The organism is Streptomyces sp. NPDC037242, from assembly GCF_055604165.1.
In genome coordinates this window covers 33,771-91,441 of sequence record NZ_JBVJUY010000033.1, presented here as the reverse complement: position 1 = coordinate 91,441, position 57,671 = coordinate 33,771, and the positions used below count along the sequence as shown (strand labels likewise).

Sequence of the window (57,671 nt, the reverse complement as noted above, 5' to 3'; positions counted from 1 at the left end):
GCTGCTCAGCGCCATCGCCTGGCTCGTCGTACGCCAGATCGTCACCCCGGTGCGGATGGCCGCCGGGATCGCCGAGAGGCTCTCGGCCGGCCGGCTCCAGGAGCGGATGAAGGTCACCGGCGAGGACGACATCGCCCGTCTGGGCGAGGCCTTCAACAAGATGGCCCAAAACCTCCAGACGAAGATCCAGCAGCTGGAGGACCTGTCGCGGATGCAGCGCAGGTTCGTCTCGGACGTCTCCCACGAGCTGCGCACCCCGCTCACGACGGTACGCATGGCCGCCGACGTCATCCACGACGCCCGGGTCGACTTCGACCCGATCACCGCGCGCTCGGCCGAGCTCCTCGCCGGGCAGCTCGACCGCTTCGAGTCGCTGCTCGCCGACCTGCTGGAGATCAGCCGGTTCGACGCGGGTGCCGCCGCGCTGGAGGCGGAGCCGATCGACCTGCGGGACGTCGTACGCCGCGTCATCGACGGGGCCGAACCGCTCGCCGAGCACAAGGGCACCCGGATCCGGATCCTCGGCGACTCCCAGCCGGTGATAGCGGAGGCCGACGCGCGGCGCGTGGAGCGGGTGCTGCGCAACCTCGTCGTCAACGCCGTCGAGCACGGCGAGGGCCGTGACGTGGTGGTGCGGCTCGCGTCCGCGGGCGGGGCCGTCGCCGTGGCCGTACGGGACTACGGGGTCGGGCTCAAGCCGGGCGAGGCCACCCGGGTCTTCAACCGCTTCTGGCGGGCCGACCCGGCCCGGGCGCGCACGACGGGCGGTACGGGCCTGGGCCTGTCCATCGCCGTCGAGGACGCCCGGCTGCACGGCGGCTGGCTGCAGGCGTGGGGCGAGCCCGGGGGCGGTTCGCAGTTCCGGCTGACGCTGCCGCGCACCGCGGACGAGCCGCTGCGGGGGTCGCCGATCCCGCTGGAGCCCGAGGACTCGCGGGCCAACCGGGCCAGGGCCGCCGCGGACGCCGCCGGGAGCGGGGCGCCCGCCAAGGCGGCGGAGCCGCCCGTGGACCGCTCGCCGATACCGCCGCGGTCGCCCGTGGCGGGGGCGGTGCCGGTGCCCGCGGACCCGACGGCGTTGCCGGGCAGCGGGGCCAGGGTCGTGACGCGGCCGGCCGAGCAGGCGGGCCAGGCCGACCAGGCGGGCCAGGCCGAGCAGGCCGGAGCGGCCGCGCAGGAGGACGGAGCAGGTGGAGCGGGTGGAGCGGGTGGAACCGGTGGAGCGGATGGACGCTGAGACCGGGGCCGCGCGCGGTCGCGGCGTACGGAGCCTGCGGACCTCGCGGACCTCAGGGGCTTCGCGGGCCCGGGCCTCGCGGGCCCTGCGCGCGTACGCCCTCGGCGCGGCCGGGCTGCTGCTGGCCGGCTGCGCCTCCATGCCCGACCACGGCGAGATCCGGCCGGTGCAGGCCTCGCAGGGCGTCGACTCGCAGGTCCGCGTCTTCGGTGTGCCGCCGGCCGACAAGGCCAGCCCGCAGGAGATCGTCGACGGCTTCCTGGAGGCCATGACCAGCGACGACCCGCAGCAGCGGACGGCCCGCAAGTACCTCACCGAGGAGGCCGCGAAGGAGTGGAAGCCGGGTGCGGCCGTCACCGTGCTCTCGGCCGGCCTCGACCGGTTCTCCGTACAGGGCGAGAAGGACCCCTCGCGGCCGCGCTTCAAGGTGGCCGGCAAGCGCCTCGCCACGGTGGACGAGCGCAGTGCGTACCAGCCGGAGACCGGCGGGCGGCGCTACGAGGAGTTCCTCCAGCTCACGGAGGAGAACAAGCAGTGGCGGATCTCGACCCCGCCCAGCAGCCTGGTGCTGAGCCAGTCCGACTTCGAGCGCATGTACATGCCGGTCAACAAGTACTACTTCGCGGGCAACACGCTGGTCGCCGATCCCGTGTACGTGCGCCAGCGCAGTGACCCCGACTCGCGGATGGACCCGACCACGCAGACGGTGCAGTCGCTGCTGGCCGGCCCGTCCAAGTGGCTGGGGCCGGTGGCCTCTTCCGCCTTCCCCACCGGGACGGAACTGCGCGAGGGCACCAAGTCCCTCTCGTACGACGGGCAGAACACGCTGCGCGTGCCGCTCAACGACAAGGCCGACAACGTCGCGCAGCCGCAGTGCCAGAAGATGGCGACCCAACTCCTCTACACGGTCAAGGACCTGACGGGAGGCCAGCGGGTCGACCGGGTCGAGCTGATGCGCTCGGACAAGTCCTCGCTGTGCTGGGTGACCGAGGCGGGCGCGGCCGTGAACGCCAACCGGCCCCTGCCCCCCGAGCACCAGTACTACGTGGACGGCGAGAACCACCTCCAGCGGCTGAACCTGGACCCCAACAAGGAGGACCAGCAGGACCGGCCCGAGCCGGCCCCCGGGCCGCTGGCGGCCAACCCGTCCTTCAAGGTGGGCACGGCCGCGGTCGCGTACGGCGAGAAGCGCGCGGCGGTGGTGTCGGAGGACGGGCACGGCCTGTACGTCGTGAACCTGACGACCACGGGGGCGATGCCGCAGCCGCTGCTGAGCAGCAAGGGCGCCAAGCCGAACGGGCTGACCGCGCCCACCTGGGACGCGTCCGGTGACCTGTGGGTCGCCGACCAGGACCCGCAGAACCTGGCGCTGTGGCGGGTTCCGGGCGGCACCGGGACCCCCGAGAAGGTCGAGGTCGCCGGGCTCGACGGCGGGCGGATCACCGCGCTGAAGGCCTCGCCCGACGGGGTGCGCCTCGCGATGCTGGTGCAGCGCGCGGGCGGCAAGAACCTGTTCATCGGGCGGGTGGAGCGGCCCGAGGGCAAGGCGGACGCGCCGGGGGTGTCGGTGCGCGAGCTGCGCCCGGCGGCCCCCCAGATGGCGGACGTGGACGCGATGAGCTGGGCGCCGCGGGGCCGGCTGCTGGTGGTGGGCCGGGAGAGCGGCGGGCTGGTGCAGGCCCGGTACATGCTGGCGGACGGTTCGATGGTCGCGGCGGGGCTGCCCGGGGCGACCGGTTTGAAGGCGATCGCGGCGACCGAGGACGAGAAGAAGCCGGTCGTCGGGTCCTCGGACGACGACGGGATCGTGTGGCTGCCGCCGGGTGCCCAGTGGCGCACGGTCGCGGCGGGCGGCAGGGCGCCGGTCTACCCGGGCTGACCTGCGACTTTGGCGGGCCGCCGGGCTGCTCGCGGCGGTTGTCCACAGGGGTGGCGGAGGCCTGCCCGCGCCCGGCACAGTGGTGGGCGTGCTGGGGTGGTGGCAGGAGCTCGCCGGGCTGGTGCTGCCGGTCGACTGCGCGGGCTGCGGCGCCGCCCGCGTGCTGCTGTGCGGCGGGTGCCGGTCGGCGCTGAGCGGGGCCGGGGCGCGGTGTGTACGGCCGTCTCCGCGCCCGGCGGGGCTCCCGGTGGTACATGCCTGCGCCGCGTACGAAGGGGCCGTACGGGAGGTCCTGCTGGCCCACAAGGAGCGCGGGGAGCTGGCGCTGGCCGGCGTACTCGGCGAAGCCCTGGCGGCGGCGGTCCGGGCGGGTGGCGGCGGGGCGGGGGACCCGGGGGAGACGGCCCTGGTCCCGGTGCCCTCCGCGCGGCGGCAGGTACGGGCGCGCGGGCACGACCCGGCGCGGCGGATCGCGCTGGCGGCTTCGGCGCGGCTGCGCCGGGCGGGGGTCGCGGCGCGCGTGGCGCCCGTACTGCGGCTGCGGCGGGCGGTCGCCGACCAGGCGGGCCTGGGGGCGCGGCAGCGCCGGGAGAACCTCGCGGGGGCCCTGGAGGCCTGCCGGGACGCGGCGGCGCTGACGGCCGGGGCGGGTCGGATCGTGCTCGTGGACGACCTCATGACGACCGGAGCCACGCTGGTGGAGGCGGCGCGGGCGCTGCGCGCGGCGGGGATCGGGCCGGTGGCGGGCGCCGCGGTGGTCGCGGTGTCCGCGGACTCGTTCCATCGGATCCGGTCCGCAACTCGTACAGAGCAAAAAAGTTGTGAATAGATTTGGAACTGGTGGGGAAGGCGCATCGTTGCAGGTAGTAAGAGGGAAGTGCCACCTGAACGGAGGTACGTTCCGGTAGCGGGTGCCGACAACCGGCTTAGAGGGATATGTTCGGTTGTGAGGAACTGGCGAGCCTCGGGCCCCACGCATCGGATCGCACGTTTCGAACTTTTTGGAACCTTCGTGTCAGAGGCTGTCTCTCGACTCCGAAGTCGGTGGGGTGTAGATCTTGCCGATGGGGGAGGAGGAGGTGAAAGTCGCCAAGTCCGAGGCTCCGGTGTTCACCGGAGTCTGGTGCGAAAGGGAGACGCTTCGCCCCTGAGGCGGAGCTATCCGGGAACGGAGTTCTGCGTGGACATCGTCGTCAAGGGCCGCAAGACCGAGGTGCCCGACCGGTTCCGCAAGCACGTGGCCGAGAAGCTGAATCCGGAGCGGATCCAGAAGCTCGACGCCAAGGTGATCAGCTTGGACGTCGAGGTGTCCAAGGAGCACAACCCGCGCCAGGCCGACCGTTCCGACCGCGTTGAGATCACCCTGCGTTCGCGGGGCCCGGTCATCCGTGCCGAAGCCGCCGCAGCCGACCCGTACGCGGCGCTCGACCTCGCTCAGGACAAGCTGGAGGCCCGGCTGCGCAAGCAGCACGACAAGCGCCACACCCGTCGCGGCACCGGCCGGCTCTCCGCGGCGGAGGTCGCCGATGTGGTGCCGGACGCCGCGACCCTGAACGGGAACGGCCAGCCGGTCACCGAGGAGAAGGCGGGCGCGATCCCGACCACCCGGATCGGGTCGCTGGAAGTGCAGGGCGAAGGCCCCCTCATCGTCCGCGAGAAGACCCACTCGGCCGCACCCATGTCGCTCGACCAGGCTCTTTATGAAATGGAACTGGTCGGCCACGACTTCTACCTGTTCGTCGACTCCGACACCAAGATGCCCAGCGTCGTCTACCGGCGCCACGGCTACGACTACGGCGTGATCCACCTCAACGCCGACACGGCGTCCAGCTCGGGTGAGCTCGACGGCGCGGGCGCGGGCGGTGCGCTCGGCGGCTGACGCCGGGCACGGTTTTCGCGTGGTGCCCCCGTCGGACGCTCCGGCGTCCGCGGGGGCACCCGTATGACTTGTAACAGTCGGCCGGTATTCGTCGGCTCCCCCTGCGGTCGTGCGGGCATGGAATCATGGCGGGCAGTCAACCGGCGGCCACCCCCGTCGGATTGGCCCAGAGCTCAGCACATGCGGTGCAGGGGGAGGAATGATGGCGGACAGCTTCGGGCCGGTGCGTGGTGACGACGGTGCGGGCTGCCGTGGGGGGGAGCCGGCGCAAGAGCGGGCCGGGGAACCCGCCGGGGAGCCGATCCGGGTGCTCGTGGTCGACGACCACGCGCTGTTCCGGCGCGGGCTGGAGATCGTCCTCGCGCAGGAGGAGGACATCCAGGTCGTCGGCGAGGCCGGGGACGGCGCGGAGGCGGTGGACAAGGCGGCCGACCTGCTGCCGGACATCGTGCTGATGGACGTACGGATGCCCAGGCGCGGCGGGATCGAGGCGTGCACGTCCATCAAGGAGGTGGCGCCCTCCGCGAAGATCATCATGCTGACGATCAGCGACGAGGAGGCCGACCTCTACGACGCGATCAAGGCGGGCGCGACCGGGTACCTGCTCAAGGAGATCTCGACGGACGAGGTCGCGACGGCGATCCGTGCGGTGGCGGACGGGCAGTCGCAGATCAGCCCGTCCATGGCGTCGAAGCTGCTCACCGAGTTCAAGTCGATGATCCAGCGCACCGACGAGCGGCGGCTGGTGCCGGCGCCGCGGCTGACGGACCGGGAGCTGGAGGTCCTGAAGCTGGTGGCCACCGGGATGAACAACCGGGACATCGCAAAGGAGTTGTTCATCTCCGAGAACACCGTGAAGAACCACGTGCGCAACATCCTGGAGAAGCTCCAGCTGCACTCCAGGATGGAGGCCGTGGTCTACGCGATGCGGGAGAAGATCCTGGAGATCCGCTAGCGCGGGCGCAGGCGGCGGCGCCGCGGGTCTGTTGACCCGTCCGGGGCGACTTCGTGATCCGTACGGGCTGTCCGGGCGCCCGTACGGATCCGCCGGGCAGCCGGCCGCCCTGGTGCGTGGTCGGCTGGCCTCGGCCGGCCGCGGTCCCTGATGACCGGCCGTACGTCGCAGAAGGAGGAATCTCCGATGTTCCGTCGGCATGTCCCGGCCGTTCTCGGCCTCGTCGCGGGCGCCCTGGTGGCCGTCCCGTCCCCGGCCGCGCACGCCGCCACCGTGCAAGTGGGCTGCTCGGTCCCGGATCTCGTCGAGGCGGTCAACACCGCGAACAGCACGCCGGGACCGGACACGCTCCGGCTCGCGCGCAAGTGCACGTACGAGCTGACGGCACCGGACCCCGTGAACCCCGGCAACGGGCTGCCGGTGATCACCAGCGAGATCACCATCGACGGGCGCGGGGCCACGATCGAGCGGGAGGACCGCGGGCACAAGGTGCCGAAGTTCCGGATCATCTTCGTCGGTCCTGCGGGCAACCTGACGCTGACCCACACGACCATCAGCGGCGGCTACGCCACGGACTGCCCCGCCTTCCCCGACCCCCCGGGCCTCGCCTGCGGTGGCGGGATCTCCAACGCCGGAACGATGAAGGTGACCCACAGCAAGTTCACCCGCAACACCGCCGCTTCGGACGTCTTCGCCCAGGGCGGCGGCATCGACAGCCCCGGCACCGCGAGCATCAGCGACACCGAGGTGACCGGGAACCACGTCGTCTACAGCGGGAGCGCAATCGGCGGGGCCGCCGCGGGCGGCGCCGTCTCGAACGACGGTCCGCTGACCGTCACCGACTCCAAGCTCACCGGGAACACCGCGACGGTCACCAAGGACACCCAGAGCACCGCCTTCGCCGCCGGCATCATCAGCTTCGCCGAGACGACCATCGAGAACACGGTCATCAGCAAGAACCGGGCCTTCGCCCCGGGGGGCATCGCGCGCGCCGCGGTCTCCAACGGCATTCCGGAGCCCGGCAGGCTGACGGTGACCGGCGGCTCCATCCTCGGCAACGTCTCGGACGCCCCGCACGGTGTGGCGCAGGGCGGCGGCATCGCGAACAACGCTCTGATGACCGTGAGCGGTGTGAAGATCAGCGGCAACCGGGCGGTCGCCGAGGACGGCACCGCGCGCGGGGGCGGCGTACGCATCGGTCCCTTCGGCACGCTCGACCTGACCGACAGCCAGATCACCCGCAACACCGCCGAGGCCCCGAACGGCACCGCGCAGGGCGGCGGGATCGACAACCCCGACGGCGGCACCCTGAGGGCGAGCCGCAACGAGATCCTCCACAACGCGGCCACCGCCAAGGGCGGCACGGCGCAGGGCGGCGGCCTCTACCACGCGGGTGGGACCACGGGGCTGGGCACGAGCACCCTGGAGCAGAACACCATCACCCACAACCGGGCGGGTGACGGCGGCGGCATCTTCAAGGCGTCCGGCGTGCTCACCCTGAGCGGGGACACGGTCCGCGACAATCAGCCGAACAACTGCAGCCCGTCCGGTGCGGTCGCGGGCTGCACCGGCTGACGGCGCAAAAAAGAGGCGGGATGGGGCCGGCCGGATTCGAACCGGCGTCTTCCCACATGCGGTGAAGGCGCGACGACCACTGCGCTACGAGCCCCATCCCGTGATGATCATACGAGCGGCCGGGCGCGCCGCAAGTCCCGGCGCAGCCCCGGGGCTGCCCCCGGGGACGCGCCCGGAACCGGTCAGAGCGCGGCGAGTTCGGCGGTGACCGCCGCCGCCTCGGCCGGGGTGGCCGCGCGCTCGACGCGTACGGAGTCGCAGCCCACCCACTGCGCGGCCTCGCGCAGGGCGGCGGCCATCGGGGCCGCGGCCGCGGGGGTGGTCAGCGAGAGCTGGCGGGCCACCAGGGTCGTGCCCTCGCGGGCCGGGTCGGCGCGGCCCTGGAGCCGGCCGCCGGTCAGCAGCGGCATCGCGAAGTAGCCGTGTATCCGCTTGGGCTTGGGAACGTACGCCTCCAGCCTGTGCGTGAAGCCGAAGATCCGCTCCGTCCGCGGCCGGTCCCAGACCAGGGAGTCGAACGGGGACAGGAGCGTGGTGCGGTGGCGGCCGCGCGGCGGGGCCGCCAGGGCCGCGGGGTCGGCCCAGGCGGGCTTGGTCCAGCCCTCGACCTCGACCGGGACCAGCCCGGAGTCCTCGACCACCGCGTCGAACTGCTCGCCCTTGAGGCGGTGGTAGTCCGCGATGTCGGCGCGGGTGCCGACGCCCAGGGACTGTCCGGCCAGCGCGACCAGGCGGCGCAGGCACTCGCGGTCGTCCAGGTCGTCATGGAGCAGCGCGTCGGGCACCACCCGTTCGGGGAGGTCGTACACCCGCTTCCAGCCGCGGCGTTCGGTGACGACCACGTCACCGGCATCCAGCAGCCACTCCACCGCGATCTTGGTCTCGGACCAGTCCCACCAGGGGCCGCCGTTCTTCGCGCCGCCCAGCTCGGTCGAGGTCAGCGGGCCCTCGGCGCGCAGCCGGTCCAGGACGAGCCGGCAGGAGGCCTCCTTGTCCTTCATCCTGTGCCAGCGGTAGCCGTCGGCCCGCTTGATCCGGCGGCGGAAGGCGAAGTGCGGCCATTCCTCGATGGGCAGGATGCAGGCCGCATGCGACCAGTACTCGAAGGCGTGCCGGTCCGACCAGTACGCCGCCTCGACGGCCGGCCGGCCGACGGCGCCCAGGCGGGCGTACGGGATGAGCTCGTGCGAGCGGGCCAGGACGGAGATCGTGTCCAGCTGGACGGCGCCCAGGTGCCGCAGCACGCCCCGCACGCCGCCCTTGCGGTCGGGCGCTCCGAGGAAGCCCTGCGCGCGCAGGGCGATCCGGCGGGCTTCGTCGGCTGACAGCGAGATCGAGGTCATGCCGGCAGCCTAGGCGGCGCCACTGACAGCGGGCTCGTACGTGAGCCTGGAGGGCAGGCCGAGGTCGGAGGGGAGCAGTGCACCGACCCAGGAGTCCCGCACGGTGTCGCCACGGTGCAGGGAGGCCCGCAGGAGCCCTTCGATGCGGAAGCCGACCTTCTCGGCGACGGCCTGCGAGCCCGTGTTGCCGGCCTCGGCGCGCCATTCGACGCGTACGGCCCCCAGCTCGGTGAAGGCCCAGCGGACGACGGCGGCCACGGCCTCGGCCATGAAGCCCTGCCCGCGGTGCTCCTTGACGGCCCAGTAGCCGATCTCGTACCCCTTCGTCCCGAATGTCTCGTGCACGTGGAGGCCGACGGCCGCGACGAGCGGGCCGCCGGCGCCGTGGCGGACGGCGAAGGAGTAGGCGGTGTCGTCGCGCCAGCCGCCGGGGACCAGCTCGCCCACGAAGCCGGCGGCGTGTTCGCGCAGGTAGGGGGAGGGGACCATGGTCCAGCGCTGGATGTCGGGGTCCTGGCAGGCGGCGAAGACCTCGTCCTCGTCGGCCGGGGCGAAGGGGCGCAGGTCCAGGCGGGCTGTCTTCAGGGTGGTGGGCTCCATGGAGGGATTCTCGTCCGGCGCTGCGCCGGGGGCGAACACTTTTCCCTCACCCCGGCACCTTCGGTGGCCCCCGTACGTTCTCAATCCGGGCGCCCACGCCCTCAGGGCTACGGCGGACCTCCCGACGCGACCACGTCCTCGCTTACGATGGCCGTTGCGGTGGGGCCCACCTGCCGTGCCCGTGTACGAACAGTGCCCAGGCCCGACCGGCAAGGAGACAAACCTCGGTGTCCGTCTTCAACAAGCTCATGCGTGCAGGCGAAGGCAAGATCCTGCGCAAACTGCACCGCATCGCGGACCAGGTCAACTCCATCGAAGAGGACTTCATCAACCTCTCCGACGCCGAGTTGCGTGCCCTCACGGAGGAGTACAAGCAGCGCTACCAGGACGGCGAGAGCCTGGACGACCTGCTGCCCGAGGCCTTCGCGACCGTTCGCGAGGCCGCCAAGCGCGTCCTGGGCCAGCGGCACTACGACGTCCAGATCATGGGCGGCGCCGCGCTGCACCTCGGCTACGTGGCCGAGATGAAGACCGGTGAGGGCAAGACCCTCGTCGGCACGCTCCCCGCGTACCTGAACGCGCTGTCCGGCAAGGGCGTCCACCTGATCACGGTGAACGACTACCTGGCCGAGCGCGACTCCGAGCTGATGGGCCGGGTGCACAAGTTCCTCGGCCTGGAGGTCGGCTGCATCCTGGCGAACATGTCGCCCGCGCAGCGCCGCGAGCAGTACGGCGCGGACATCACGTACGGCACGAACAACGAGTTCGGCTTCGACTACCTGCGCGACAACATGGCGTGGTCGCAGGACGAGCTGGTCCAGCGCGGCCACAACTTCGCCGTGGTCGACGAGGTCGACTCGATCCTCGTCGACGAGGCCCGCACCCCGCTGATCATCTCCGGCCCCGCCGACCAGGCCACGAAGTGGTACGGCGACTTCGCGAAGCTGGTCACCCGCCTGAAGAAGGGCGAGCCCGGCCAGCCGCTGAAGGGCATCGAGGAGACCGGCGACTACGAGGTCGACGAGAAGAAGCGCACGGTCGCCATCCACGAGGCCGGTGTCGCCAAGGTCGAGGACTGGCTCGGCATCGAGAACCTCTACGAGTCGGTGAACACCCCGCTCGTCGGTTACCTGAACAACGCCATCAAGGCGAAGGAACTGTTCAAGAACGACAAGGACTACGTCGTCATCGACGGCGAAGTCATGATCGTCGACGAGCACACCGGCCGTATCCTCGCCGGCCGCCGCTACAACGAGGGCATGCACCAGGCGATCGAGGCGAAGGAAGGGGTGGACATCAAGGACGAGAACCAGACCCTCGCCACGATCACCCTGCAGAACTTCTTCCGCCTCTACTCGAAGCTGTCGGGCATGACCGGTACGGCCATGACCGAGGCCGCCGAGTTCCACCAGATCTACAAGCTCGGTGTCGTCCCGATCCCGACCAACCGCGACATGGTCCGCAAGGACCAGGCGGACCTGATCTACCGCACCGAGGTCGCGAAGTTCGCCGCCGTCGTCGACGACATCGCGGAGAAGCACGAGAAGGGCCAGCCGATCCTCGTCGGCACGACCTCGGTCGAGAAGTCCGAGTACCTCTCGCAGCAGCTCTCCAAGCGCGGCATCCCGCACGAGGTGCTGAACGCGAAGCAGCACGAGCGCGAGGCCTCGATCGTCGCCCAGGCCGGCCGCCGCGGCGCCGTCACCGTCGCCACGAACATGGCCGGCCGCGGTACCGACATCAAGCTCGGCGGCAACCCGGACGACCTGGCCGAGGCCGAGCTGCGCCAGCGCGGCCTGGACCCGGAGGAGCACATCGAGGAGTGGGCGCACGCCCTGCCCGAGGCGCTCATCAGGGCCGAGGCGGCCGTCAAGGCCGAGTTCGAAGAGGTCAAGGACCTCGGCGGCCTGTACGTGCTGGGCACCGAGCGGCACGAGTCGCGCCGTATCGACAACCAGCTGCGCGGCCGCTCCGGCCGTCAGGGCGACCCGGGCGAGTCCCGCTTCTACCTGTCGCTCGGTGACGACCTGATGCGCCTGTTCAAGGCGCAGATGGTCGAGCGCGTCATGTCGATGGCGAACGTGCCGGACGACGTGCCGATCGAGAACAAGATGGTGACGCGCGCCATCGCGTCGGCCCAGTCGCAGGTCGAGACCCAGAACTTCGAGACGCGCAAGAACGTCCTGAAGTACGACGAGGTCCTCAACAACCAGCGCACGGTCATCTACAAGGAGCGCCGCCGCGTCCTGGAGGGCGAGGACCTCCAGGAGCAGATCCGGCACATGATGGACGACACGATCGACGCCTACATCACGGCGGAGACGGTCGAGGGCTTCGCCGAGGAGTGGGACCTGGAGCGCCTGTGGGGCGCCTTCCGCCAGCTCTACCCGGTGAAGGTCACCATCGAGGAGCTGGAGGAGGCCGCGGGCGACCGCGCGGGCATCACCGCCGAGTTCATCGCGGAGTCCGTCAAGGACGACATCCACGAGCAGTACGAGGCGCGCGAGAAGACGCTCGGCTCCGACATCATGCGCGAGCTGGAGCGGCGCGTGGTCCTGTCGGTCCTGGACCGCAAGTGGCGCGAGCACCTGTACGAGATGGACTACCTGCAGGAGGGCATCGGCCTGCGGGCGATGGCCCAGAAGGACCCGCTGGTCGAGTACCAGCGCGAGGGCTTCGACATGTTCAACGCCATGCAGGAGGGCATCAAGGAGGAGTCGGTCGGCTACCTGTTCAACCTGGAGGTCCAGGTCGAGCAGCAGGTCGAGGAGCTCCCGGTGCAGGACGCGGCTCCGTCGATGACGAAGGAGCCGGCGGGCGGGGTCCGTCCGGAGATCCGGGCGAAGGGCCTGGACGCCCCGCAGCGCCCGGACCGGCTGCACTTCTCCGCCCCGACGGTCGACGGCGAGGGCGGCGTGGTCGAGGGCGACTTCGACGCGGACGACGCGGGCGAGGGCGACGGCATGACGCGGGCGGAGCGCCGCAAGGCGCAGAAGGCCTCCGGCGGGCGTCGCCGCAAGAAGTAGCCCCACTGGGGCAGACCGTCGGCCGGGGCCGGACACCTCTTGAGGTGTCCGGCCCCGGCCGCGTCGTGTGCGCGGCGCGCTGCGGGGTTGCACCGTCATGGCCGGGGGCTCTGGATCTCCACGGCCGCGCAGCGCCAGCGCAGGTCGGGGCCCTGTTCGAGGCGGAAGGCCATGGCCGAGACCCGGTCGCCCGTCGTGATGCGGGCGAAGGCCTCGATGACCCCCGGGCCCGGGGTGAAGCGGCCGCACTGGCGCACGACCGGGCGCAGCCGGTCCCGGAAGGGGTCCGCGGGGGCCAGGGTGACCAGCTGCTCGTACGCCGGGCCGACGGTGTGGCCCAGCAGCGAGTGGACCGGCCGGCGGCCGCTGAGCACCGCGAGCAGCCGCTCGGCGAACCAGTGGTGCGGGCCGCTGCGCGGGGCGCGCGGCGCGGCCGCGGGGCGGCGGGAGTCGCGCCGCCCGGTGGGGCGGGTCGGGGCCGGGCCGCCGGGCCGGCGGCGGCTCCCGTCGCCGCGGACCGTGCTGCTCAGGGTGGTGTCCATCGCGATCTGCCCCCGTACAGGTCGGACCCGGCAGTGGTACCGGGCGGTAACTTGATGGGGATCTTCTACGGTCGCCGAACACGCTCCGCAACCGGCGCCGGGCGCGGCCCGGCCGGGGGCCCGGTTCACCTATCCGAGTGCGCCCCGGGCGCCCGGCCGCCTTCCGGCGGCGCGCGGAGGGGACCCGGGTGGACGGGCGCGGAGCCGGCGCCCGCACCCCGAAGGGGTACTGCGGCCGTCACCCGGCCGGCGGCGGCGCCCCGGACGGGGGCGAGCGCACGAACGGGGGCGCGGTCCGCCGGGGAGGAGAGCCGCAGCCGTATCCTGGGGGCGTTTCCGACTACCGAAAGCAGCCGGCCATGCGTGTGTACGTCCCCCTGACCCTCCCCGGGCTCGCCGAGGTGCACAAGGCGGGTGAGCTGGGTCCCGCCCCGCTGCGGGCGTACGCCGTCACCCCGGGGCTGCGCGAGTGGTACGTGTCGGACGACATCGAGGAGCTGGAGTACGCCGCCCTGGGCCGCGCCGCGGCCGCCTCGCTGCGCCTCCTGGCGGCCGACGCCGCCGCCCCGCGCAAGCGGGTCGTCGTCGCGCTCGACGTGGACGACAAGGCCGCCACCGCGACCCCCGGGGCCGACGAAGCCGGCCTCGGCCAGGTGTCCGTAGCCGGGGTCCTGCGGCTCACCGTGGCCGCCGCCGTGCACGTGGACGCCGATGACGCGGAGGGCGACGTCAGCGCCGCCGCAGCGGCCGTGGCGGCCGCCGACGCCGGGGACGGCGACGCGCAGTCCACCGTCGACGGCGCCGAGGACCACGAGCTGCTGTGGTTCGGCGTCCAGGAGATCCCGGGGCTGCTGAAGTGACCGCAACGCCGACCGCAGCGCCCGTCCCCGCCCACCACATCGTGTGGGACTGGAACGGGACCCTGCTGCACGACATCGACGCCGTCATAACCGCGACGAACGCCTCCTTCGCCGAGTTCGGGTTCGAGCCGATCACGCTGGAGCGCTACCGCGAGCTGTACGTCGTACCGGTGCCGAAGTTCTACGAGCGGCTGATGGGCCGGCTGCCCACCGAGGCCGAGTGGGCCGTCATGGACGACACCTTCCACCGGCACTACTGGGCCGCCGCCGACGCGGCCGGGCTCACCGAAGGGGCCCGGGAGCTGCTCCGGGACTGGCAGGCCGACGGCCTGACCCAGTCGCTGCTGTCCCTGGCGCCCCATGAGAAGCTCGTACCGCTCGTCCGGGCGCACGGCATCGACCGGCACTTCCTGCGCGTGGACGGCCGTACGGGCCCCTCGCACACCACCAAGGCGGGACACCTCGTACGGCACCTGGCGGCCCTGGAGGGGACGGGGGTGACGGCCGACCGTACGGTCCTCATCGGGGACGCCGTGGACGACGCGCTCGCCGCGGCCCACGTGGGCGCCCGGGCCGTGCTCTACACGGGCGGTTCGCACAGCCGCAGCAGTCTGGAATCAGCCGGTGTGCCCGTCGTGGACACCCTGGCCGAGGCCGTACGCGCTGCTCGCGAACTGGCCGAATAGCTACTGGCACGTGCGGCGGCCCGCGTCGCTGTCCAGAGTGTCAAAGTTCCACCCCCGGTTTTGTACACATACAGCTCATGACGAGTCGGGGGTGGGTGGAGATAGCCTGGTACCCGTGATCAGCGCGATAGTCCTCGGAGGCACTGAAGCCTCCGGCAAGCGCCCGGCGCACCACCGTGCCCGGGCCATCGCTGATCCCCGCTGCCGGGACCTCTCGCCGATCATGGCTGATTCCCTCCCGGTCGGCTCTCTCGACGGCATAGCGTCGACCCCGAACGGAATCCCCGCCTCGCGGTGCTATGCCATTCCTTTTTTCACCTACGTCACGCAATGGCGCGCGACAGGAGCCAGAGGACATGCAGACCAAGCTGGACGAAGCAAAGGCCGAGCTGCTCGCGCGGGCGGCACGGGTAGCTGAGAACAGCCCGGCCGGGGGGCTACTTCCGACTGGGTCCGAGCAAGGGGAGCGTCCGGACCAGGACACGATGCTCGCCTACCTCCAGCGCTACTACCTGCACACCGCCCCCGAAGACCTCATGGACCGGGACCCGGTCGACGTGTTCGGGGCGGCGCTCTCGCACTACCGGCTCGCGGAGAACCGGCCGCAGGGCACCGCGAACGTGCGGGTGCACACCCCCACGGTCGAGGAGAACGGCTGGACCTCCAGCCACTCCGTCGTCGAGGTGGTCACCGACGACATGCCCTTCCTCGTCGACAGCGTCACCAACGAGCTGTCCCGCCAGAGCCGCGGCATCCACGTGGTGATCCACCCGCAGGTCGTCGTCCGCCGCGACGTCACCGGCAAGCTGATCGAGATCCTCGGCCCCGACTGCGACGCGCACGGCCCCAAGACCGCGCGCCCCCACGACTCCCTCGTCGAGTCCTGGATCCACGTCGAGATCGACCGCGAGACCGACCGCGCCGACCTCAAGCAGATCACCGCCGATCTGCTCCGCGTCCTGTCCGACGTACGGGAATCCGTCGAGGACTGGGAGAAGATGCGCGACGCCGCGCTGCGCATCGCCGACGAGCTGCCGAACGAGCCGACCGCCCCGGACCTGCGCGAGTACGAGCTCGAAGAGGCCCGTGAGCTGCTGCGCTGGCTCGCCGACGACCACTTCACCTTCCTCGGCTACCGCGAGTACAACCTCGTCGACGGCGACGCCCTCGCCGCCGTGCCCGGCACCGGCCTCGGCATCCTGCGCTCCGACCCGCACCACAGCGGACAGGAGGACGCGCACCCCGTCTCGCCGTCCTTCAACCGGCTGCCGGCCGACGCCCGCGCCAAGGCCCGCGAGCACCGCCTGCTGGTGCTGACCAAGGCCAACAGCCGCGCCACCGTGCACCGCCCCTCGTACCTCGACTACGTCGGCGTGAAGAAGTTCGACGCCGAGGGCAACGTCGTCGGCGAGCGCCGCTTCCTCGGCCTGTTCTCCTCCGCCGCGTACACCGAGTCCGTGCGCCGCGTCCCCGTCATCCGCCGCAAGGTCGCCGAGGTCCTCGAAGGCGCCGGCTTCGCGCCGTCCAGCCACGACGGCCGCGACCTGCTGCAGATCCTGGAGACGTACCCGCGCGACGAGCTGTTCCAGACCCCGGTCGACAAGCTCCGCGAGATCGTCACCTCCGTCCTGTACCTCCAGGAGCGCCGCCGGCTGCGGCTGTACCTGCGCCAGGACGAGTACGGCCGCTACTACTCGGCGCTCGTCTACCTGCCGCGCGACCGCTACACCACCGGCGTGCGGCTGCGCCTGATCGGGATCCTGCAGGAGGAGCTCGACGGCATCAGCGTCGACTTCACCGCCTGGAACACCGAGTCGATCCTCTCCCGCATCCACTTCGTCGTCCGCGTCCCGCAGGGCACCGAGCTGCCCGTCCTGACCGACGCCGACGTCGAGCGCATCGAGGGCCGCCTGGTCGAGGCCGCCCGCTCCTGGGCCGACGGCTTCGGCGAGGCCCTGGTGGCCGAGCTGGGCGAGGAGCGCGCCGCCGAGCTGCTGCGCCGCTACGGCACCTCCTTCCCCGAGGGCTACAAGGCCGACCACTCGCCGCGCGCGGCCGTGGCCGACCTGTGCCACCTGGAGCGGCTGTCCGCGAGCGACCGGGAGTTCGCGCTCTCGCTGTACGAACCGGTCGGCGCCGGCCCCGGCGAGCGCCGGTTCAAGATCTACCGCACCGGTGAGCAGGTTTCGCTCTCCGCGGTCCTGCCCGTGCTCCAGCGCCTGGGCGTCGAGGTCACCGACGAGCGCCCGTACGAGCTGCGCCGCTCCGACCGGGTCAGCGCGTGGATCTACGACTTCGGCCTGCGGATGCCCGCCGCGAACGCGAACGGCGAGAACACCTCGGCCAACTACCTCGGCGACGACGCCCGCGAGCGCTTCCAGGAGGCCTTCGCCGCGGTCTGGCAGGGCGACGCCGAGAACGACAACTTCAACACCCTGGTCCTGAGCGCCGGGCTCACCTGGCGCCAGGCCGTCGTCCTGCGCGCGTACGCCAAGTACCTGCGCCAGGCCGGTGCCACCTTCAGCCAGGACTACATGGAGGACACCCTCCGCAACAACGTCCACACCACCCGGCTGCTGGTCTCGCTGTTCGAGGCCCGGATGTCGCCCGACCGCCAGTCCGCCGGCACCGAGCTCATCGACGCCATGCTGGAGGAGCTGGACGGAGCCCTGGACCAGGTCGCTTCGCTCGACGAGGACCGGATCCTGCGGTCCTTCCTCACCCTCATCAAGGCGACGCTGCGGACGAACTTCTTCCAGCTCGACCCCGCGGGCGAGCAGCACTCGTACGTGTCGATGAAGTTCGACCCGCAGGCGATCCCGGAGCTCCCCGCGCCGCGCCCGGCCTTCGAGATCTGGGTGTACTCCCCGCGCGTCGAGGGCGTCCACCTGCGCTTCGGCAAGGTCGCCCGAGGCGGTCTGCGCTGGTCCGACCGGCGTGAGGACTTCCGTACGGAGATCCTCGGCCTGGTCAAGGCGCAGATGGTCAAGAACACCGTCATCGTGCCGGTCGGCGCCAAGGGCGGCTTCGTCGCCAAGAACCTGCCCGACCCGTCGGTGGACCGCGACGCCTGGCTCGCCGAGGGCATCGCCTCGTACAAGATCTTCATCTCGGCGCTGCTCGACATCACCGACAACATGGTCGCCGGCGAGGTCGTGCCGCCCAAGGGCGTGGTCCGCCACGACGAGGACGACACCTACCTCGTCGTCGCCGCCGACAAGGGCACCGCGACGTTCTCCGACATCGCCAACGGCGTGGCGGAGTCCTACGGCTTCTGGCTGGGCGACGCCTTCGCGTCGGGCGGCTCGGCCGGCTACGACCACAAGGGCATGGGCATCACGGCCCGCGGCGCCTGGGAGTCCGTCAAGCGGCACTTCCGCGAGCTCGGCCACGACACCCAGACCGAGGACTTCACCGTCGTCGGCGTCGGCGACATGTCCGGCGACGTCTTCGGCAACGGCATGCTGCTCTCCGAGCACATCCGCCTGGTCGCGGCCTTCGACCACCGGCACATCTTCATCGACCCGAACCCGGACGCGGCCACCTCCTACGCCGAGCGCCGGCGCCTGTTCGACCTGCCGCGCTCCTCGTGGGCCGACTACGACACCGCGCTGCTCTCCGCGGGCGGCGGCATCCACCCGCGTTCGGCCAAGGCCATCCCGATCAACGCGCAGGTCCGTGCGGCCCTCGGCATCGAGGCCGGCGTCACCAAGATGACCCCGGCCGACCTGATGAAGGCGATCCTCCAGTCCCCGGTGGACCTGCTGTGGAACGGCGGCATCGGCACGTACGTCAAGGCGACCGCCGAGACGCACGCGGACGTCGGCGACAAGGCCAACGACGCCATCCGCGTCAACGGCTCCGACGTACGGGCCAAGGTCATCGGCGAGGGCGGCAACCTGGGTCTGACCCAGCTGGGCCGCATCGAGTTCGCCCGCAGCGGCGCCGGCGGCGAGGGCGGCAAGGTCAACACCGACGCCATCGACAACAGCGCGGGCGTGGACACCTCCGACCACGAGGTGAACATCAAGATCCTGCTGAACTCGGTCGTCGCCGACGGCGACCTGACCGTCAAGCAGCGCAACAAGTTCCTCGCCGAGATGACCGACGAGGTCGGCCGCCTCGTGCTGCGCAACAACTACGCGCAGAACGTGGCGCTCGCCAACGGCGCGGCCCAGGCCCCGAGCCTGCTCCACGCCCAGCAGCGCTTCATGCGCCACCTGGGCCGGGACGGCCTGCTGGACCGCGCGCTGGAGTTCCTGCCCAACGACCGGCAGATCCGTGAGCTCCTGAACAACGGCAAGGGCCTGACCCAGCCGGAGCTGGCCGTCCTGTTCGCCTACACCAAGATCACGGTGGCGGACGAGCTCATCCACACCGAGCTGCCGGACGACCCGTACCTGGCCCGCCTGCTGCACGCCTACTTCCCGGGCGCGCTGCTCGCGAAGTTCCCGGAGCAGGTCGACGGGCACGCGCTGCGCCGCGAGATCATCACCACCGTGCTGGTCAACGACACCGTCAACAGCGGTGGCTCGACCTTCCTGCACCGGCTGCGCGAGGAGACCGGGGCCTCCCTGGAGGAGATCGTCCGGGCGCAGCTCTCGGCCCGCGAGATCTTCGGCCTGGCCGAGGTGTGGGACGCGGTCGAGGCGCTCGACAACAAGGTCGCGGCCGACGCCCAGACCCGGATCCGGCTGCACTCGCGGCGCCTGGTCGAGCGCGGCACCCGCTGGCTGCTGAACAACCGGCCGCAGCCGCTCCAGATCACCGAGACCATCGAGTTCTTCGCGGCCCGGGTCACCGAGGTCTGGTCGGAGCTGCCCAAGCTGGTGCGCGGCGCGGACCTGGAGTGGTACGAGTCGATCATGGCCGAGCTGATCGGCGAGGGCGTGCCGGAGGAGCTGGCGGCCAAGGTGGCCGGCTTCTCGTCCGCCTTCCCGACGCTCGACATCGTGGCCATCGCGGACCGCACCGGGGTGGCCCCCCTGGACGTCGCCGAGGTGTACTACGACCTCGCCGACCGCCTGGAGATCACCCAGCTGATGGACCGGATCATCGATCTGCCGCGGTCGGACCGCTGGCAGTCGATGGCCCGCGCCTCCATCCGCGAGGACCTGTTCGCGGCGCACGCGGCCCTGACGGCCGACGTACTGGCGGTCGGCAACGGCACGTCGACCCCCGAGGACCGGTTCAAGGCCTGGGAGGAGCGCAACGCGGCGATCATCGGCCGGGCCCGGACCACGCTGGACGAGATCCAGGGGTCGGACGACTTCGACCTGGCGAACCTGTCGGTGGCCATGCGGACGATGCGTTCGCTGCTGCGCGCGCACAGCTGAGCGGCTGAGCAACTGAGCCGCGCGCCTCGCGTACGGCAACGGGCGGCCCCCGGGACCTCGATGGTCCCGGGGGCCGCCCGCTTTTCCGTATCGGGCCCCTCTAGCGCCCGGAGGTGAAGGCCTCGTACGCGTCGCAGACCTCGCCGGCGGGGCCGTCCATGCGCAGGACGCCCGATTCCAGCCAGATCGCCCGGTCGCAGGTCTCGCGGACGGTGCCGATGCCGTGGCTGACGAGGAAGACGGTGCCGGCGCGCTCGCGGAGCTCCTCGATACGGGCCTGGCTGCGGCGCTGGAAGGCCCGGTCGCCGGTGGCCAGGGCCTCGTCGATCATCAGGACGTCGTGGTCCTTGGCGGCGGCGATGGAGAAGCGCAGCCGGGCCCCCATGCCGGAGGAGTAGGTCCGCATCGGCAGCGAGATGAAATCACCCTTCTCGTTGATCCCGGAGAAGTCGACGATGTCCTGGTAGCGCTCGCGGATCTGCTGCTTGGACATGCCCATCGCGAGGCCGCCGAGCACCACGTTGCGCTCGCCGGTCAGATCGTTCATCAGGGCCGCGTTCACGCCGAGCAGGGACGGCTGCCCGTGCGAGTAGATCCGGCCGCGGGCCACCGGCTGGAGACCGGCGATGGCGGCCAGCAGGGTGGACTTGCCCGAGCCGTTGGTGCCGATGAGGCCGATGGCCTCGCCCTTGTACGCGGTGAAGCTGACGCCCTTGACGGCGTGCACCTCGCGGATGCCGGGGGCCGGCTTGCGGGAGAAGATCCGGCTGAGGGCGGCGGTGGCGCCGCCCTTGCGGCTGCCGGCGCCGTGCACCTTGTAGACGACGTGGACCTCGTCGGCGATGACGGTCGGTACGCGGGTGTCGGCGGCCGGGGCCGGGGCCGCGGTCCGGGGCGCCGGAGCCGGCGGGATCGGCGGGGTCGCTCGTTGCATGAGGTCAGCCACGGCCGTACTCCTCCTCAGCCTTCCAGAAGTAGATGAAGCCGCCGACGCCGGCGAGCAGGGCCCAGCCGATCGCGACGGGCCACACGTGGTGGGGGAGCGCGTGCGCGGGGAAGGTGTCGATCAGCGCGAAGCGCATCAGGTCGATGTAGACGGCGGCCGGGTTGGTCTTGAGCGCGAGCGTGACCCAGTGCGGCAGGTGGTCCGTCCTGAGCATGGTGTCGATGGACCACATCACGCCCGAGGAGTACATCCAGGTCCGCAGGACGAACGGCATCAGCTGGCTGACGTCGGGGCTCTTGGAGCCGATCCGGGCCATGACCATGGCGCAGCCCGCGCAGAAGACCGCCATCAGGACGAGGGTGGGGACGGCCAGCAGCCAGGACGGGCTCGGGGTCTGGCCGAAGGCGAGGAGCAGGATGACCAGCGCGCCCATGGTCACGAGCAGTTGCTGGAAGAGCTGTACGACGGTGGAGATGGGCAGGCTCGCCCGCGGGAAGTGCAGGGCGCGGACCAGGCCGAGGTTGCTGTGGACGGAGCGGGTGGCGGCGTTGATGGAGCTGCCGATGAAGTCCCAGACGAAGACGCCGGTGATCAGGAACGGCACGTAGTTCGGTACGCCGTGGCTGGCGTGCATGACGATGCCGAAGATGAAGTAGTAGACGGCCGCGTTGAGCAGCGGGGTCACCAGGTGCCAGACCTGGCCGAGCTTGGCCGTGCTGTAGGTGGCGTGCATGCGGGCGGTGGCGTACGCCGTCACGAAGTGGCGGCGGCCCCAGAGCTGCGCGACGTAGCGGGGCAGCGAGGGGCGGGCGCCGCTGACGGTCAGCCCGTGGGCGGCGGCGAGCTCCGCGGCGGAGGTGCCCGCCGGGTTGCCCGCGCGGGTGCCCGCGGGGGTCACCGGTGCGGTGGTCACGGTCACGGGGTTCGCTTTCGACGGGGGACGGGGTGGGTCGGGTCGTCGCTGGCGATGGAACGGGTCCGTATCGTCGCTACGCCGAGATTAGGGCGGGAAGCGTTGGAACGCAACCGTATCGTCGTGACGGGTGGGTGACGGCCTGCGCGGTTATGCTCTGTGCATGACCACGGAACCTGCCTCCGCCCCCGCCCGTCGTGCCCCGGCCGGGGCCGCCGTCCTCCGCGAGGACGTGACCGAGGCGATCCGCGCGGCGGTCGTGGCCGAGCTGGCCGCGGTCGGCTTCTCCCGGATGTCGATCGAGGGCGTCGCGCGCCGGGCGGGCGTCGGCAAGACGGCCGTCTACCGGCGGTGGAAGTCCAAGCTCCACCTGGTGCTCGACCTCGTGGGGGCCTTCGCGGCGGACGGCCTGCCGGTACCCGCGACCGGCTCGCTGTACGGGGACGTACGGGCGCTGCTGGAGGTCATGTCACACGTGCTGCGCCACCCGGTGGCCTCGGCGGTCATCCCCGACCTCCTGGTCGAGGCCGCCCGCAACCCGGAGATCGCCGAGGCGGTGCGCGGGGCCCTGCTCGACGGCCAGCGCCGCATGGCGGAGGGCATCGTCGCCGACGCCGTCTCCCGCGGCGAACTCCCGGACGGCATCAACGCGGACCACGCCCTGGACCTCGCGATCGGCCCGCTCTACTGGCGCCAGGTCATCGTCCGCGACGCGGTGACGGCCCCGCACCTGGACACTCTGGCCCACCAGGTGGTCGCGGGCCTGAAGGCGGCCCCGGGCGACCGCTGACCGTACGCCCCGGGCCCGCCTTCGGGCCCGCCCGCCCGCTACGGCCAGAGGCCGACCGTGAGGTGGGCCAGCGTCGGCTCCGCTGCCGGGGCGGGTGCCGCCGGAGTGGGGCGGCGGTCCTCCAGCGGGAGCACCGCCGGGACCGGGGCCGACTGGCCCAGGAAGACGCGCCGCACCACGCGCTCCGCCGCGTGGCCGTCGTCGTACGAGCAGAACCGCGCGCGGAACGCCGAGCGCAGCTGGGCCGAGCGCGAGCCCTGCCAGTGCCCCGTGGCGAAGATGTCCACCAGCTCGTCCTCGGTGCGGGCGATCGCGCCCGGCGGGCACGAGCGCAGGTCGAAGTACGTGCCGCGGGCCGCCTCGTACGCCTCCCAGTCGTCCGCGTGGATCACGATCGGCCGGTCCAGCGCCGCGTAGTCGAACATCAGGGACGAGTAGTCCGTCACCAACGCGTCGGAGGCCAGGCACAGTTCCTCCACCGAGGGGTGGCGGGAGACGTCCAGCAGCCGCGGGTGCGGCTCCCAGGAGCGCTCGGCGTCCGCGTACGTCAGGTGCGTGCGCGTCAGGATCGTGAAGCGCGGGCCCAGGTCGCGCAGGACCCGCTCGAAGTCCAGGTGGTCCGGCCGGCTGCGCCGGTAGTCGCGGTGCGTGGGGGCGTACAGGATCGCGATGGAACCCGCCGGGACACCCAGGCGTTCGCGCAGTTCGAGCACGTCGGACTGGGTGGCCCGGTGGAAGACGTCGTTGCGCGGGTAGCCGTACTCCAGGGTCGTGTAGGAGGAGGGGACCGCCTTCTCCCACACCAGCGTCGAGTGCCGGTTCGCGGAGAGCAGGTAGTCCCACTGGTCGGCGCTGCGCAGCAGGCCCGCGAAGTCCGTCGTCGGGGTGGCCGCCGGACGGTCCTGGAGGTCCAGGCCGACCCGCTTGAGCGGGGTGCCGTGCTGGGTCTGCACCAGGATCTGCCCCGGCCGCTTGACCAGCGTGCGGTCGAAGTTGACGTTCGTGACCAGGTACGTGGCCCGGGCGAGGGCGGTCCAGTACGCCGCCGAGCCGGGCCGCAGCGCCGCCGTCTCCCGGGGCAGGGTCGTGGCGTGCGCCGGGTCGCAGATCCACGCCGTCCGCATCCGCGGGGCCAGCTCCCGCAGCTTGGCCTCGATGGCCGCCGGGTTGCAGGCGTAGCCGCCGTGCCAGTACGCGGAGAAGACCGCCAGCTCGGGCCGCAGCGGAAGCAGCCGCTGGATCCGGTAGTGCAGGCGCAGCGCGGCCTCGCGCAGGCCCTGCCAGCCGGCGGCGCCGGTCCGCCCCGCCGCCAGCGCCGCGGTGCGCAGCGTGGACAGCAGCCGGTACGTGCGCCGGGTGCCCAGCCGCATCAGCAGGTGGCGGACCCGGTCGGTGCGGGAGAGCGACAGCGGCTGCGAGCCGGGGGCGCGGTAGCGGCGCAGCAGGGCCGAGGCCCGGCCGAAGAACTCCGCCCGGCTCGCGCGCGGCAGGCGGCGCGGGTCGGCGTACAGGGCGCAGAAGTGCTCGGCCATCCGCCGGTGCACGGCGGGGCGCCAGCGCTCCAGCTCGGGGCGGGTGGCGAGATAGCCGAAGACGCGGTCGTACTGGTCGAAGATGTCGAGGTGGCGGCGGGTGGACGTGGTCAGGATGGAGCCGGTCCTGCGCTGGCGGTAGTGCACGCAGACCCGGTCGAGTACGGCGACGGACTCCGCAGCCAGCAGCGCCGGGTAGGTCCAGGGGGTGTCCTCGTAGAACCCGGGCGGGAATTCGAGGCCCTCGCGCTCCACGTAGTCACGGCGGTACGCCTTGTTCCAGACCACCATCAGCATGCCGAGCAGCGCCGGGCGGTCGGCGAGCCGGAAGCTGGCCGGTCCCTCCTCGGAGAGCCGGTGGGAGAGCCGGTTGCGCACCAGCTCCCCGGTCCAGAAGGTGCGCGCGTAGTCGTAGACGAGGACGTCCGGGGAGCCGGTGGCCTTCAGCCGGTCGGTGATGGCCTGGAGGGCGCCGGGGGCCAGGGTGTCGTCGCCGTCGAGGAAGACGAGGTAGTCGCCGGTGGCCCGGGCCAGGCCCGCGTTGCGGGCCGGGCCCAGCCCGAGGTTGTGCGCCAGGTGCACGGCGGTCACCCGGGGGTCCCGGGAGGCGTACTCGTCGATGATCGAACCGCAGGCGTCCGGGGAGGCGTCGTCCACCGCGATCAGTTCGAGATCCGGGTACGACTGCGTCAGGACCGAGTCCAGACTCTCCTGGAGGTACGCCTGGACCTTGTACGCGGGCACGATGACGCTGAACCGGGGCACGGCACATCCAGGGGTCGGCGCGGGCATATTGCCCAGCAACCGCGCGCGCGGCGATCGGGTTACGCAGAGTGCGGCATTCGGGTTACGCAGCGTCAACAGCCCATGTCAACACCGTGATCACGACGCCAGATCGGAGCCCGGGAGGCGGGCTACTTGATCGCTCCGGCCATCACCCCCGACACGAACTGCCGCTGGAACGCGAAGAAGACGGCCAGCGGCACCACCATCGACAGGAACGCGCCGGGCGCGAGCACGTCGATGTTGTTGCCGAACTGCCGTACCTGCTGCTGGAGGGCCACGGTGATCGGCGGGTTCGCGGAGTCGGCGAAGACGAGCGCGACGAGCATGTCGTTCCACACCCACAGGAACTGGAAGATGCCGAGCGAGGCGATGGCGGGCCCGCCCAGCGGCAGCACCACCCGGGCGAACAGCCGCAGTTCGCCCGCGCCGTCGAGCCGGGCGGCCTCCAGCAGCTCGCGCGGGATCTCGGCGAAGAAGTTGCGCAGCAGGAACACCGCGAACGGCAGCCCGAAGGCGGTGTGGAAGAGCACCACGCCCGCCGTGGTCTCGAACAGGCCCACCGAGCCGAAGAGTTCGGACACCGGGATCAGGGCCACCTGTACGGGGACCACGAGCAGCCCGACCACGATCAGGAACAGCCAGTCCCGGCCCGGGAACTCCAGCCAGGCGAAGGCGTATCCGGCGAACGCGCCGAGGGTGAGCACGAGCAGGGTCGCCGGTACGGCGATGGCCACCGTGTTCAGGAGCGAGCCGGTGATGGTGTCGTTCTCCAGCAGCCGCTCGTAGTTGCCGGCCGTCAGCCGGGAGGGGGCGGTCAGCGCCTTCCACCAGCCGCCCCCGTTCAGCTCGGTGGGGGAGAGGAAGGAGGAGATCAGCAGGCCGAGCGTGGGCAGCAGCCAGAACAGCCCCGCCAGCACCAGGAAGACCCGCAGGGCACCGCCCGCCACCCGCGCCGTCAGCCGTCCGGTCGTCCCGCGGACCGTGCTCATCGGCGGGCCTCCTTCCGCATCCGGTGGATGTTGTAGAGCATCACGGGGACCACCAGCACCAGCAGCAGCACCGCGATGGCGCTGCCCAGCCCCGGATCGGCGTCCGTGCCGAAGGAGGTCCGGTAGAGCTGGAGGGCGAGGACGTTGGCATCGTCCTGCACCGCGCCCGGGGCGATCACGAAGACCAGGTCGAAGATCTTCATGACGTTGATGACGAGGGTGACGAGGACGACGGCCAGCACCGGCGCCAGCAGCGGCACCGTGATCCGACGGAACACCTGCCATTCGCCCGCCCCGTCCACGCGGGCCGCCTCCAGCAGCTCCCGGGGTACGGCGGCCAGCCCGGCCCCGATCAGCACCATCGCGAAACCGGCCCACATCCAGACGTACGCCCCGATGACCGCCGGGGTGACCAGAGTCGGGCCGAGCCACTCCACCCCCGCGTACGCCTCCCGGAAGTTCGAGGCGGGCAGCCGCAGCCGCGCCCCGTCGGCCTTAGCGGACAGGGTGAAGGTGCCGTCGGCGCGGGCCCTGGTGGAGTCGACGACGCTGCCGTCCTTGACCGCCTCGATCCGGATCCCGGCGAGCGCGGACTCGGTGGGGTCGACCGCGTTCGTACGGCCGCCCCCGCCCCGGGTGAAGTCCTGCCAGGCGGTGCCGGTGACCCGGCCCGGCTCGGAGGCGGCGGCCGCGGCCGTACGGGTCCCCTCGGGCAGGGCTTCCGGGGCGATGCCGACCAGCGGGAGCAGGGCCGGCGCGCCCGCCCGTACGGGATCACGCGTCATGTACGAGCCCCCGGCGGCCGGCTCCAGCGGGGAATCGCGGCCCGGGCGGGCCTTCGGGAAGGCCGAGGACTCCGCGAAGGTGTCGTGGACCCCGACCCAGACCGCGTTCGCGACCCCCCGGTCGGGGTCGTGGTCGTAGACGAGCCGGAAGATGATGCCCGCCGCCAGCATCGAGATGGCCATCGGCATGAACACGAGGAGTTTGAACGCCGTTCCCCAGCGCACCCGTTCGGTGAGGACCGCGAAGATCAGGCCGAGGGCGGTGGCCGTGGTCGGCGCCAGCACCACCCACACCGCCGTGTTCCGCAGGGCGGTGCGGATCGTGTCGTCGTGCATGATCTCGCGGTAGTTCCCGGCGCCGACGAAGGCGTCGCCGGAGCGGTCGAAGAGGCTGCGGTAGAGGGAGTAGCCGATGGGGTGCACGACGAGCGCGCCGAGCAGTACGAGGGAGGGCAGGAGGAAGGCCGCGGCGATCAGCCGGCGGCGCCGCGCCCCGGCCGCCCGGGCGGCCGCCCCGGCTTCGGCCGCTGCTGCTGCGGCCGTTTCGGCTGCCGAAGCGGCCGAGGCTGTCGTGTCTGTCGTGGCGGCAGGCCCGCGCGGGGCTTCGGCCGTCACGGCTCAGTTCCCGTAGGCCTTGGCCGCGTCCGCCTCCAGTTTCGCCTGGGCCCCCGCCACGTCCGACGGGTTCGCCAGGAAGTCCTGGAGGTCCTTCCACATGCCCGTGCCCGGGGTCCCGCCGAAGGCCGCCGGGGCCTGGTCGGACAGGTCGAAGCGGAACTCGTCGCCCGACGCGATCAGCGCCTTCGCGATGTCGCGCTGGATGTCGTTCGGGTAGGCACCGAAGTCGACGGCCTTGTTCGGGGAGACGAAGCCGCCCTCCCGGGCCTGGATCTCCGCCGCGTCCGCCGAGGCGAGGAAGGTCAGCAGGGCCTGCGCGCCCTTCGACGGCTTCAGCGCGACCGCCACGTCACCGCCCGAGACGACGGGGGCCTTGGCGCCGACCGCCGGGAAGGGGAAGACCAGCGCGTCCGTGCCCACCTTCGCCTCCGTCTGCCCGATGTTCACCGCCACGAAGTCGCCCTCGAAGACCATCGCGGCCGCCGGGCGGTCGCCGCCGGTGAAGGTCTGCGTCACCGACTTGGGGAACTCGGTCGCCAGCGCCCCGCTCTGGCCGCCGGCCAGGAAGTCCTTGCGGCCGAACAGCTCGCCGAGGCTGGTCAGCGCCTGCTTGACGCTGTCGTCCGTCCACTTGATCTCGTGCTTGGCCAACTGGTCGTACTTCTCGGGGCCCGCCTGGGAGAGGTAGACGTTCTCGAACCAGTCGGTCAGCGTCCAGCCGTCCGCGCCGGCCACCGAGACCGCCGGGGTCCCGGACGCCGAGAGCGTGTCGGCCGCGCTCAGCAGGTCCTTCCAGGTCTTCGGGGGCTGCACGCCCGCCGCCTCGAAGGCCTTCGCGTTGTACCAGATCAGCGACTTGTTGGCCGCCTTGTAGTACACGCCGTACTGGGTGCCACCGACCGCGCCGAGCGCCTTCCAGCCGTTCGAGTAGTTCTGGTCGAGCTGGGCCCGGGCCTCCGCACCGACCGGCTGCGCCCACTTGTTCTCCACCGCCGAGACCAGCGCGCCGACCTGCGGCAGGAGCGCCACGTCCGGCGGCTGGCCGCCCGCGATCTTCGTACCGAGGAAGGTGACGATCGGGTCCTGGGCCGGGACGAAGGTGACGGTGGCGCCGGTCCGCTTCTCGAACTCCCGCAGCACCTTGGCGAAGTTCGCCTGTTCGGGTCCCGTCCAGACCGCCGCGACCTCCAGCTTCTCGCCGGCGAGCTTGGGTAACTGGACCCGTACGGCGGTGGAGGGCTGGCCGCCGCCCGGCGGGTCCTGCTTGCCGTCGTCCCCGTCACCGCACGCGGTCAGCACGAGCGCGGTGGCGGCGGCGAGCGCCGTCCAGGTGAGTTTCGTACGGGCGGGTGTCGTGCGGGTGGGTGTCGTGCGGCTCGTTCCGTGCCTGCGCATGGCTCTGCCCCCGATGCCTGTGGTGTGTCCCGTCCCACAGGTCTACGCCGACCCGCGCACCCCCGCAATAGCGCGTGGCGGGGGCGCGCCCCGGCTTCAGGGGGCGGGCGGGAACAGCACCGGTATCGCCGAGACGAGGTGGGAGGCGCGGTCCAGGGCGCTGGCCAGGAGGGCGAGGTCGGTGGGCCCGTTGCCCAGCTCGCGCACCGGACGGCGGGCCGGCGGGTCACCCATCCGCTCCCACTCGACCGGCACCACCGTCGGCCGCAGCGTCGCCGTCCGGGGGATCCGGCCGGTCACCCGTCCGGCCTGGAACGGCAGGGCCCGGCCGTCGGCGTACCGCAGCAGCCCGCGGCCGGGGCCCGGCTGGTCGGGCGCGTCGAGCTCGACGCGCAGGGTGGCCAGCCGCGCCAGCTCGGTGTCGGCGGTGCGGTCCGGGCGGGCGCTGGTGGCCACCAGGTGCACGCCGAGCCGGGCCCCCTCACGGGCCACCGCCTCCAGTACGCGCACCACCGACCCGGCGGCGGGACGGCCCGTACTGCCGAGCCCGGGCGCGACCAGCGCGTCGAAGTCGTCGACGAGCACGACGAGGCGGGGCAGCGGGCTGGGACCCGCGGCCGCTTCGGTGCGGGTGACGGAGGCGCGCAGCCGCAGCGTGCCCGTGCGCTGGGGGTCGAGGTCGCCGTGCAGCTCGCCGGGGCTGGGCTGGCGGGGCGAGACCATCCGCTCGGACACTTCCCGGCGGGCATGCCATTCGGTGAAGGGCGCCCCCTCCAGCAGCTCGGCCCGCCGCTTGAGCTCGGCGCCCAGCGCCTGGGCGAACTCGCGCATGCGCAGCGGATCGGAGGCGACCAGATGGGCCGAGACGTGCGGGAGTTCAGTACAGGGCAGCAGCCCGTCCCCGCGCTCGCCGCCGGCCCCGTCGAGCAGGACCAGGCCGAGCCGGTCGGGGCGGGACGCGGCGGCCAGGGACCCGGCGACGGAACGCAGCAGCTCGGTGCGGCCGCTGCCGGCGGGTCCCTCGATGAGCAGGTGCGGGCCGTCCGCGACGAGTTCGGCTCCGGCCGGACCGCGCCGGCCGGTGCCGAGCACGACCTCGACCAGGCCGCCGACGCCCTGCCCCTGGTCGGTGGCGGCGGCCCAACGGGCCATCAGCGAGGCCGGAGTGGCCCGGGCGAGGCCCAACTCGTCGAGCAGCCGCGAGGTCTGCGGGAGGGCGGCCGTGGCGGGCCGGTAGGCCTCGGCGCTCGGGGAGTCGGCCCGCAGCGGGGCCAGGGCGCGGGCGAACCGCTCGGCCCAGGCCAGGGACACCGCGTCGGCGGTGGCCGTCGCGCCGGGCGGCACCGGCCTCCCGCCGCGCACCGCGAAGGTCCGTACGGCGGTGGCCACGTCCCCGCTGAGCAGGGCGACCGCGCCGCAGTCCCGGAAGGCCGGGGTGCCCGCGCACGCGGCCTCGTACGTCTCGGTGACCGGGGACGCGGGGGTGGCGGCCGGCGTCTCGGCGAGTACGAGCAGGTGGATCCCGGCGGCCGGACCGTGCGAGGCGAGCCGGCCGGTGATGTCGCGCAGCGGTCCGGCGCCGGGGTCCCCGTCGAGGACGAGGAGGGTGTGGGGGCCCTGGTAGGCGTACGAGGCCTCCTGGACGCTGCGGGCGTCGGCGGCGGCCCAGTTGGTGCCGAGCGGGCTGTCGTCGAGGCGCCGGGTCAGCTCGCCGGTACGGGCCGCGGCCTGGTCGCGGTCGTACGCGAGCAGCAGCCGGCAGTCCTGCCCGTGCGCGGGCCGTACGTGCGGCAGCCAGCCGAGCCAGCCCCAGTCCCCCCGCCGCTCGGCCAGGCCGCGGGCCCGGTCGGTGGCGACGAGCACGATCTCCAGTTGCTGCCCGGGCGCGTGCAGGGCGGCGAGCTGGGCGACGACGGAGCGGGCCACCCCGGTCAGCCGCGCCCGGGGACCGGCGATCCCGAGGGCGCCGGCCTCGCGCAGCGCCACCCGGCTCCCGGCCCCGAGGCCGACGTCGAGGGCCCCGGGCTCGCGGGACCACAGCCGCCGGGTCGGCCCGAGGGCGGCCAGCAGCAGCGCGGCCGGGTCGTCGGGGTCGGGCCGTACGGAGACGGCCGCCTCGGCCGCGACCCGCTCGGCGGGGGCCTCCTCGCCGCGCACCCACTTCCGAGCCCAGGCGCCGAGGCCCTTGCGGCGCCCGGGCGCTCCCGCGTCGGGGTCGGGGGCGGCGACGGGGAGGGGGGCGGGGGCGCTGCCCGGCGCGGGAGCGGGAGCGCGGTACGGGCCGCCGTCGTGCCCGTCGGCCCCGTCGGCCGCGCCGCCGGGGGAGGCCGGGTCCTCCCGCCGGGAGTCGCGCGCCGCGGGCTGCGGGGCGACGGACAGGTGGCCCTCCAGGTCCGGGGTGACCGGCAGTCGCGCCGCATCGCCGGCGGTCCCGCCGGTCCTGCCGGCTCCGCCGGCCAGCCGCAGGGTGGATTCGCCGACCCGCAGCAGTGCCCCCGGCGCCAGCGGCACCGGGTCCGCGCCCACCGGCACGCCGTCGAGCGTCGTGCCGTTCGTCGAGTCCAGGTCCGCCACCGACACCCGGCCGTCCGGCAGCACCGTCACCGCGCAGTGCAGCCGCGACACGTCCGGGTCGTCCAGCGGGACGTCCGCGTCGGCCGAGCGGCCGACCCGGATCGCTCCCGGGTGCAGCAGGTGGACCCCGCCCGCGTCCGGGCCGGCCACCACGTGCAGCTGCGGGCCGTCGGGGCCGTCCTCGTCCGGCAGGACGTCCGGGACCGGCGCGTACAGCGCCAGCACCGCCCCGTCCACCAGCGGGGGCTCGCCCAGGACCCGCCGCTGCGGGTCGAGCCGCTCCGCGCCGGCGTACAGGATGACCGTGCCCCCGGTGTCGGGTCCACCGACGGTCGCCGCGAGCCCGGAGGCCACCGCGGCGAGCGCGGTGCCGGCGGGCGCGGTGACGAGTACGTCACAACTCGCGGGCGCGGTCGAGCTCTGGTGGCCGCTGCGCGACCCAAGGACGGTCAGCCGGATCTGCATCGCCGTCAGCGGTCCCTTCTGCGCGGTGCGCGGTGTGTGCGCCCGGCAGGGAAATCACGGGACATGCCTGCCCGTTCGCCCCCCACCCGGCACGGACGCGTCGTCCGGTCAGGTCTGCGGAAGGCGGGGCTCCCGTCCCGGCCGTTCCGTACGGGTGCATCCTCGCACCTGTTACGGACAACACGCCCGGCACCCGCCGACAATTGATCTTGATCGGTCGCGGGCCGGTATCAGCACCGTTCACATACGGACAGCAAGGCGAGGAAAATCGCCCCTGGCATACACCGCAAACTTCACTCTTAGTACATATGTACGGCAACCAACCTCCGACGCCCAGCGTCTTCCACGGGGACACCCCCTAGAGTGGGCCGGAAAAACCATCGACCGGAACGATGCCCGGATCGATGACGAGAACGACAGCAGGGGAGCGCGAGACGTGCGGCCAGTCGGCAGCAAGTACCTGCTCGAGGAGCCGCTCGGACGCGGCGCCACGGGCACTGTCTGGCGTGCCAGCCAGAGGGAGATGGCCGGCTCCGAGGCCGCCGTCGCAGGGCACCCCGGCGAGACCGTGGCCATCAAGGTCCTCAAGGAGGAGCTGGCCCAGGACGCGGACATCGTCATGCGCTTCCTGCGCGAGCGCTCCGTCCTGCTGCGCCTGACCCACCCCAACATCGTGCGCACCCGCGACCTCGTGGTCGAGGGCGACCTGCTCGCCCTCGTCATGGACCTGATCGACGGCCCGGACCTGCACAAATACCTCCGCGAGAACGGACCCTTCTCGCCGGTCGCCGCGAGCCTGCTGACCGCCCAGATCGCGGACGCGCTCGCCGCCAGCCACGCCGACGGCGTGGTCCACCGCGACCTGAAGCCCGCCAACGTCCTGCTCGACGAGCGCGACGGCCAGATGAAGCCGATGCTCACCGACTTCGGCATCGCCCGCCTCGCCGACTCCCCGGGCCTGACGCGCACCCACGAGTTCGTCGGCACCCCCGCCTACGTGGCCCCCGAGTCCGCCGAGGGCCGCCCGCAGACCTCCGCCGTCGACATCTACGGCGCCGGCATCCTGCTCTACGAGCTCCTCACCGGCCGGCCGCCCTTCGCCGGCGGCACCGCGCTGGAGGTGCTCCACCGCCACCTCAGCGAGGAGCCGCAGCGCCCCGCGACCCTGCCCGAGCCGCTGTGGACGGTCATCGAGCGCTGCCTGCGCAAGGAGCCGACCGAGCGCCCCAGCGCCGAGAGCCTGGCCCGCGGCCTGCGCGTGGTCGCCGCCGGCATCGGCGTGCACTCCTCGCCGCAGCAGGTGGAGGCCGCGCTCGGGGTCGGCGCGCTCCTGGCCCCCGACCCCTCGCCCGCGCCGGTCCCCGAGACCCCGGGCGCCGCGGACGCCACGCAGGTGCTGTCCGGGCAGGGCGGCTCGCCGATGGGCGGCTACGACCCCAACGGCATGACCAGCGTGCTGCCGCCGGTCGGTGCCGCGGACGCCACCTCCGTACTTCCGAACACCGCGGCCCCCGGGGCCGACCCGACCTCGGTCATGCCGCCCGTACAGCGGCCGGACCAGCCGCACCCGTGGCAGTCGCAGATGCAGGCGGCCCGCGACCGCAACGAGCAGACGCAGATCCAGTACCTCGACCCGAGCGAGGACCCGCTGCGCCGCCGGCCGCAGCGGCAGGCGCCGCCGCCCCCGCAGCAGCAGCCGTACCGCCAGGGCCCGCCGCCGCAGCAGTACCAGCAGCCGCAGCGGCCCCAGTACCAGCAGCCTCCGCAGCAGCAGTACGCGCCTCCGCCGCCGCAGCACTACCAGCCGCAGCAGCACCAGCCCCAGCAGTACCAGCAGCCGCAGCAGCCCCAGTACCGGCAGCCGCAGCACCAGCCGCAGCCGCACCAGCCGCAGCACCAGCCCCCGCAGGGCCCGCCTCCGCAGCAGCCCGCCTCCCGGGAGCCGCGCGAGCCGCGCCGCCGCAGCGCCAACCCGGTGCACATCCCGGGCCTCGGCTGTCTCAAGGGCTGCCTGGTGCTGATCCTGGTGTTCTTCGTCGCGGGCTGGCTGATCTGGGAGCTGACCCCGCTCCAGGCGTGGGTCGGCACCGGGCGGGGCTGGTTCGACCAGGTGTGGACCTGGGGCACCGGCGCCGTCGACTGGATCACCACGATCGGCGAGGCGACCGGCAGCGGCAACGGCAACCAGTGATCGGGGCCCCGTAGCGCCGACTTCGTGGATTTGTCGACTTCTGGGACGTGTTTTCGCCCGCAGAAGTGAAGGTCGCCGCGAATCGGGGCCCCTACTGGCGTCCAACCCCCACCCGGCCGCGTAGCTTTGGTGCGTACGCCAGCCGCTGAGGGAGCAGTCGTGGCACGGAAGATCGGCAGCCGGTACACCGCGCACCAGATCCTTGGGCGCGGCAGCGCGGGCACGGTGTGGCTGGGCGAGGGGCCTGACGGGCCCGTCGCCGTCAAACTGCTGCGCGAGGACCTCGCGTCCGACCAGGAGCTGGTCGGACGGTTCGTCCAGGAGCGCAGCGCGCTGCTGGGCCTGGACCACCCGCACGTCGTCTCCGTCCGCGACCTCGTCGTCGACGGCAACGACCTCGCCCTCGTCATGGACCTCGTCCGGGGCACTGACCTGCGTACGCGCCTCGACCGCGAGCGGCGCCTGGCCCCCGAGGCGGCCGTGGCGATCGTCGCCGACGTCGCCGACGCGCTGGCCGCGGCGCACGCGGCGGGGGTCGTGCACCGGGACGTCAAGCCCGAGAACGTCCTGCTGGACATGCAGGGCCCGCTCGGCCCGGGCGGCGCGCACCCCGCGCTGCTGACCGACTTCGGCGTGGCCAAGCTGATCGACTCGCCCCGGCGGACCTCCGCCGGGCGGGCCTCGGCCCCGACGACCCGCATCATCGGCACGCCGGACTATCTGGCGCCCGAGATCGTGGAGGGGCTGCCCCCGCGGGCGGCCGTGGACATATACGCCCTCGCCACCGTCCTGTACGAGCTGCTGGCGGGCTTCACGCCGTTCGGCGGCGGGCATCCCGGCGCGGTGCTGCGGCGGCACGTGACCGAGACGGTCGTCCCGCTGCCGGGCATCCCCGACGAGCTGTGGCAGCTGATGGTCCAGTGCCTGGCCAAGGCCCCCGCGTCCCGGCTGCGGGCCTCGGAGTTGTCCGTACGCCTCAGGGAACTGCTGCCGCTGCTGGCCGGGATGCCGCCGCTGGACGTGGATGAGCCGGACGACGCCGAGCTCTCGGAGCTGTCGGGGCTGCCCGAGCCCGAGGGCGCGGCGGCGGACCCGGTCCGGCGGCGCGGGGTGGTCCCCCTGGTGCCGGGGTCCGCCACGGACTCGAACCGCGACACCCACACCTCGATGCGGGTACCGGGGCCGGACGAGCTGGCGGGGGGCGCGCTGGGCACGGCGCGGGTCCCGCGGCCCGCCGGCGGCCACCGGCCGGGCGCGGCCCGGCACCGTGCGGAGGCCGCGCGCAAGCGGCGGCTCGCCCTGACCGCCGGGGCGGTGGCACTGGTGGCCGTACTCGGCGTCGGCGGCTGGCTGGCCGTCTCGGGCGACGACGCGCCGCCCCAGGACAACAAGCGTTCGGGCCCGCGCACGCCGTAGGTGGGGCGGGGTGGGGAGCGGTGCCGCACAGCGGCCGTCCCCCGCCCACCCCGCACGGCGTGCTACGCGCCGATGAGCTCCGGGTGCCAGCGCCGCGCGACGGCGGGGTGGGCCCGTACCCAGCCCTTCAGCTCGTTGCGGCCGTACTCCGCGTGCAGCGGGTTCGACGCGTCGTGCGCGATGCCCGGCGCCGAGCTCAGGTACTCGCCGGGGACCGTGTCCACCACCGCGTCGAGCCGCGGGTTGTAGAAGAACGGCACCGAGAACCGCTCCACGCCGCCCTGCGGGCTCACCACCCGGTGGTCGGTGGCGGTCAGGTAGCCCTCCGTCGCGATCTCCAGCAGCTCGCCCAGGTTGACCACGAAGGCCCCCGGCATCGGCGGGACGTCGACGAATCCTCCGTCCCGCACCACCTGGAGCCCGCCCACCGAGTCCTGGAGCAGCAGCGTCAGGAAGCCGTAGTCCTTGTGCGCGCCGACCCCCTGGTCCGCGCCCGAGGGGGCCGATCCCGGGTAGCGGATCAGCTTCGTGTGCAGGTGCGGCCGGTCCGCGAAGGCCGCGTCGAAGAAGTCCGCAGGGGCGCCGATGGAGGTGAGGAGCTCCCGCAGGAGCCGGTGGGCCACGGAGGCCAGGCGGGACTGCCACTCCAGGACCGCCGTCCGCAGCTCCGGCAGCGCCGCCGGCCACTGGTTCGGCCCCTCCAGCCACAGGTACGCGGGGTCGCCCGGCCCCAGCTGCGGCGCCGGCCGCTCGGCGCCGACGTCCAGCTGGTCGCGCCAGTCGGAGGCGCCGCCGGTCAGCTCGTGCCCGATGCGGGTGTAGCCGCGGAAGTGCGGGGAGTTGAGATTGCTCACGGCCAGCCGGTCGGCCTCCGGGAGCGCGAAGAAAGCCCTGGTCAGCTCCAGGATGCGGGCGGTCTCGGCGGCGGTCACACCGTGCCCGGTCAGATGCAGGAAGCCGCTGTCGCGGGCGGCCGCGTGCAGTGCCTTGAGGAAATCGGCCCGCTGGGCCGGGTCGTCCGCCTGGGAGAGGTCCAGGACGGGGAGGGAGTGCGCGGACGGCATGACGTCTCCGTTTCGGATGTCACGGGGTCCTGTCCCCAGAGGTGGCGGGGTCGCGGAGGGGAGGGCCGCCGACAGGGATGGCGCCGGGGCCGCGTAGCCGCGTACAGGACCAAGTCGGATCGGGGTGGATCAGGCTTGGGGAAGGTCCGGCGGCAGACAGCTCGTCGTCGTGACACGCATGTGGTCCACATGGCGGCGCTTGACGAGGAGAACAGTCATACGGTGAGCGTACGCCCGTACGAGGCTCCATCAGTACGGGTGATCCGGCCTGCCCGGAGATCGACGTCCGGGGACCGGCTACGCTGGACCCGTGGCAGTCGTCGATGTTTCCGAAGAGCTGAAGTCCCTCTCCTCGACCATGGGGTCGATCGAGGCCGTCCTGGACCTCGACAAGCTGAGGGCAGAAATCGCCGTGCTCGAGGAGCAGGCCGCCGCGCCGTCCCTGTGGGACGACCCGGAGGCCGCCCAGAAGATCACGAGCAAGCTTTCGCACCTCCAGGCCGAGGTCCGCAAGACCGAGACCCTGCGCGGCCGCATCGACGACCTCGGGGTGCTCTTCGAGCTCGCCCAGGAGATGGACGACGCGGACACCCTGGCCGAGGCGGAGACCGAGCTCGTCTCCGTCCGCAAGGCGCTGGACGAGATGGAGGTCCGCACCCTGCTCTCCGGCGAGTACGCCGAGCGCGAGGCGCTGGTCAACATCCGCGCCGAGGCCGGCGGCGTGGACGCCTCCGACTTCGCCGAGCGCCTCCAGCGCATGTACCTGCGCTGGGCCGAGCGCCACGGCTACCCCACCGAGATCTACGAGACCTCGTACGCGGAAGAGGCCGGCATCAAGTCGACCACCTTCGTCGTCAAGGCCCCGTACGCCTACGGCACCCTCTCCGTCGAGCAGGGCACCCACCGCCTTGTCCGAATCTCGCCCTTCGACAACCAGGGCCGCCGCCAGACCTCCTTCGCGGGCGTCGAGGTGCTGCCGGTCGTCGAGACCAGCGACCACGTCGAGATCGACGAGGCCGAGCTGCGCGTGGACGTCTACCGTGCGTCCGGCCCCGGCGGCCAGGGCGTCAACACGACCGACTCGGCGGTGCGCATCACGCACCTGCCGACCGGCATCGTGGTCTCCTGCCAGAACGAGCGCTCGCAGATCCAGAACAAGGCCAGCGCGATGAACGTCCTCCAGGCCAAGCTGCTGGAGCGGCGCCGCCAGGAGGAGAAGGACAAGATGGACGCCCTCAAGGACGGCGGAAGCTCCTGGGGCAACCAGATGCGGTCCTACGTCCTGCACCCGTACCAGATGGTCAAGGACCTCCGGACGGAGTTCGAGGTCGGCAACCCGCAGGCGGTGCTCGACGGCGAGATCGACGGCTTCCTGGAGGCCGGCATCCGCTGGCGCAAGCAGCAGGAGCAGACCGCGTAGGCGCCTACGCCCCGCGGACAGCAGAGGGCCCGGACACCACGCAAAGTGTCCGGGCCTTTCGTGTCTGATCGGTACGTGGCGGAGAAGGGAACTACGCCGTCTGCTGTGCCACCAGTGCCAGTGCGGCCACCAGGACCACCAGAAGCGCGATGAGCGCCACGGGGTTCAGGCCGGAGAAGGGGCCCTCCTGCTGGAGGCGCTCCCGGTTCGCCCGGCACACAGGGCAGCGGCCCTGGCTGACGGGTGCGGCGCAGTTCGCGCACACGAGCCGGTCATATGTCATGCGCTCCTCCTCTCGTCCCCTAGGTGTCCCTCTGTGAGAGACAACGGCGCGGGGAACGTGTCCGTTCCCCCTACCACTGTGCCAGCTTCGCCGACATTCGGCGCGGCCCGTCCGGGCAATCGCGGTCGAGGGCCCCTCGCAGCCGGGGATATATCGGACAACTCCGGACGCCGGGTCCACACCTCGCGCCCGTTCGCGTATGGTCACGCACACCTACTCCCGGCGACCGTGGTGCACCCGTGATCCGATTCGACAACGTCTCCAAGTCCTACCCGAAGCAGAACCGCCCCGCACTCAGAGATGTCTCCCTGGACATCGCGAAGGGCGAGTTCGTCTTCCTGGTCGGCTCCTCCGGCTCCGGCAAGTCCACCTTCATGCGGCTCATCCTGCGCGAGGAGCGGGCGAGCCACGGCCAGGTGCACGTCCTGGGCAAGGACCTCGCCAGACTCTCCAACTGGAAGGTTCCGCACATGCGGCGCCAGCTGGGGACCGTGTTCCAGGACTTCCGACTCCTGCCCAACAAGTCGGTGGCCGACAACGTGGCCTTCGCCCAGGAGGTCATCGGCAGGCCGCGCGGCGAGATCCGCAAGGCCGTCCCGCAGGTCCTCGAACTGGTCGGCCTCGGCGGCAAGGAGGACCGGATGCCCGGCGAGCTCTCCGGTGGTGAGCAGCAGCGCGTGGCCATCGCCCGCGCCTTCGTCAACCGTCCGGCCCTGCTGATCGCGGACGAGCCCACCGGCAACCTCGACCCGCAGACCTCCGTCGGGATCATGAAGCTGCTGGACCGGATCAACCGGACCGGCACCACCGTGATCATGGCGACCCACGACCAGCAGATCGTCGACCAGATGCGCAAGCGCGTCATCGAACTCGAACAGGGCCGACTCGTGCGCGACCAGTCGCGCGGCGTCTACGGCTACCAGCACTGAAAGGTCCCTGAGACGCAATGCGCGCCCAGTTCGTCATGTCGGAGATCGGCGTCGGTCTCCGTCGCAATCTCACCATGACCTTCGCGGTCATCATCTCCGTGGCCCTTTCGCTGGCCCTGTTCGGCGGCTCCCTGCTCATGCGTGACCAGGTCAGCAATATGAAGGGCTACTGGTACGACAAGGTCAACGTCTCGATCTACCTCTGCAACAAGAACGACTCCGAGGCCACCAACGGGGCGTCCTGCTCCAAGGGCGCGGTGACACCGGAGCAGAAGCAGGCCCTGGAGACCGAGCTCAAGGGCATGGACCTCGTCGAGACCGTCACGTACGAGTCCTCCGACGAGGCCTTCAAGCACTACAAGGAGCAGTTCGGCCACACCGCCCTGGCCGCCTCCATCACCCCGGACCAGATGCCCGAGTCCTTCCGGGTCAAGCTCAAGCAGCCGGAGAAGTACAAGGTCATCACGACCTCCTTCTCGGGCCGTGACGGCGTCCAGTCGGTCGAGGACCAGCGCACCGTGCTGGACAACCTCTTCAGGCTCCTGGGATACCTCAACTGGGCCGCCCTCGGCATCATGCTGATCATGCTCGTGGTGGCGCTGCTGCTGATCGTCAACACGGTGCGCGTCTCCGCCTTCAGCCGGCGGCGCGAGACCGGGATCATGCGGCTGGTGGGTGCCTCCAGCTTCTACATCCAGGTGCCGTTCATCATGGAGGCGGCCTTCGCCGGCCTCATCGGCGCGGTCTTCGCCTGCGGCATGCTGGGCGCCGGCCAGTACTTCGTCATCGACCACGGCGCCGCGCTGCGCACGAAGATGGAGCTGATCAACTTCATCGGCTGGGACTCCGTCCTGACGAAGCTGCCGCTGGTGCTCGTCATCGGCGTGCTGATGCCCTCCCTGGCCGCCTTCATCGCGTTGCGCAAGTACCTGAAGGTGTGACAAGCGCCCCGCGGGCGGTACGGTCAACCACCCGTACCGCCGCGGGGCTTGTCCTAGACTCGGCGCCATGCCGGGACTGTCCGCCTTCTGTCTCCGGCCCCGCGACCTGCGTCGCGGGGCCGTTTTGACGTTGGTCTTCCTCGTGGCCGTCGGCACTGCCGCGAGCGTCGGGTGCTGGGACTTCGACACCCCCTCGGACCCGTCGGACGCGGGAGCCGTACTGGTCGCCCGCAGCGTGGACGGCCCGGCGCAGGACCCCGCGGCCGGACCCGCGCCCAGGGAGGCGGGCACCGCCGACCGGGAGGCCGTCGCCCGCGCCGCGGCGGATGCGGTCGCCGCCGGGAAGTCCGGCAAGAGCGCCGCCCAGGAGGTGGTCAGCCGCAGCGGGGACCGCTGGGGCACCGTCTACGACCAGGGCGAGTACGAGGCCTTCAGTGCGGACCTCGACGGCCGCTGGACCGGCGTCGGGCTCTGGGCCCAGCGCCGCCAGGGCGGCAGCATCGAGATCGACCGGGTACAGCCCGGCGGCCCCGCCGCCCGGGCCGGCCTGCGCGCCGGGGACCGGCTGCTGAGCATCGACGGGCAGGGCGTGACCGGGCTGCGCGTCCCCGAGGTGGTGGCCCTGCTGCGCGGCGCCGCCGGAACCCCCGTGGTGCTGAGCCTGACCCGCGACGGCGCCGACCTCACCCGCACCGTGCGGCGCGAGGAACTGCGCGCCGAGCCGGTGACCGTACGGGAACTCCCGGGCGGGATCACCGTCATCAAGGTCGCCTCCTTCACCCGCGGCTCCGGCGAACGGGTCCGCGACGCCGTCCGCGCGGCCCCGGCCGGCTCCGGCGTCATGCTCGACCTGCGCGGCAACACCGGCGGGCTGGTCACCGAGGCGGTGACGGCCGCCGCCGCGTTCCTCGACGGCGGGCTCGTGGCCACGTACGACGTACGGGGTGACCAGCACGCCCTGTACGCCCCGCCGGGCGGCGACACGGCCCGGCCGCTGGTGGCCCTTGTGGACGGCGGCACGATGAGCGCGGCCGAACTCGTGACGGGCGCCCTCCAGGACCGCGGCCGCGCCGTGACGGTCGGCACCCGGACCTTCGGCAAGGGCTCGGTGCAGATGCCGACGCAGCTCCCGGACGGCTCGGTGGCCGAGCTGACGGTCGGCACGTACCGCACTCCGGCGGGCCGGAGCCTCGACGGCAGCGGCATCACACCGGACCTGGCGGCGACCGACGGGGCCGAGGAGCGGGCCCGCGCGGTATTGGGTGGCCTCGGGGTGGGTCCGTAGTGCGAAAATGACCGCACTATGGCTAAGGAAAAAGGGCGCAAGCTGATCGCCCAGAACAAGAAGGCGCGGCACGACTACACGATCCTCGACACCTACGAGTGCGGTCTCGTGCTCACGGGCACCGAGGTCAAGTCCATGCGCCAGGGCAGGGCCTCGCTGGTGGACGGCTTCGTGTCGGTCGAGGGCCGCGAGGCCTGGCTGTACAACGTGCACGTGCCGGAGTACAGCCAGGGCACCTGGACCAACCACAGCGCCCGGCGCAAGCGCAAGCTCCTCATGCACCGGGAGGAGATCGACAAGCTGGAGCGCAAGTCGGAGGAGTCGGGTCACACGATCGTGCCCCTGTCCCTCTACTTCAAGGACGGCCGCGCGAAGGTCGAGATCGCGCTGGCGAAGGGCAAGAAGGAGTACGACAAGCGGCAGACGCTCCGGGAGAAGCAGGACACCCGCGAGACGAACCGTGCGATCTCGGCGATCCGCCGCAAGCAGCGGGGCACGGTTTAAACTCCTGGCACGCGGTGGTCCACTTCGCGTACCATGGCGTCAGCACCCCCCGCTTGCGGGTGGGCGCAGCTTGAGCAGTATCCAACTGAATAGCGTGCCAACATGGGGATGATCGGTTTCGACAGCGGATGTCGATGCAGGGGAAGCGAGCCGAGGAAGCGGCAATGATCTCGTAAACCATATGTCGCAAACAATAATCGCCAACTCCAAGAGCGATAACTCCCGCTTCACCCTCGCTGCCTAATAACAGTGAGCTGAAGCCTCTGTGAGGAGCGTCAGCCCGGAAGTGGTCCCGGTCCGGATCCTGGCGTCAATTAGGGATCTAAACCTCTAGCCCCGGTCACGGGGGTTTGAGGGAAATCAAACAGTGACTGAGCCCGTCGGAGACTTGTCCGTGTGATCTCCGGGGCTGAGAAAAGCGCAGCGGAATGCGCTCGGAGAAGCCCTGCTTCTGCACCGTTGGACGCGGGTTCGATTCCCGCCATCTCCACCACCCCATGTGGGCAAAGGCCCCGCGGCCTCTCGGCTGCGGGGCCTTTGTCATGCCGGATCAGTAGTGGTAGCGGGCCTTGAGGATCTTGACTTCCTTCTCGTCCGCCCGGTAGACGAGGCGGTGTTCGTCATCGATCCGGCGGGACCAGTAACCCGACAGTTCGCCCTTCAGGGGCTCGGGCTTGCCGATGCCGCCGAACGGGTCGCGTTGGATCTCGCCGATCAGGCGGGTGATCCTGCGGGCCATCTTCCGGTCCGAGGAAAGCCAGAAGAGGAAGTCCTCCCAGCCGTCGGGGTCGAAGTGGACGCTCCTCACTCCTCGCCCCCGGCCAGGTCCCTCAGCTCGTCCATGGTCTTGGTGATGGCGGGTGTGCTCTCGCGGTCCCGGGCCACCGCTGCCATCAGTCGCTGGGCGTTGGCGGGTGAGCGGAGCAGGTAGACGGTCTCCTGCCAGGAGTCGTAGTCATCGGCGGACATGAGGACGGCGTCGCCGTTCTTGGAGGTGATGCGCACCGGGGCGTGGTCGGTGTTGACGCGTTCGATCAGGGGGAACAGGGTTGCCCTGGCTTCGCTTGCGCTGATGGACACGGTGCCCACTCCTCTCGGACTTGTACCAATTTATGGTACAGGATAGGTACCGAAAACTGGTACGAGCGCAAAGGCCCCGCGGCCTCTCGGCTGCGGGGCCTTCGTCATGCGTGGGTGGGGGTCAGCAGAACGGGACCTTGTTGAGGTTCTGGGCGTAGCGGGCGGCGATCCAGCCGCGGCCGTCCGCCAGCTTGTACCAGAGCGAATTGCCGTCGATGTTCTGGCCGTTGGTCTTGCACTGGAGGGTGACCACCGTGCCGGTCAGGGCCTTGCCCGTCTTCGCGTACTGCGTGCCGGGGCCGGAGCGGATGCCGAGGCCCTTGCCGGGGGTGACGATGCGGGCCTTCGGGGACTCGTGGCCGCCGTGGTGGCCGTCGCACTTCTTGCAGTGGCCGCCGGGCTTGCCGGTGTCGCCCTTCGGTCCCCGGGGTCCCTGCGGGCCCCGGGGGCCGGCGGGGCCGGTGTCGCCCTTGGGTCCCTTCCTGCCCTTGTCGCCCTTCGGGCCCTGGTCGCCCTTGTGCCCCTTGGGGCCTTGGTCGCCCTGGTGTCCCTTGGGGCCCTGGGGTCCGCGGGGGCCCTGCGGGCCGGAGGGGCCGGCCGGGCCTCGGGCGCCCGTGGTTCCGGTCGTTCCCTTCTCGCCCCGCTCGCCCTTCTCGCCGCGGTCGCCCTTGTCGCCCTTCTCGCCGCCCGACGGGCCCGTTTCGCCCTTCGGGCCGGTTTCGCCCCGGTCTCCCTTGTCTCCCTTCGGGCCGGGCGCGCCCTGGTTGCCCTGTTCACCGCGCTCGCCCTGTTCGCCGCGGTCTCCCTGTTCGCCCTTCTCGCCGCGGTCGCCCTTGTCGCCCTTGGGGCCCGGGCGGCCGGGCTTGCCGTGGTGGCCGGGCTTTCCGTCGTGGCCCGGGCGGCCGTCGTCGCCCTTGGGACCCGTCACCGGGGTGGCGACCCCGAACAGCGCGGTCGCGTCCGTGCCGGTCTCCCACTCGCCCCCGTCCAGGGTGGTGCCCTCCGGGGCGTCCGCGTCCACCCGCAGCGCCACCCCCAGCCGCGTCCGCGTGTTCGCGGGGAAGGTGAAGCCGGCACGGGTCGCGGCGTTGCAGGTCAGCAGGCGGGCGTCGGACGACCGCTCGCACGCGACGGAGGCGCGCTTGCCGTCCCAGTAGAAGCGGGTCTCCGGGAAGGTCGTCCGCTCCGGCGCGGTGATCCGGAACGTGCGGCTGATCGCCGGATCCGCCCCGTTGACGGCCGCGATGACGATGCGGCCCGTCCTGCCCGGAGCGATCGAGGGGAGGTACGGCTGGGTGAACCGGATGTTCGACGAGTCGGCCAGGGCCGGCACGGCCGGCACGAGGCAGCTTGCGGTGACGGCCGCGACGATCAGGGCCGCGGGCACGGGGCGGGAAGCAGACAAGGGGTGTTCCTCCGCAAGGGGAAGGGCGTTGGGAAGACACCCCCAGTTATTGCGGATCTTGGGCGGCGCCGGCGAGTACCACGCGGGAACGGTCACCCGGCCGCCGGATGAACCGCCCCGCGACGACGGCCGACAGGGCGGCCGCCACGGGCAGCAGGTAGGCCGTCGCCGGGCCGAAGCGGTCCACCGCCGCGCCCGCGGTGGCGGAACCGGCCGCGATGCCCGCGAAGATGGCCGTGACGGCCAGCGTCATGCCCTCGTTCAGACGGCCCTCGGGCGTACGGGCGTGGACCAGGGACATCGCCGTCACCATCGTCGGAGCCGTGGCCATGCCCGCGAGGAGCAGGGCCGGGGCCAGCAGTACGACGGAGCCGGTGGCCGCGGCGGCCGCGGGCAGGGCCATCGCGGCGGCCAGGACGGCCAGGCAGGTCCCCAGGCCCCGCGGGCGCAGGGTGCCGTAGAGCAGGCCGGCCGCGCAGGAGCCCGCCGCCTGGAAGGCCAGGATCAGGCCCGTGCCGGCGCCCATCGCGTGCGCGTCGAGGTAGGCGATCGAGGAGACCTCCATCGAGCCGAACACCAGGCCCAGGGCCAGGAAGAGGAACAGCAGCGGGCCCAGCGCGCCGAGCGGCGAGCCGCGCCGGGGCGCCGCCGTCACCGGGGGCTCGGTGGCGCGCCGGGAGGTGAAGACCAGCATGCCGGTGAGGAGCAGGGCCGCCCCGGTGAGGGTGCCCGCCTCCGGGAAGACGGCCGAGCAGAGGAACGCGGCCAGGACCGGGCCGAACATGAAGCAGAACTCGTCGGCGGCCTGCTCGAAGGACATCGCCGTGTGGTGCTCGGCCGGCGAGCCGCGCAGCAGGTGCGTCCAGCGGGCCCGGGACATGCCGCCGATGTTCGGGGTGGTGGCCGTGGCGGCGTACGCGGCGAAGAGGGTCCACGCGGGGGCTTCGAGGCGGATGCAGGCGACCAGGGCGAGGGAGCCGAGGACCGCGATCAGCGTGGCCGGTACGGCGATCCGGGCCTGGCCGTAGCGGTCGATCAGCCGGGCCGTCCAGGGCCCGACCAGTGCGGTGGCGCCGAGGCCGGTGGCCGTGACCGCGCCGGCGAGGGCGTACGAGCCGCGCTGACCGGCGATCATCATCACCGCGCTGATCCCGAACATGCCCGTCGGGAGCCGCGCGATCAGGTTCCCGGCGGTGAAGGCCCGGGTGCCGGGGAGGGTGAACAGCCGCCCGTACGGGCCCCGGGCGCGGGGCGCGGCAGCGGCGGGCGCGGCCGCCGGCGGGGTGGCGAGGACGAGGGTGGTGCCGGTCACGGTCATCAGCGGGGTGGTGGGCATGGATCAAGCCTCCGGCCCGGGGCCGGTCCCGGTCCAACACCTGTTCAGGGCCGATTCACCGCCGTCTGTTGTTAGTCTCCGGGAGTGACAGCCCGTGATGTGGAACCCCGCCTGCTGCGCGGATTCGTGGCCGTGGCCGAGGAGTTGCACTTCACCCGCGCCGCCGCCCGCCTGTACGTCGCCCAGCAGGCCCTGAGCCGGGACGTGCGCCGCCTCGAACAGGTCCTGGGCACGGGGCTGTTCGTACGCACCACCCGCGCCGTCGAGCTCACCCCGGACGGCGAGCGGCTGCTGCCCCTGGCCCGCAACGTGCTGCGCGCCCACGAGGAGCTCGCCGGTGCCTTCGCCGGGCCGCGCCCGCTGCTCGTCGATCACAACACCGACGGCCCCGGCACCGCGCGCAACGTCCTCCTGCGGGCCCGGGAGCTCGCGCCGGACTGCGAGCTGATGGCCCGCTTCGAGAGCGGGCTGACCTACGCCGCCGCCGAGGTCGCGGCGGGGCGGCTCGACGTCTCCTTCGGGTACGCCGCCGGCCTGCCCCCGGCGCTGCGGGCCGGGCTCGCGCAGATGCCCGTACGGTACGAGCCGCTCGCGGTACTGCTGCCCGCCGGGCACGCGCTGGCCGGGCGGGCCGGCGTACCGCTGGAGCTGGACGCGCTGGCCGGGGAGAGCGTGTACACCGGGGCGGGCAACGCGCGGACCCTGGAGTGGACCGGTCTGGCGGGGGAGCTGTTCGCCGGGCGCGGGATCGAGCAGGCGGCGCCCGCCCCGGTGGCGGTGGGCAAGGACGAGTTCCGCCGGGTGATGGCCAAGACCGGCAACCCGGTGCTCGTGACGGTGGACTTCGCCGACATGCCCGGGTGCGTGAAACGGCCGCTCGTCGACCCGGTGCCGCTGTCGCCGCTCGCGATGGTGTGGCGCAAGGGCTTCGGCCATCCCGGGCTGGACGCCCTGCGCGCGGCCGCCGCCGAGCTCGCCGCCGCGCGGGGCTGGCTGGACGTGCCCCCCGGGAGCTGGCTGCCCGCCGCGCTCACAGCTGGCACCGACGGAGGGTGAGTGCAAGGTTTCCCGGCGGTCATCCGGCGGGGACCGGGGCCGAAACGAGCCCTTCCTACGGTCGTCACCACGGACGCGACGGCAGCTGTGGAGGCGTGTGATGACCTGGATCGAACACTGGGATCCGGAGGACGAAACCTTCTGGAAGACCTCGGGCGAGAAGATCGCCCGGCGCAACCTGCTGTACTCCGTGCTCTCCGAGCACATCGGCTTCTCGATCTGGTCCCTGTGGTCGGTGATGGTCCTCTTCATGGGGCCGCAGTACGGGATCGACCCGGCCGGGAAGTTCTTCCTCATCGCCACCGCCACCTGCGTCGGCGCCCTCGTACGGGTGCCGTACACCTTCGCCGTCGCCCGCTTCGGCGGCCGGAACTGGACGGTGGTCAGCGCCCTGCTGCTGCTCCTGCCGACGCTGGCCGCGCTGGTGGTCATGGAGCCGGGGACCTCCTACGGCACGTTCCTGGCCGTCGCCGCGCTGACGGGGGTGGGCGGCGGCAACTTCGCCTCCTCGATGACGAACATCAACGCCTTCTTCCCGCTCCGCAAGAAGGGCTGGGCGCTCGGACTCAATGCGGGCGGCGGGAACATCGGCGTACCCGTGGTGCAGCTGATCGCTCTGCTGGTCATCGCCACCGCCGGGGCGGGCCGCCCCAGGCTGCTGCTCGCCATCTACCTCCCGCTGATCGTGATCGCGGCCGTGCTGGCCGCCTTGCGGATGGACAACCTGGCCCCCGTGCGCAACGACACCGGCGCGGTACGGGAGGCGGGGCGCGACGCGCACACCTGGATCATGGCGTTCCTCTACATCGGCACCTTCGGATCCTTCATCGGCTACAGCTTCGCCTTCGGACTGGTGCTCCAGACCCAGTTCGGCCGGACCCCGCTCCAGGCGGCCTCGCTCACCTTCATCGGCCCCCTCCTCGGCTCGCTGATCCGCCCCGTCGGCGGGGCGCTCGCGGACCGCTTCGGCGGGGCCCGGATCACGCTGGGCACCTTCGTGGCCATGGCGGCCGCGACCGGAGTGGTCATCTTCGCCTCGGTGCGGGAGTCGCTGCCGGTCTTCCTCGTCGGGTTCGTGTCCCTGTTCGTGCTCAGCGGGCTCGGCAACGGCTCCACGTACAAGATGGTCCCCGGCATCTTCCAGGCGAAGGCCCTCGCCCGCGGGATGAGCGGCGAGGACGCGGCCGCCTACGGGCGCCGGCTGTCCGGGGCCTCCATGGGGCTGATCGGCGCGGTGGGCGCCCTCGGCGGCCTCGGCATCAACCTGGTCTTCCGGGAAGCGTTCTTGAGTTCCGGCTCCGGAACGGCCGCCTTCGTGACCTTCCTCGGCTTCTACGCCGCCTGCTGCGCGGTCACTTGGGCGGTATACCTTCGCCGGCCCGCCGCCGTGAGCGCCCCGGAGACCGGGACGGCGGCGAAGCCGCAGCTCACCTCGGTGTAACGCCGGTTAACGGTGTGGAAATGCGGGTGAACCGAGCCTGATACGCGCCCTTGGCAGGCTCGGCTCACGCGACACCCGACCCACTGCGCGAGGCAGGTCACCATGTACGACACCCACACCGGGCCCCTGGCCGGCTTCACCGTCGGCGTCACCGCCGCCCGGCGGGCCGACGAGCTGATCGCCCTGCTGCGCCGGCGCGGAGCCAACGTGCTGCACGCGCCGGCCCTGCGGATCGTGCCGCTGGACGACGACACCGAGCTGCTCGCCGCGACCAAGAAGCTGATCGGCTTCGCCCCGGACGTCGTGGTGGCCACCACCGCCATCGGCTTCCGCGGGTGGATCGAGGCCGCCGACGGGTGGGGGATCGGGGAGGAGCTGCTCGGGCGGCTGCGCGAGACCGAGCTGCTGGCGCGCGGCCCGAAGGTCAAGGGCGCGATCCGGGCCGCCGGGCTGGTGGAGACCTGGTCACCGCAGTCCGAGTCCCTCGCCGAGGTCCTCGACCGGCTGCTGGCGGCCGGGGTCGAGGGCCGGCGCATCGCGATCCAGCTGCACGGGGAGCCGCTGCCCGGGTTCATCGAGGCGCTGCGGGACGGCGGGGCCGAGGTGGTGGACGTACCGGTGTACCGGTGGATGGCGCCCGAGGACCTGGGGCCGCTGGACCGGCTGCTGGACGCGGTGGTCTCGGGGTCGGTGGACGCGGTGAGCTTCACCTCGGCCCCGGCGGTGGCCTCGCTGCTGGCGCGGGCCGCGGAGCGCGGCGTACGGGAACCCCTGTTGGCGGCGCTGCGCGACGGCGGGGTGCTGTCCGCGTGCGTGGGGCCGGTGACCGCGCTGCCGCTCCAGGCGGAGGGGGTGGCGACCCTGCAGCCCGAGCGGTTCCGGCTGGGGCCGCTCGTACAGCTGCTCTGCACCGAACTGCCGGGACGCGCGCGGGTGCTGCCGGTCGCGGGGCACCGGGTGGAGATCCGCGGCCAGGCCGTGGTGGTGGACTCGGAGCTGCGCCCCGTACCGCCGGCGGGGATGGCCCTGCTGCGGGCCCTGTCGCGCCGGCCCGGGTGGGTGGTGGCCCGGTCGGAACTGCTGCGGGCGCTGCCGGGCGCGGGGCGCGACGAGCACGCGGTGGAGACGGCGATGGCGCGGCTGCGGGTGGCGCTGGGCGTGCCGATGCTGATCCAGACGGTGGTCAAGCGGGGGTACCGGCTGTCGCTGGACGCAGGGGAGTGCGCGCCCGTAGGGGGGTCGGTTAGCGTACCCGGATGATCATTGACGGAGTGGAGATGCGGGGCATCACGCTGGACGATGCCGCCGGACTGGCCGACGTACTCACGCGCAACCGGGCGTACTTGGCGCCCACCGAACCCGACCGGTCCGAGCAGTTCTACACCGAGGCGGGCCAGCTGGCACGGATCGAGGCGCTGCTCGCCGACCGGGACGGCGGCCGCGTGCTGCCCTTCGTACTGAGCGCCGACGGCGTGCCGGTCGGGGCGATCAACCTCGGCTCCATCACGCTCGGGCCGCTGTGCAGCGGCGGCGTCGGCTACTGGATCGACGAGGCCTGGACCGGGAAGGGCCTGGCCACCGCCGCCGTGAAGGAGGTCTGCCGGATCGCCCGCGACGAGGTCGGCCTGCACCGGGTGGAGGCCGGCACCCTCCTGGACAACCACGGCTCCCAGCGGGTGCTGGCCAAGTCGGGCTTCACCGCCTACGGGATCGCCCCGCGGTACCTCCACATCAACGGCGCCTGGCGCGACCACCGCCTCTTCCAGCGCCTGCTGCACGACGACCCGCCGCGGTACTAGGTCGTGTCGTCAAAGTCCCCTCTGGCCGGCGGGGCCTTGACGACACTCCCTAGGTCGCGGCCAGCCAGCTGCCGATCGGGTCGACCACCAGCAGCGCCAGCAGGAGCAGCGCCGGTACGGCGGTACGGCGCAGTCGGGAGGACGGGCCGGGCGCCGCGCCCGTGCCCGGGCCCGGGCCCGCGCTCGTGACCGCGCCGAACGTACGGGGCCGGACGCGGAAGGTGCTGTTCGGGTGGCGGGACTGCATCCGCCCCAGCCACCCGCACAGCACCAGGCCCGCGTAGCAGAGCGCCGTCGGCACCGCCGCCCCGCCGAACTCGTTCAGCGCGAACCCCAGCAGGACGACCACCCAGCCGACCAGCACCACCGGCTGCTCCCAGGTCGCGTACGACCCGACGACCTGCGCCGGGCGGGCCAGCGCACGCCTGCGCCAGGGCCAGCTCGGGTGCGTGTGCCAGGGCAGGGTGACCCACCGCGACCACGGCACCGACCGGTCCCAGACCGCCGGATCCGCGCCCTGGTCCACCGCGTCCAGATCCGCGCACAGTTCGCGGCTGCGCAGGATCTCGGTGTGGGTCACGTAGGCCAGCGCGGCCAGCAGCGCGAGGAGCTCCGCCTCGCCACCGAGGTCGAGGCCCTCGCCCGGCCAGGGCGCGGGGGCCGCGGCCAGACGGTAGGTCAGGATCGCGTGCGGCACCGCGGCGGTGAGCAGGAAGGCCCACCACAACGCCCGAGCCGCGCAGCCCAGTTCCACGTCCCGGTTGCGGATGTGGGCCAGCTCGTGGAGGACCACCGCCTCGAAGTGCCGGGGGCGCGACTTCAGCAGCGGCCTCAGGCCCGCGTTGACGCACACCGTGTACCGTCCGGCCCCGCCGAAGGTCACCGCCGTCGCCGACATGCGCAGCGGTGCGACGAGGAACCGCGGGAGCGGCTGCACCCCCGAGCGCCGGCACAGGTCCCGCAGGGCGAGGTCGAGCGCCGAGCCGGGGCCGACCGGCACCATCCGGCCCGTCCACCGGCGCCACACCGGCGTGACCAGGAAGAGCACGAAGGCAGCGGCGGCCAGGACCACGCCCGCCCACAGCGCGGGAGGCAGTGCGGCGTCCGCGAGCAGCCGGCCGTAGTGCGCGGCCGCCTGCGGCCTCACCATCCGCACCTCGTTCAGCGGCAGTCCCCCCAGGCCCCGGGCCTCGGGCGTGGCGAGGAACGCCTCGTACAGCGGGCCCGAGCGTCGGGCGCGGGCCGAGCGCATCCGCAGGCCGACCGCGACGACGAGGAGTGCGAGGAGGAACAGCGCCGACCGGCGGGTCGACCCCTGGCCCAGGACACGCTGGTCCTGCCGGGCGATGGGGTCACGCACCCCCGGCGGGCCCTTCCGCGGGTCCGGCCGCGGGCCGTTCCGCAGGGCCGGCCGCGGGTCCGGCCGAAGGGCCCGCCGCAGGGCCGGCCGAGGGTCCGGACGAAGGCCCCGCCGCCCCGGTGGCCAGTCGGGCCACCACCGCGTCCGCCAGGGCATCCGCCCGGTGCGGCTCCACGCCCGCGGCCAGCGCGCGCTCGCGCACCTGCGTGCGTACCGCGTCGAACTGCTCCGGCAGCAGCACCGGCACCGCGACCGGCTCCGCCGCGGCCGCCGGCCGCCGCAGCACCCGCCGCAGCCACGGGCGGGCCGCACGGCCCGCGCCGTCCACGGCCGCGGCCGCGCCCCGCTGCGCGACCTCGGTCACGACCAGCCACACCACGGGCGCGACCAGCGCCGCCACCTCGGCCGCGCCGAAGCCGAGCGGGTCGCGCCTCTCGCGCCTGCGCCGGAACAGCCGCGTGACCTGTGCGTCGTTCAACGCGGCCGTTCCGTCCAGCAGTTCCAGCTCCTCGGGGGCCTGCTGCGCGAGAATCTCCCGGACCAGCTGGCGTACGTTCCGCGGCTGCATGTGCGTCCTCCCCTTCGCCACCGGCCGGCACTGGCCGGCACCGACCGGTCCAACGAGCTTGGGCGCCGGCACGGCACGCCGCCCGCGTACGGGGGCTTCCGCCGCGGAGCGGGTACGGGCACTCTGGGGGCACGCCCCAAGAGGGAGGCGGTGACGGGCATGTGGTTCGACTCCGGGCGGGTCTGCCTGGACCTGGTGGCCACCTTCGGGTCCCGCGGGGACGTCGGGGGCGCCGAGGGGATCCGGGACGGCGACGAGCTGCGGCTGTGGCTCGTAGGGACCGGGCTGGTCCCGGGCCGGACGCCCCTGAACCAGATCCAGACCGACTGGGTCCAGGCGTTCCGGGCACTGCGCGCCGACGTGGAGAGCCTCGTACGGGCCGAACTGGCCGCGGCGGGGCCCGACGGGGGCGCGCTGGCCCGGGTCAACGCGGCGGCCGCCGGTCCGCCCCCGGGACTGTGTGCAGTACCGGACCAAGAGGGCCATCTCGTACGGGAGTTGTGCGGCGGGGTGGAGTGCGGGGCGCTGCTCGCCGCCGTGGCCCGGGACGCCGTGGAACTGCTCACCGATCCCGGCGACCGGGCGCTGCTGCGGGCCTGCGAGGGCGAGGGCTGCTCCCGGGTCTACCTGGACACCTCGCGCGGACACCGGCGGCGCTGGTGCTCCAGCGAGCTGTGCGGCAACCGCGAGCGGGTGGCCCGGCACCGGCGCAGGGTCCTGGCGGCCCGCCCCGGGTAGCCGGGCGCCCGCCGACCCGGCCAGAGCCCCCGCCGACCCGGCCAGAGCCCCCGCCGGAGTCCGCCGCGGGCGGTTCCGGGCGGTTCGCGCAGTGATCTTCGTCGTGATCCGCCGCCGTTCCCGGAACGGGCGTGCGGACAGGGGGCCGGTTCGCGTACGGTTGACGGTCGCCCATGCACGTCAGAAGGGGGCCTTGGTGGCCGCGCAGAATGCCGCTGTCGACAGCACGGCGGATTCCGTCCGCGATCGGGAGATCGCGGTCGAGCAGACGCATCTCGACCAGGTGTACCGACGCCTCGAGGAGAAGATCCACGAGGCCGAGTTCCTGATGAACGACGCCGCCAAACGTGGCCAGGTGGGGACGCCCGGCGCGCTCGCCGAGCGCGACGCGCAGGTCTTCCGCGCCGGCATCCACCTCAACCGGCTGAACAACGAGTTCGAGGACTTCCTCTTCGGCCGCATCGACCTGGTGCTCGGCAAGGACGGGGAGCGCGGGCCGGACGGCGCGTACACCTCCGTCGAGCCGGCCGACGACGCGATCCGCGCCGACCTCACCGCCGACATCGCCGAGACGCTGCACATCGGCCGCATCGGGGTCCTGGACTCCGACTACACGCCGCTCGTCATCGACTGGCGCGCCCCGGCGGCCGCGCCGTTCTACCGCTCCACGCCCAAGGACCCCGGCCGCGTCGTGCGCCGCCGCGTGATCCGCTCCAAGGGCCGCAAGGTGCTCGGCGTCGAGGACGACCTGATGCGCCCCGAGGTCACCGCCTCGCTGAACGGGCAGGAGCTGCCCGCCATCGGCGACGGAGCCCTGATGGCCGCCCTCGGGCGGGCCCGTACGCACTCGATGCGCGACATCGTCTCCTCCATCCAGGCCGAGCAGGACCTCGTCATCCGGGCCCCCGCCGCCTCGGTCGCCGAGGTCGCGGGCGGGCCGGGCACCGGCAAGACCGCCGTCGCCCTGCACCGCGCCGCGTACCTGCTCTACCAGGACCGGCGCCGCTACTCCGGCGGCATCCTGATCGTCTCCCCGACGCCGCTGCTCGTCGCGTACACCGAGGGCGTGCTGCCCTCCCTCGGCGAGGAGGGCCAGGTCGCCATCCGCGCGCTCGGCTCGCTCGTCGACGGGGCCGAGGCGACCACGTACGACGATCCGTCCGTGGCCCGCGTCAAGGGCTCCTCCCGGATGCTCAAGGTCCTGCGCAAGGCCGTACGGGGCACCCTGGAGCTCGGCAACGCCCGCGGCCCCGCCCCGGACCGGCTCCGGGTGGTGGCCTTCGGCCGGCGCCAGGAGCTGGAGGCCGACGAGCTGAACCGGATCCGCCAGAACGTGCTCGGCGGCACCGCCCCCGTCAACCTGCTGCGCCCGCGCGCCCGCAAGCTGCTCCTCGACGCGCTCTACGCGAAGTCCGGCGGGGCCGGCCGGCACAGCGACCCGGAGCTGGCCGCCGAGCTGCGCTCCGCGTTCGACGAGGACATCTCCACCGAGGACGCGTTCATCGACTTCCTGAACGCCTGGTGGCCGGAGCTGACCCCGCGCGCGGTGCTCGCCGCGATGGCCGACGAGCGCAAGCTCGGCCGCTGGTCGCGCCGGGACCTGAACCCGCGCGAGACCCGGCAGCTGGCGCGCTCGCTGCGCCGGGTGGGCCCGGACGGCAAGGGCCCCCTGTCGGTGCACGACGTGGCGCTGCTGGACGAGCTCCACCAGCTGCTCGGCGCCCCGGCCCGGCCCAAGCGGAAGCGGGAGATGGACCCGTTGGACCAGCTGAGCGGGCTGGAGGAGCTGATGCCGACCCGCGAGGAGACCCAGTGGGAGCGGGCCGAGCGGCTCGCGGCGGAGCGCACCGAGTACGCGCACGTCATCGTGGACGAGGCGCAGGACCTGACGCCCATGCAGTGGCGGATGGTGGGCCGCCGGGGCCGGATGGGCACCTGGACGGTGGTCGGCGACCCGGCGCAGTCCTCGTGGACGGATCCGGACGAGGCGGCCGCGGCCCGCGACGAGGCCCTGGGGTCCCGGCCGCGCCGGCGGTTCACCCTGACGGTGAACTACCGCAACCCGGCGGAGGTCGCCGAGGTCGCGTCCCGGGTGCTGCGCCTGGCGATGCCGGGCATGGAGCCGCCCACGGCGGTGCGCTCCACGGGCCTGGAGCCCCGTTTCGCGGCCGCGGAGGGGGATCTGGGCACTGCGGTGCGGGAGGAGACCCGGAGGCTGCTGGAGCAGGTGGACGGCACCGTCGGCGTGGTCGTGGCCATGGACCGGCGCGCGGAGGCCGCGGGCTGGCTGGCCGACCTGGGCGACCGGGCCGTGGCGCTGGGCAGCCTGGAGGCCAAGGGCCTGGAGTACGACGCCACCGTGGTCGTCTCGCCGGCGGAGATCGCCGAGGAGTCCGCGGCCGGGCTGCGCGTGCTGTACGTGGCGCTGACGCGTGCGACGCAGCAGCTGACGGTGGTCTCGGCCGGCCGGGACCGGCCGGGCCCCGACGGGGTCCCGGAGCTGCTGCGGCCGTAGCCGCGGGGGCGTACGTCCGGATGGCCCGCGGCCATGAGGCTGGTGAGTCGAGGTCAACTTCCGGGAGGGGGATCACTTCCGGCGAACCTTTGTTAGCCTGGTGAAGGCACCGACTCGATCCAAGCCCCCGGGCCCAACCTTCGTCGCTCAGAGCGACCACTTGCCGCGAGGCGAGCATGGCGGGTCGGTGTCATAGTCGTGGAAAACAGGTCTGCCCCCTCTGCGGAAGCGGAGGGGGCAGACCTGTTTCGCGTGTCCGGAAAGGGTTCCGAGACACCTGGAAATCTCGTATGGTGGAAGAGTCTTTCCGAAATTTGTAGCTGGTTACCTTGTACTGGCTGGTAGGTGGGACGATCGGACAACAGGTCCTGCCACACCTGCCGTGTGACAGGTCCCTGTATGTACAGAAAAACCAGGGACAGAAGAGGAACACGGCCATGGCAACGGCGCCCAGCGTCTCGTACTCGATGACGGTCCGCCTGGAAGTGCCCGCGAGCGGAACCGCGGTCTCCCAGCTCACCACCGCCGTGGAGTCGTCCGGTGGCTCGGTCACCGGCCTCGATGTGACCGCCTCCGGCCACGAGAAGCTCCGTATCGACGTCACCATCGCCGCGACCTCCACGGCGCACGCGGACGAGATCGTCGAGAAGCTGCGGGGGATCGAGGGCGTCAGCCTCGGCAAGGTCTCCGACCGCACCTTCCTGATGCACCTCGGCGGCAAGATCGAGATGGCGTCCAAGCACCCCATCCGCAACCGCGACGACCTCTCGATGATCTACACCCCGGGCGTGGCCCGCGTGTGCATGGCGATCGCCGAGAACCCCGAGGACGCGCGTCGCCTGACCATCAAGCGCAATTCCGTCGCAGTCGTGACGGACGGGTCGGCCGTGCTCGGCCTCGGCAACATCGGCCCGATGGCCGCGCTGCCCGTCATGGAGGGCAAGGCGGCCCTCTTCAAGCGCTTCGCCGGCATCGACGCCTGGCCGATCTGCCTCGACACCCAGGATTCCGACGAGATCGTCGCCATCGTCAAGGCCATCGCCCCGGGCTTCGCCGGCATCAACCTGGAGGACATCTCCGCGCCGCGCTGCTTCGAGATCGAGGCCCGGCTGCGCGAGGCCCTCGACATCCCCGTCTTCCACGACGACCAGCACGGCACCGCGATCGTGGTCCTCGCCGCCCTCACCAACGCACTGCGCGTGGTGGGCAAGGCAGTTGGCGACGTCAAGGTCGTCATGTCGGGCGCCGGCGCCGCCGGTACCGCGATCCTCAAGCTGCTCCTCGCCGCCGGCGTCAAGAACGCGGTCAGCGCCGACATCCACGGCGTCGTGCACGCGGACCGCCCCGACCTGGTCGACGCGGACGCCGACTCCCCGCTGCGCTGGATCGCCGACAACACCAACCCCGAGGGCTACACCGGCACGCTGAAGGAGGCCGTGGTCGGCGCCGACGTCTTCATCGGCGTCTCGGCCCCGAACGTGCTCTCCGGCGAGGATGTCGCCGCGATGGCGGAAGGCGCCATTGTGTTCGCGCTCGCGAACCCGGACCCCGAGGTGGACCCGGCCGTCGCCCGCCAGACCGCCGCCGTCGTGGCCACCGGCCGCTCGGACTTCCCGAACCAGATCAACAACGTGCTGGTCTTCCCGGGCGTCTTCCGCGGCCTGCTGGACGCCCAGTCCCGCACGGTGAACACCGGCATGATGCTGGCCGCCGCGAGCGCCCTGGCCGACGTGGTCGGCGAGGACGAGCTGAACGCGAACTACATCATCCCGTCGGTCTTCAACGACAAGGTCGCCGGCGCCGTCGCCGGAGCCGTCCGCAGGGCCGCCTCGGCCGCCGCGACGGGCGGCACCTCCGCCTGATCCCCGGCGCGTCGCGGGATGCGGGCCCGGCGGGCCGCCTCTAGGGTTGCGGAGATGCCTGCGTGGCCCGCGGTCCGCGTCTCCGGCCCGCCATCCGGATGCCCTCCGGTGCGGACGGAGCGTCACCGCGGCGTGACTGTGGCGCTTTTCGTGTGACCCTGGCGGGTGCCGGATTGGCTTTCCCGCCGGTGGTGGGGGCAGGATGCGTAACCGGGCGAGAGGGTCTGACGTTCAGACCCGGGTCCGGGGACTGTCCTAGGGCCCTGGCAGCATCGGCTTCGATCTCACGCCTCTAAGGCAAGTTGAACACGGGAGTACAACATGAACCGCAGTGAGCTGGTGGCCGCTCTGTCCGAGCGCGCCGAGGTGACCCGCAAGGACGCCGACGCCGTTCTGGCCGCGCTCGCCGAGACCGTCGGCGAGATTGTCGCCAAGGGCGACGAGAAGGTCACCATCCCCGGCTTCCTGACCTTCGAGCGCACCCACCGTGCCGCTCGCACCGCGCGCAACCCGCAGACCGGCGACCCCATCCAGATCCCGGCCGGCTACAGCGTGAAGGTCTCCGCGGGCTCCAAGCTCAAGGAAGCCGCCAAGGGCAAGTAGTCCCGCCCTTGTGCCGGGGGCCGCAGAGGCCCCCGGGACGGCAGAGGAGTACGTAGAACGGCGAAGGGGGGGCCCCCCCCGGGGGGGTCCACCCTCGGGGCGTGCCTGGCCCCCCAGGGGGGCTGGTACGGGGGTCCGCGCAGGTTCGTTTTTGGTGGCCCCTC

General features: G+C 72.5%; 44 protein-coding genes, 1 tRNA gene and 1 other RNA gene (1 of these 46 only partly in view). 27 read left to right on the top strand and 19 right to left on the bottom strand.

Annotated features, from left to right (window positions below; genetic code table 11):
• The 6 genes from mtrB to ACZ7GJ_RS30840 all read left to right on the top strand — a co-directional run.
• A protein-coding gene (gene mtrB / locus ACZ7GJ_RS30865; RefSeq protein WP_470756186.1) for an MtrAB system histidine kinase MtrB crosses the window boundary here: on the top strand, window positions 1-1,237 show its 3' portion. It extends 803 nt beyond the left edge of the window; only the last 1,237 of its 2,040 coding nucleotides appear in the window; its start codon lies off the left edge, out of view; the stop codon is at window positions 1,235-1,237.
• Window positions 1,227-3,116 carry an LpqB family beta-propeller domain-containing protein gene (locus ACZ7GJ_RS30860; RefSeq protein WP_470756185.1) on the top strand — a complete coding sequence of 630 codons (1,890 nt, stop codon included), beginning with the start codon at window positions 1,227-1,229 and terminating at the stop codon, window positions 3,114-3,116. The genes mtrB and ACZ7GJ_RS30860 overlap by 11 nt, the downstream gene beginning before the upstream one ends.
• An 88-nt stretch (window positions 3,117-3,204) precedes the next feature.
• On the top strand, window positions 3,205-3,945 hold the full coding sequence (locus tag ACZ7GJ_RS30855; RefSeq protein WP_470756184.1) for a ComF family protein: 741 nt from the start codon (window positions 3,205-3,207) through the stop codon (window positions 3,943-3,945).
• 351 nt (window positions 3,946-4,296) lie between these two features.
• Window positions 4,297-4,995, top strand: coding sequence for a ribosome hibernation-promoting factor, HPF/YfiA family (gene hpf / locus ACZ7GJ_RS30850; protein ID WP_365926991.1), 699 nt, complete (start codon window positions 4,297-4,299; stop codon window positions 4,993-4,995).
• Between the two features lie 202 nt (window positions 4,996-5,197).
• A complete protein-coding gene (locus tag ACZ7GJ_RS30845; protein ID WP_470756196.1) occupies window positions 5,198-5,950 on the top strand; it encodes a response regulator in 753 nt (250 codons plus the stop codon).
• A 186-nt stretch (window positions 5,951-6,136) separates the two neighbouring features.
• Window positions 6,137-7,525, top strand: a complete 1,389-nt coding sequence (locus ACZ7GJ_RS30840) for a hypothetical protein (protein WP_470756183.1) — start codon at window positions 6,137-6,139, stop codon at window positions 7,523-7,525.
• 21 nt (window positions 7,526-7,546) lie between these two features.
• Here the strand turns inward: ACZ7GJ_RS30840 and ACZ7GJ_RS30835 are convergent.
• The 3 genes from ACZ7GJ_RS30835 to ACZ7GJ_RS30825 all read right to left on the bottom strand — a co-directional run bounded on the left by ACZ7GJ_RS30835 (window position 7,547) and on the right by ACZ7GJ_RS30825 (window position 9,468).
• Window positions 7,547-7,620: transfer RNA gene (locus ACZ7GJ_RS30835), tRNA-Ala, on the bottom strand.
• Between the two features lie 87 nt (window positions 7,621-7,707).
• Window positions 7,708-8,868 carry a winged helix-turn-helix domain-containing protein gene (locus tag ACZ7GJ_RS30830; RefSeq protein WP_470756182.1) on the bottom strand — a complete coding sequence of 387 codons (1,161 nt, stop codon included), beginning with the start codon at window positions 8,866-8,868 and terminating at the stop codon, window positions 7,708-7,710.
• Window positions 8,869-8,877: 9 nt separating this feature from the next.
• Window positions 8,878-9,468, bottom strand: a complete 591-nt coding sequence (locus tag ACZ7GJ_RS30825) for a GNAT family N-acetyltransferase (protein WP_470756181.1) — start codon at window positions 9,466-9,468, stop codon at window positions 8,878-8,880.
• A 227-nt stretch (window positions 9,469-9,695) separates the two neighbouring features.
• On the opposite strand from ACZ7GJ_RS30825, the gene secA reads away from it, so the two are divergent.
• The gene (secA, locus tag ACZ7GJ_RS30820) at window positions 9,696-12,494 is read left to right on the top strand and encodes a preprotein translocase subunit SecA (protein ID WP_470756180.1); all 2,799 of its coding nucleotides are present in this window, start codon (window positions 9,696-9,698) and stop codon (window positions 12,492-12,494) included.
• Window positions 12,495-12,589: 95 nt separating this feature from the next.
• Here secA and ACZ7GJ_RS30815 read toward each other — a convergent pair whose 3' ends face one another.
• Complete coding sequence (locus ACZ7GJ_RS30815) at window positions 12,590-13,036, bottom strand: Rv3235 family protein (protein WP_470756179.1); 447 nt, start codon at window positions 13,034-13,036, stop codon at window positions 12,590-12,592.
• Window positions 13,037-13,395: 359 nt separating this feature from the next.
• On the opposite strand from ACZ7GJ_RS30815, the gene ACZ7GJ_RS30810 reads away from it, so the two are divergent.
• The 3 genes from ACZ7GJ_RS30810 to ACZ7GJ_RS30800 all read left to right on the top strand — a co-directional run bounded on the left by ACZ7GJ_RS30810 (window position 13,396) and on the right by ACZ7GJ_RS30800 (window position 19,918).
• Window positions 13,396-13,896 (top strand): DUF6912 family protein, encoded by a 501-nt coding sequence (locus tag ACZ7GJ_RS30810; protein ID WP_470756178.1) that lies wholly within the window; start codon window positions 13,396-13,398, stop codon window positions 13,894-13,896.
• A complete protein-coding gene (locus tag ACZ7GJ_RS30805; protein WP_470756177.1) occupies window positions 13,893-14,582 on the top strand; it encodes an HAD family hydrolase in 690 nt (229 codons plus the stop codon). Before ACZ7GJ_RS30810 ends, ACZ7GJ_RS30805 begins: the two co-directional genes overlap by 4 nt.
• A gap of 356 nt (window positions 14,583-14,938) precedes the next feature.
• On the top strand, window positions 14,939-19,918 hold the full coding sequence (locus ACZ7GJ_RS30800) for an NAD-glutamate dehydrogenase (RefSeq protein WP_470756176.1): 4,980 nt from the start codon (window positions 14,939-14,941) through the stop codon (window positions 19,916-19,918).
• A 100-nt stretch (window positions 19,919-20,018) separates the two neighbouring features.
• Here ACZ7GJ_RS30800 and ACZ7GJ_RS30795 read toward each other — a convergent pair whose 3' ends face one another.
• Both ACZ7GJ_RS30795 and ACZ7GJ_RS30790 read right to left on the bottom strand, forming a co-directional pair.
• Entirely contained in the window at window positions 20,019-20,852 is an 834-nt protein-coding gene (locus ACZ7GJ_RS30795; RefSeq protein WP_470756195.1) for an ABC transporter ATP-binding protein, read from the bottom strand.
• A 4-nt stretch (window positions 20,853-20,856) separates the two neighbouring features.
• Window positions 20,857-21,762: an ABC transporter permease gene (locus ACZ7GJ_RS30790; protein WP_470756194.1), complete on the bottom strand. Its 906-nt coding sequence runs from the start codon at window positions 21,760-21,762 to the stop codon at window positions 20,857-20,859.
• A 178-nt stretch (window positions 21,763-21,940) separates the two neighbouring features.
• Between ACZ7GJ_RS30790 and ACZ7GJ_RS30785 the strand changes: the two genes are divergently transcribed.
• Complete coding sequence (locus ACZ7GJ_RS30785) at window positions 21,941-22,567, top strand: TetR/AcrR family transcriptional regulator (protein WP_470756175.1); 627 nt, start codon at window positions 21,941-21,943, stop codon at window positions 22,565-22,567.
• Between the two features lie 38 nt (window positions 22,568-22,605).
• On the opposite strand, the gene ACZ7GJ_RS30780 is transcribed toward ACZ7GJ_RS30785, so the two are convergent.
• From ACZ7GJ_RS30780 to ACZ7GJ_RS30760, 5 genes are all read right to left on the bottom strand, one after another.
• Window positions 22,606-24,864, bottom strand: a complete 2,259-nt coding sequence (locus tag ACZ7GJ_RS30780) for a bifunctional glycosyltransferase/CDP-glycerol:glycerophosphate glycerophosphotransferase (RefSeq protein ID WP_470756174.1) — start codon at window positions 24,862-24,864, stop codon at window positions 22,606-22,608.
• A gap of 149 nt (window positions 24,865-25,013) precedes the next feature.
• Window positions 25,014-25,874, bottom strand: a complete 861-nt coding sequence (locus ACZ7GJ_RS30775) for a carbohydrate ABC transporter permease (protein ID WP_470756173.1) — start codon at window positions 25,872-25,874, stop codon at window positions 25,014-25,016.
• The gene (locus ACZ7GJ_RS30770) at window positions 25,871-27,136 is read right to left on the bottom strand and encodes a carbohydrate ABC transporter permease (RefSeq protein ID WP_470756193.1); all 1,266 of its coding nucleotides are present in this window, start codon (window positions 27,134-27,136) and stop codon (window positions 25,871-25,873) included. The genes ACZ7GJ_RS30775 and ACZ7GJ_RS30770 overlap by 4 nt, the downstream gene beginning before the upstream one ends.
• A gap of 141 nt (window positions 27,137-27,277) precedes the next feature.
• Window positions 27,278-28,672, bottom strand: coding sequence for an ABC transporter substrate-binding protein (locus ACZ7GJ_RS30765; RefSeq protein WP_470756172.1), 1,395 nt, complete (start codon window positions 28,670-28,672; stop codon window positions 27,278-27,280).
• A 96-nt stretch (window positions 28,673-28,768) separates the two neighbouring features.
• The gene (locus ACZ7GJ_RS30760) at window positions 28,769-31,711 is read right to left on the bottom strand and encodes an FHA domain-containing protein (RefSeq protein ID WP_470756171.1); all 2,943 of its coding nucleotides are present in this window, start codon (window positions 31,709-31,711) and stop codon (window positions 28,769-28,771) included.
• 436 nt (window positions 31,712-32,147) lie between these two features.
• On the opposite strand from ACZ7GJ_RS30760, the gene ACZ7GJ_RS30755 reads away from it, so the two are divergent.
• Both ACZ7GJ_RS30755 and ACZ7GJ_RS30750 read left to right on the top strand, forming a co-directional pair.
• On the top strand, window positions 32,148-33,902 hold the full coding sequence (locus ACZ7GJ_RS30755; protein WP_470756170.1) for a serine/threonine-protein kinase: 1,755 nt from the start codon (window positions 32,148-32,150) through the stop codon (window positions 33,900-33,902).
• Window positions 33,903-34,061: 159 nt separating this feature from the next.
• A complete protein-coding gene (locus ACZ7GJ_RS30750; RefSeq protein WP_470756169.1) occupies window positions 34,062-35,318 on the top strand; it encodes a serine/threonine-protein kinase in 1,257 nt (418 codons plus the stop codon).
• A gap of 62 nt (window positions 35,319-35,380) precedes the next feature.
• Here ACZ7GJ_RS30750 and ACZ7GJ_RS30745 read toward each other — a convergent pair whose 3' ends face one another.
• Window positions 35,381-36,382, bottom strand: coding sequence for an isopenicillin N synthase family dioxygenase (locus tag ACZ7GJ_RS30745; protein ID WP_470756168.1), 1,002 nt, complete (start codon window positions 36,380-36,382; stop codon window positions 35,381-35,383).
• Between the two features lie 310 nt (window positions 36,383-36,692).
• On the opposite strand from ACZ7GJ_RS30745, the gene prfB reads away from it, so the two are divergent.
• The gene (gene prfB / locus ACZ7GJ_RS30740) at window positions 36,693-37,802 is read left to right on the top strand and encodes a peptide chain release factor 2 (RefSeq protein WP_470756167.1); all 1,110 of its coding nucleotides are present in this window, start codon (window positions 36,693-36,695) and stop codon (window positions 37,800-37,802) included.
• A gap of 91 nt (window positions 37,803-37,893) precedes the next feature.
• Here prfB and ACZ7GJ_RS30735 read toward each other — a convergent pair whose 3' ends face one another.
• Entirely contained in the window at window positions 37,894-38,085 is a 192-nt protein-coding gene (locus tag ACZ7GJ_RS30735; RefSeq protein WP_365921525.1) for a hypothetical protein, read from the bottom strand.
• Between the two features lie 239 nt (window positions 38,086-38,324).
• Between ACZ7GJ_RS30735 and ftsE the strand changes: the two genes are divergently transcribed.
• The 5 genes from ftsE to ssrA all read left to right on the top strand — a co-directional run bounded on the left by ftsE (window position 38,325) and on the right by ssrA (window position 42,237).
• Complete coding sequence (gene ftsE, locus ACZ7GJ_RS30730) at window positions 38,325-39,014, top strand: cell division ATP-binding protein FtsE (protein WP_470756166.1); 690 nt, start codon at window positions 38,325-38,327, stop codon at window positions 39,012-39,014.
• Between the two features lie 17 nt (window positions 39,015-39,031).
• A complete protein-coding gene (gene ftsX / locus ACZ7GJ_RS30725) occupies window positions 39,032-39,955 on the top strand; it encodes a permease-like cell division protein FtsX (RefSeq protein ID WP_365921529.1) in 924 nt (307 codons plus the stop codon).
• Window positions 39,956-40,022: 67 nt separating this feature from the next.
• Window positions 40,023-41,240 (top strand): S41 family peptidase, encoded by a 1,218-nt coding sequence (locus ACZ7GJ_RS30720; protein WP_470756165.1) that lies wholly within the window; start codon window positions 40,023-40,025, stop codon window positions 41,238-41,240.
• Between the two features lie 18 nt (window positions 41,241-41,258).
• Complete coding sequence (gene smpB, locus ACZ7GJ_RS30715; protein WP_470756164.1) at window positions 41,259-41,744, top strand: SsrA-binding protein SmpB; 486 nt, start codon at window positions 41,259-41,261, stop codon at window positions 41,742-41,744.
• Window positions 41,745-41,848: 104 nt separating this feature from the next.
• Window positions 41,849-42,237, top strand: a transfer-messenger RNA (tmRNA) gene (gene ssrA, locus ACZ7GJ_RS30710).
• A gap of 57 nt (window positions 42,238-42,294) precedes the next feature.
• Here the strand turns inward: ssrA and ACZ7GJ_RS30705 are convergent.
• The 4 genes from ACZ7GJ_RS30705 to ACZ7GJ_RS30690 form a co-directional block, all read right to left on the bottom strand.
• Entirely contained in the window at window positions 42,295-42,552 is a 258-nt protein-coding gene (locus ACZ7GJ_RS30705; RefSeq protein ID WP_470756163.1) for a Txe/YoeB family addiction module toxin, read from the bottom strand.
• Window positions 42,549-42,824: a type II toxin-antitoxin system Phd/YefM family antitoxin gene (locus ACZ7GJ_RS30700; protein WP_470756162.1), complete on the bottom strand. Its 276-nt coding sequence runs from the start codon at window positions 42,822-42,824 to the stop codon at window positions 42,549-42,551. Before ACZ7GJ_RS30700 ends, ACZ7GJ_RS30705 begins: the two co-directional genes overlap by 4 nt.
• Before the next feature lie 121 nt (window positions 42,825-42,945).
• Window positions 42,946-44,229 carry an SH3 domain-containing protein gene (locus ACZ7GJ_RS30695; RefSeq protein ID WP_470756161.1) on the bottom strand — a complete coding sequence of 428 codons (1,284 nt, stop codon included), beginning with the start codon at window positions 44,227-44,229 and terminating at the stop codon, window positions 42,946-42,948.
• Window positions 44,230-44,275: 46 nt separating this feature from the next.
• On the bottom strand, window positions 44,276-45,565 hold the full coding sequence (locus ACZ7GJ_RS30690) for an MFS transporter (RefSeq protein ID WP_470756160.1): 1,290 nt from the start codon (window positions 45,563-45,565) through the stop codon (window positions 44,276-44,278).
• A gap of 84 nt (window positions 45,566-45,649) precedes the next feature.
• Between ACZ7GJ_RS30690 and ACZ7GJ_RS30685 the strand changes: the two genes are divergently transcribed.
• The 4 genes from ACZ7GJ_RS30685 (at window position 45,650) to ACZ7GJ_RS30670 (ending at window position 49,861) form a co-directional block, all read left to right on the top strand.
• Window positions 45,650-46,621, top strand: a complete 972-nt coding sequence (locus ACZ7GJ_RS30685; RefSeq protein WP_470756159.1) for a LysR family transcriptional regulator — start codon at window positions 45,650-45,652, stop codon at window positions 46,619-46,621.
• A gap of 100 nt (window positions 46,622-46,721) precedes the next feature.
• Window positions 46,722-48,062: a nitrate/nitrite transporter gene (locus ACZ7GJ_RS30680; protein WP_470756158.1), complete on the top strand. Its 1,341-nt coding sequence runs from the start codon at window positions 46,722-46,724 to the stop codon at window positions 48,060-48,062.
• Between the two features lie 102 nt (window positions 48,063-48,164).
• Window positions 48,165-49,322 carry a uroporphyrinogen-III synthase gene (locus ACZ7GJ_RS30675; protein WP_470756157.1) on the top strand — a complete coding sequence of 386 codons (1,158 nt, stop codon included), beginning with the start codon at window positions 48,165-48,167 and terminating at the stop codon, window positions 49,320-49,322.
• On the top strand, window positions 49,319-49,861 hold the full coding sequence (locus tag ACZ7GJ_RS30670) for a GNAT family N-acetyltransferase (protein WP_470756156.1): 543 nt from the start codon (window positions 49,319-49,321) through the stop codon (window positions 49,859-49,861). Before ACZ7GJ_RS30675 ends, ACZ7GJ_RS30670 begins: the two co-directional genes overlap by 4 nt.
• Window positions 49,862-49,910: 49 nt before the next feature.
• Here the strand turns inward: ACZ7GJ_RS30670 and ACZ7GJ_RS30665 are convergent, their stop codons facing one another.
• A complete protein-coding gene (locus ACZ7GJ_RS30665) occupies window positions 49,911-51,221 on the bottom strand; it encodes a M48 family metalloprotease (protein WP_470756155.1) in 1,311 nt (436 codons plus the stop codon).
• Window positions 51,214-51,789 (bottom strand): hypothetical protein, encoded by a 576-nt coding sequence (locus tag ACZ7GJ_RS30660; protein ID WP_470756154.1) that lies wholly within the window; start codon window positions 51,787-51,789, stop codon window positions 51,214-51,216. Before ACZ7GJ_RS30660 ends, ACZ7GJ_RS30665 begins: the two co-directional genes overlap by 8 nt.
• 159 nt (window positions 51,790-51,948) lie before the next feature.
• Between ACZ7GJ_RS30660 and ACZ7GJ_RS30655 the strand changes: the two genes are divergently transcribed.
• From ACZ7GJ_RS30655 to ACZ7GJ_RS30640, 4 genes are all read left to right on the top strand, one after another.
• Window positions 51,949-52,527, top strand: a complete 579-nt coding sequence (locus ACZ7GJ_RS30655; RefSeq protein ID WP_470756192.1) for a CGNR zinc finger domain-containing protein — start codon at window positions 51,949-51,951, stop codon at window positions 52,525-52,527.
• Between the two features lie 196 nt (window positions 52,528-52,723).
• Window positions 52,724-55,042, top strand: coding sequence for a HelD family protein (locus tag ACZ7GJ_RS30650; protein ID WP_470756153.1), 2,319 nt, complete (start codon window positions 52,724-52,726; stop codon window positions 55,040-55,042).
• A gap of 437 nt (window positions 55,043-55,479) precedes the next feature.
• Complete coding sequence (locus ACZ7GJ_RS30645) at window positions 55,480-56,904, top strand: NAD-dependent malic enzyme (protein ID WP_365921559.1); 1,425 nt, start codon at window positions 55,480-55,482, stop codon at window positions 56,902-56,904.
• Window positions 56,905-57,225: 321 nt separating this feature from the next.
• Window positions 57,226-57,507 carry an HU family DNA-binding protein gene (locus ACZ7GJ_RS30640; RefSeq protein WP_007264399.1) on the top strand — a complete coding sequence of 94 codons (282 nt, stop codon included), beginning with the start codon at window positions 57,226-57,228 and terminating at the stop codon, window positions 57,505-57,507.
• Window positions 57,508-57,671: the final 164 nt, after the last annotated feature.

Coding starts and splice junctions, on each gene's coding strand:
- ACZ7GJ_RS30860 (WP_470756185.1), top strand. CDS start 1,227: ATGGACGCTGAGACCGGGGCCGCGCGCGGTCGCGGCGTACGGAGCCTG.
- ACZ7GJ_RS30845 (WP_470756196.1), top strand. CDS start 5,198: ATGGCGGACAGCTTCGGGCCGGTGCGTGGTGACGACGGTGCGGGCTGC.
- ACZ7GJ_RS30840 (WP_470756183.1), top strand. CDS start 6,137: ATGTTCCGTCGGCATGTCCCGGCCGTTCTCGGCCTCGTCGCGGGCGCC.
- ACZ7GJ_RS30830 (WP_470756182.1), bottom strand. CDS start 8,868: ATGACCTCGATCTCGCTGTCAGCCGACGAAGCCCGCCGGATCGCCCTG.
- ACZ7GJ_RS30825 (WP_470756181.1), bottom strand. CDS start 9,468: ATGGAGCCCACCACCCTGAAGACAGCCCGCCTGGACCTGCGCCCCTTC.
- ACZ7GJ_RS30815 (WP_470756179.1), bottom strand. CDS start 13,036: ATGGACACCACCCTGAGCAGCACGGTCCGCGGCGACGGGAGCCGCCGC.
- ACZ7GJ_RS30810 (WP_470756178.1), top strand. CDS start 13,396: ATGCGTGTGTACGTCCCCCTGACCCTCCCCGGGCTCGCCGAGGTGCAC.
- ACZ7GJ_RS30800 (WP_470756176.1), top strand. CDS start 14,939: ATGCAGACCAAGCTGGACGAAGCAAAGGCCGAGCTGCTCGCGCGGGCG.
- ACZ7GJ_RS30795 (WP_470756195.1), bottom strand. CDS start 20,852: ATGCAACGAGCGACCCCGCCGATCCCGCCGGCTCCGGCGCCCCGGACC.
- ACZ7GJ_RS30785 (WP_470756175.1), top strand. CDS start 21,941: ATGACCACGGAACCTGCCTCCGCCCCCGCCCGTCGTGCCCCGGCCGGG.
- ACZ7GJ_RS30775 (WP_470756173.1), bottom strand. CDS start 25,874: ATGAGCACGGTCCGCGGGACGACCGGACGGCTGACGGCGCGGGTGGCG.
- ACZ7GJ_RS30765 (WP_470756172.1), bottom strand. CDS start 28,672: ATGCGCAGGCACGGAACGAGCCGCACGACACCCACCCGCACGACACCC.
- ACZ7GJ_RS30760 (WP_470756171.1), bottom strand. CDS start 31,711: ATGCAGATCCGGCTGACCGTCCTTGGGTCGCGCAGCGGCCACCAGAGC.
- ACZ7GJ_RS30745 (WP_470756168.1), bottom strand. CDS start 36,382: ATGCCGTCCGCGCACTCCCTCCCCGTCCTGGACCTCTCCCAGGCGGAC.
- ACZ7GJ_RS30735 (WP_365921525.1), bottom strand. CDS start 38,085: ATGACATATGACCGGCTCGTGTGCGCGAACTGCGCCGCACCCGTCAGC.
- ftsX (WP_365921529.1), top strand. CDS start 39,032: ATGCGCGCCCAGTTCGTCATGTCGGAGATCGGCGTCGGTCTCCGTCGC.
- ACZ7GJ_RS30720 (WP_470756165.1), top strand. CDS start 40,023: ATGCCGGGACTGTCCGCCTTCTGTCTCCGGCCCCGCGACCTGCGTCGC.
- smpB (WP_470756164.1), top strand. CDS start 41,259: ATGGCTAAGGAAAAAGGGCGCAAGCTGATCGCCCAGAACAAGAAGGCG.
- ACZ7GJ_RS30690 (WP_470756160.1), bottom strand. CDS start 45,565: ATGCCCACCACCCCGCTGATGACCGTGACCGGCACCACCCTCGTCCTC.
- ACZ7GJ_RS30680 (WP_470756158.1), top strand. CDS start 46,722: ATGACCTGGATCGAACACTGGGATCCGGAGGACGAAACCTTCTGGAAG.
- ACZ7GJ_RS30675 (WP_470756157.1), top strand. CDS start 48,165: ATGTACGACACCCACACCGGGCCCCTGGCCGGCTTCACCGTCGGCGTC.
- ACZ7GJ_RS30670 (WP_470756156.1), top strand. CDS start 49,319: ATGATCATTGACGGAGTGGAGATGCGGGGCATCACGCTGGACGATGCC.
- ACZ7GJ_RS30660 (WP_470756154.1), bottom strand. CDS start 51,789: ATGCAGCCGCGGAACGTACGCCAGCTGGTCCGGGAGATTCTCGCGCAG.
- ACZ7GJ_RS30655 (WP_470756192.1), top strand. CDS start 51,949: ATGTGGTTCGACTCCGGGCGGGTCTGCCTGGACCTGGTGGCCACCTTC.
- ACZ7GJ_RS30645 (WP_365921559.1), top strand. CDS start 55,480: ATGGCAACGGCGCCCAGCGTCTCGTACTCGATGACGGTCCGCCTGGAA.
- ACZ7GJ_RS30640 (WP_007264399.1), top strand. CDS start 57,226: ATGAACCGCAGTGAGCTGGTGGCCGCTCTGTCCGAGCGCGCCGAGGTG.